53 protein-coding genes and 1 pseudogene (1 of these 54 running past the window's edge) are annotated in these 56,030 nt (G+C 65.1%); 34 read left to right on the top strand and 20 right to left on the bottom strand.

What is annotated here, in order from left to right; translation table 11 throughout:
* The first annotated feature begins 258 nt into the window (after positions 1–258).
* The 3 genes from QHC78_RS16365 (at position 259) to QHC78_RS16375 (ending at position 3,090) form a co-directional block, all read left to right on the top strand.
* The gene (locus QHC78_RS16365) at positions 259–1,029 is read left to right on the top strand and encodes an alpha/beta fold hydrolase (protein WP_319746405.1); all 771 of its coding nucleotides are present in this window, start codon (positions 259–261) and stop codon (positions 1,027–1,029) included.
* A 75-nt stretch (positions 1,030–1,104) separates the two neighbouring features.
* Complete coding sequence (locus QHC78_RS16370) at positions 1,105–2,073, top strand: Bug family tripartite tricarboxylate transporter substrate binding protein (protein ID WP_319746407.1); 969 nt, start codon at positions 1,105–1,107, stop codon at positions 2,071–2,073.
* A gap of 111 nt (positions 2,074–2,184) precedes the next feature.
* Positions 2,185–3,090, top strand: a complete 906-nt coding sequence (locus QHC78_RS16375; RefSeq protein WP_319746409.1) for a LysR family transcriptional regulator — start codon at positions 2,185–2,187, stop codon at positions 3,088–3,090.
* A gap of 10 nt (positions 3,091–3,100) precedes the next feature.
* Here the strand turns inward: QHC78_RS16375 and QHC78_RS16380 are convergent, their stop codons facing one another.
* The 4 genes from QHC78_RS16380 to QHC78_RS16395 are packed head-to-tail and all read right to left on the bottom strand — an operon-like array spanning position 3,101 to position 7,191.
* A complete protein-coding gene (locus QHC78_RS16380; RefSeq protein ID WP_319746411.1) occupies positions 3,101–4,162 on the bottom strand; it encodes a CobW family GTP-binding protein in 1,062 nt (353 codons plus the stop codon).
* Positions 4,159–5,415, bottom strand: coding sequence for an LVIVD repeat-containing protein (locus tag QHC78_RS16385; RefSeq protein WP_319746413.1), 1,257 nt, complete (start codon positions 5,413–5,415; stop codon positions 4,159–4,161). The genes QHC78_RS16380 and QHC78_RS16385 overlap by 4 nt, the downstream gene beginning before the upstream one ends.
* 7 nt (positions 5,416–5,422) lie before the next feature.
* Positions 5,423–6,220: an IclR family transcriptional regulator gene (locus QHC78_RS16390; protein ID WP_319746415.1), complete on the bottom strand. Its 798-nt coding sequence runs from the start codon at positions 6,218–6,220 to the stop codon at positions 5,423–5,425.
* A complete protein-coding gene (locus QHC78_RS16395) occupies positions 6,217–7,191 on the bottom strand; it encodes a Bug family tripartite tricarboxylate transporter substrate binding protein (RefSeq protein ID WP_319746417.1) in 975 nt (324 codons plus the stop codon). The genes QHC78_RS16390 and QHC78_RS16395 overlap by 4 nt, the downstream gene beginning before the upstream one ends.
* Positions 7,192–7,513: 322 nt before the next feature.
* Here QHC78_RS16395 and QHC78_RS16400 point away from each other — a divergent pair, with 322 nt between their 5' ends.
* The 14 genes from QHC78_RS16400 to QHC78_RS16465 all read left to right on the top strand — a co-directional run bounded on the left by QHC78_RS16400 (position 7,514) and on the right by QHC78_RS16465 (position 21,173).
* On the top strand, positions 7,514–8,410 hold the full coding sequence (locus QHC78_RS16400) for a polysaccharide deacetylase family protein (RefSeq protein WP_319746419.1): 897 nt from the start codon (positions 7,514–7,516) through the stop codon (positions 8,408–8,410).
* Complete coding sequence (locus QHC78_RS16405) at positions 8,407–9,408, top strand: asparaginase (RefSeq protein ID WP_319746420.1); 1,002 nt, start codon at positions 8,407–8,409, stop codon at positions 9,406–9,408. Before QHC78_RS16400 ends, QHC78_RS16405 begins: the two co-directional genes overlap by 4 nt.
* A 95-nt stretch (positions 9,409–9,503) precedes the next feature.
* Entirely contained in the window at positions 9,504–9,968 is a 465-nt protein-coding gene (locus QHC78_RS16410; protein WP_319746422.1) for a MarR family winged helix-turn-helix transcriptional regulator, read from the top strand.
* 14 nt (positions 9,969–9,982) lie between these two features.
* Positions 9,983–11,185, top strand: coding sequence for a multidrug effflux MFS transporter (locus QHC78_RS16415; RefSeq protein WP_319746424.1), 1,203 nt, complete (start codon positions 9,983–9,985; stop codon positions 11,183–11,185).
* Between the two features lie 8 nt (positions 11,186–11,193).
* On the top strand, positions 11,194–12,111 hold the full coding sequence (locus tag QHC78_RS16420) for a LysR family transcriptional regulator (protein WP_319746426.1): 918 nt from the start codon (positions 11,194–11,196) through the stop codon (positions 12,109–12,111).
* Positions 12,112–12,244: 133 nt separating this feature from the next.
* The gene (locus tag QHC78_RS16425) at positions 12,245–12,838 is read left to right on the top strand and encodes an NADPH-dependent FMN reductase (RefSeq protein ID WP_319746428.1); all 594 of its coding nucleotides are present in this window, start codon (positions 12,245–12,247) and stop codon (positions 12,836–12,838) included.
* A 17-nt stretch (positions 12,839–12,855) separates the two neighbouring features.
* Complete coding sequence (locus tag QHC78_RS16430; protein WP_319746430.1) at positions 12,856–13,638, top strand: alpha/beta fold hydrolase; 783 nt, start codon at positions 12,856–12,858, stop codon at positions 13,636–13,638.
* Positions 13,635–14,798 carry an LLM class flavin-dependent oxidoreductase gene (locus QHC78_RS16435; RefSeq protein ID WP_319746432.1) on the top strand — a complete coding sequence of 388 codons (1,164 nt, stop codon included), beginning with the start codon at positions 13,635–13,637 and terminating at the stop codon, positions 14,796–14,798. The genes QHC78_RS16430 and QHC78_RS16435 overlap by 4 nt, the downstream gene beginning before the upstream one ends.
* Positions 14,799–14,845: 47 nt before the next feature.
* Positions 14,846–15,811 carry a Bug family tripartite tricarboxylate transporter substrate binding protein gene (locus QHC78_RS16440; RefSeq protein ID WP_319746434.1) on the top strand — a complete coding sequence of 322 codons (966 nt, stop codon included), beginning with the start codon at positions 14,846–14,848 and terminating at the stop codon, positions 15,809–15,811.
* Between the two features lie 113 nt (positions 15,812–15,924).
* Positions 15,925–16,803 (top strand): fumarylacetoacetate hydrolase family protein, encoded by an 879-nt coding sequence (locus tag QHC78_RS16445; protein WP_319746436.1) that lies wholly within the window; start codon positions 15,925–15,927, stop codon positions 16,801–16,803.
* Positions 16,804–16,808: 5 nt separating this feature from the next.
* A complete protein-coding gene (locus QHC78_RS16450) occupies positions 16,809–17,783 on the top strand; it encodes a cupin domain-containing protein (RefSeq protein WP_319746437.1) in 975 nt (324 codons plus the stop codon).
* Positions 17,784–17,832: 49 nt separating this feature from the next.
* A complete protein-coding gene (locus QHC78_RS16455) occupies positions 17,833–18,831 on the top strand; it encodes a LysR family transcriptional regulator (protein WP_319746439.1) in 999 nt (332 codons plus the stop codon).
* A 111-nt stretch (positions 18,832–18,942) separates the two neighbouring features.
* Positions 18,943–19,911, top strand: coding sequence for a Bug family tripartite tricarboxylate transporter substrate binding protein (locus QHC78_RS16460; protein ID WP_319746441.1), 969 nt, complete (start codon positions 18,943–18,945; stop codon positions 19,909–19,911).
* Positions 19,912–19,976: 65 nt separating this feature from the next.
* Entirely contained in the window at positions 19,977–21,173 is a 1,197-nt protein-coding gene (locus QHC78_RS16465) for an FAD-dependent oxidoreductase (protein ID WP_319746442.1), read from the top strand.
* 10 nt (positions 21,174–21,183) lie between these two features.
* On the opposite strand, the gene QHC78_RS16470 is transcribed toward QHC78_RS16465, so the two are convergent.
* Complete coding sequence (locus QHC78_RS16470; protein WP_319746444.1) at positions 21,184–21,981, bottom strand: IclR family transcriptional regulator domain-containing protein; 798 nt, start codon at positions 21,979–21,981, stop codon at positions 21,184–21,186.
* 157 nt (positions 21,982–22,138) lie between these two features.
* Between QHC78_RS16470 and QHC78_RS16475 the strand changes: the two genes are divergently transcribed.
* The 6 genes and pseudogenes from QHC78_RS16475 to QHC78_RS16500 form a co-directional block, all read left to right on the top strand.
* A complete protein-coding gene (locus tag QHC78_RS16475; protein ID WP_319746446.1) occupies positions 22,139–23,410 on the top strand; it encodes an SRPBCC family protein in 1,272 nt (423 codons plus the stop codon).
* On the top strand, positions 23,410–23,898 hold the full coding sequence (locus QHC78_RS16480; RefSeq protein ID WP_319746448.1) for an aromatic-ring-hydroxylating dioxygenase subunit beta: 489 nt from the start codon (positions 23,410–23,412) through the stop codon (positions 23,896–23,898). The genes QHC78_RS16475 and QHC78_RS16480 overlap by 1 nt, the downstream gene beginning before the upstream one ends.
* Positions 23,899–23,992: 94 nt before the next feature.
* A complete protein-coding gene (locus QHC78_RS16485; RefSeq protein ID WP_319746450.1) occupies positions 23,993–24,970 on the top strand; it encodes a Bug family tripartite tricarboxylate transporter substrate binding protein in 978 nt (325 codons plus the stop codon).
* 76 nt (positions 24,971–25,046) lie between these two features.
* Positions 25,047–25,955, top strand: a complete 909-nt coding sequence (locus QHC78_RS16490) for a DMT family transporter (protein ID WP_319746452.1) — start codon at positions 25,047–25,049, stop codon at positions 25,953–25,955.
* An 882-nt stretch (positions 25,956–26,837) separates the two neighbouring features.
* Complete coding sequence (locus tag QHC78_RS16495; protein ID WP_319746454.1) at positions 26,838–27,032, top strand: hypothetical protein; 195 nt, start codon at positions 26,838–26,840, stop codon at positions 27,030–27,032.
* A 35-nt stretch (positions 27,033–27,067) separates the two neighbouring features.
* Positions 27,068–27,190, top strand: a pseudogene (locus QHC78_RS16500) (VOC family protein); the annotation flags it as partial.
* A gap of 14 nt (positions 27,191–27,204) precedes the next feature.
* Here QHC78_RS16500 and QHC78_RS16505 read toward each other — a convergent pair.
* Together QHC78_RS16505 and QHC78_RS16510 are read right to left on the bottom strand one after the other, a co-directional pair.
* Positions 27,205–27,522 (bottom strand): hypothetical protein, encoded by a 318-nt coding sequence (locus QHC78_RS16505; RefSeq protein ID WP_319746456.1) that lies wholly within the window; start codon positions 27,520–27,522, stop codon positions 27,205–27,207.
* A gap of 35 nt (positions 27,523–27,557) precedes the next feature.
* Positions 27,558–28,013, bottom strand: a complete 456-nt coding sequence (locus tag QHC78_RS16510) for a DUF2501 domain-containing protein (RefSeq protein ID WP_319746457.1) — start codon at positions 28,011–28,013, stop codon at positions 27,558–27,560.
* A 253-nt stretch (positions 28,014–28,266) separates the two neighbouring features.
* On the opposite strand from QHC78_RS16510, the gene QHC78_RS16515 reads away from it, so the two are divergent.
* Together QHC78_RS16515 and QHC78_RS16520 are read left to right on the top strand one after the other, a co-directional pair.
* Complete coding sequence (locus QHC78_RS16515; protein ID WP_319746459.1) at positions 28,267–29,757, top strand: MDR family MFS transporter; 1,491 nt, start codon at positions 28,267–28,269, stop codon at positions 29,755–29,757.
* A 277-nt stretch (positions 29,758–30,034) separates the two neighbouring features.
* Positions 30,035–30,421: a DUF4168 domain-containing protein gene (locus QHC78_RS16520; RefSeq protein WP_319746461.1), complete on the top strand. Its 387-nt coding sequence runs from the start codon at positions 30,035–30,037 to the stop codon at positions 30,419–30,421.
* Positions 30,422–30,473: 52 nt separating this feature from the next.
* Here QHC78_RS16520 and QHC78_RS16525 read toward each other — a convergent pair whose 3' ends face one another.
* From QHC78_RS16525 to QHC78_RS16535, 3 genes are all read right to left on the bottom strand, one after another.
* On the bottom strand, positions 30,474–31,319 hold the full coding sequence (locus tag QHC78_RS16525; RefSeq protein WP_319746463.1) for a peptidoglycan DD-metalloendopeptidase family protein: 846 nt from the start codon (positions 31,317–31,319) through the stop codon (positions 30,474–30,476).
* A 61-nt stretch (positions 31,320–31,380) separates the two neighbouring features.
* Positions 31,381–32,088, bottom strand: coding sequence for a glutathione S-transferase (locus QHC78_RS16530; protein ID WP_319746465.1), 708 nt, complete (start codon positions 32,086–32,088; stop codon positions 31,381–31,383).
* A gap of 43 nt (positions 32,089–32,131) precedes the next feature.
* The gene (locus QHC78_RS16535) at positions 32,132–33,136 is read right to left on the bottom strand and encodes a zinc-dependent alcohol dehydrogenase family protein (RefSeq protein WP_319746467.1); all 1,005 of its coding nucleotides are present in this window, start codon (positions 33,134–33,136) and stop codon (positions 32,132–32,134) included.
* A 130-nt stretch (positions 33,137–33,266) separates the two neighbouring features.
* Here QHC78_RS16535 and nhaA point away from each other — a divergent pair, with 130 nt between their 5' ends.
* Positions 33,267–34,640 (top strand): Na+/H+ antiporter NhaA, encoded by a 1,374-nt coding sequence (gene nhaA / locus QHC78_RS16540; RefSeq protein WP_319746469.1) that lies wholly within the window; start codon positions 33,267–33,269, stop codon positions 34,638–34,640.
* Positions 34,641–34,680: 40 nt separating this feature from the next.
* Here the strand turns inward: nhaA and putA are convergent, their stop codons facing one another.
* Positions 34,681–38,487, bottom strand: coding sequence for a trifunctional transcriptional regulator/proline dehydrogenase/L-glutamate gamma-semialdehyde dehydrogenase (gene putA / locus QHC78_RS16545; protein ID WP_319746471.1), 3,807 nt, complete (start codon positions 38,485–38,487; stop codon positions 34,681–34,683).
* 54 nt (positions 38,488–38,541) lie between these two features.
* Positions 38,542–39,231: a metallophosphoesterase gene (locus QHC78_RS16550; protein ID WP_319746473.1), complete on the bottom strand. Its 690-nt coding sequence runs from the start codon at positions 39,229–39,231 to the stop codon at positions 38,542–38,544.
* 114 nt (positions 39,232–39,345) lie between these two features.
* On the opposite strand from QHC78_RS16550, the gene QHC78_RS16555 reads away from it, so the two are divergent.
* Positions 39,346–39,690 (top strand): hypothetical protein, encoded by a 345-nt coding sequence (locus tag QHC78_RS16555; RefSeq protein ID WP_319746475.1) that lies wholly within the window; start codon positions 39,346–39,348, stop codon positions 39,688–39,690.
* 662 nt (positions 39,691–40,352) lie between these two features.
* Here QHC78_RS16555 and QHC78_RS16560 read toward each other — a convergent pair.
* Positions 40,353–41,294 carry an oxygenase MpaB family protein gene (locus tag QHC78_RS16560; RefSeq protein WP_319746477.1) on the bottom strand — a complete coding sequence of 314 codons (942 nt, stop codon included), beginning with the start codon at positions 41,292–41,294 and terminating at the stop codon, positions 40,353–40,355.
* Between the two features lie 656 nt (positions 41,295–41,950).
* On the opposite strand from QHC78_RS16560, the gene QHC78_RS16565 reads away from it, so the two are divergent.
* Complete coding sequence (locus QHC78_RS16565; protein ID WP_319746479.1) at positions 41,951–43,360, top strand: MATE family efflux transporter; 1,410 nt, start codon at positions 41,951–41,953, stop codon at positions 43,358–43,360.
* Here QHC78_RS16565 and QHC78_RS16570 read toward each other — a convergent pair.
* Genes QHC78_RS16570 through QHC78_RS16580 form a run of 3 tightly spaced genes read right to left on the bottom strand, consistent with a single transcriptional unit; the run spans position 43,337 to position 45,398 of the window.
* Complete coding sequence (locus QHC78_RS16570; RefSeq protein WP_319746481.1) at positions 43,337–44,281, bottom strand: alpha/beta hydrolase; 945 nt, start codon at positions 44,279–44,281, stop codon at positions 43,337–43,339. The genes QHC78_RS16565 and QHC78_RS16570 overlap by 24 nt on opposite strands.
* Complete coding sequence (locus QHC78_RS16575) at positions 44,278–44,982, bottom strand: TetR/AcrR family transcriptional regulator (RefSeq protein WP_319746483.1); 705 nt, start codon at positions 44,980–44,982, stop codon at positions 44,278–44,280. The genes QHC78_RS16570 and QHC78_RS16575 overlap by 4 nt, the downstream gene beginning before the upstream one ends.
* A gap of 35 nt (positions 44,983–45,017) precedes the next feature.
* Positions 45,018–45,398 (bottom strand): RidA family protein, encoded by a 381-nt coding sequence (locus QHC78_RS16580; protein ID WP_319746485.1) that lies wholly within the window; start codon positions 45,396–45,398, stop codon positions 45,018–45,020.
* A 197-nt stretch (positions 45,399–45,595) separates the two neighbouring features.
* On the opposite strand from QHC78_RS16580, the gene QHC78_RS16585 reads away from it, so the two are divergent.
* From QHC78_RS16585 to QHC78_RS16605, 5 genes are all read left to right on the top strand, one after another.
* A complete protein-coding gene (locus QHC78_RS16585) occupies positions 45,596–46,510 on the top strand; it encodes a ferritin-like domain-containing protein (RefSeq protein WP_319746487.1) in 915 nt (304 codons plus the stop codon).
* A 169-nt stretch (positions 46,511–46,679) separates the two neighbouring features.
* Complete coding sequence (locus tag QHC78_RS16590) at positions 46,680–47,654, top strand: Bug family tripartite tricarboxylate transporter substrate binding protein (RefSeq protein WP_319746489.1); 975 nt, start codon at positions 46,680–46,682, stop codon at positions 47,652–47,654.
* Between the two features lie 216 nt (positions 47,655–47,870).
* The gene (locus QHC78_RS16595; RefSeq protein WP_319746491.1) at positions 47,871–48,962 is read left to right on the top strand and encodes a TRAP transporter substrate-binding protein; all 1,092 of its coding nucleotides are present in this window, start codon (positions 47,871–47,873) and stop codon (positions 48,960–48,962) included.
* 110 nt (positions 48,963–49,072) lie between these two features.
* Entirely contained in the window at positions 49,073–49,696 is a 624-nt protein-coding gene (locus QHC78_RS16600) for a TRAP transporter small permease subunit (RefSeq protein WP_319746493.1), read from the top strand.
* The gene (locus tag QHC78_RS16605; RefSeq protein ID WP_319746495.1) at positions 49,696–51,384 is read left to right on the top strand and encodes a TRAP transporter large permease; all 1,689 of its coding nucleotides are present in this window, start codon (positions 49,696–49,698) and stop codon (positions 51,382–51,384) included. The genes QHC78_RS16600 and QHC78_RS16605 overlap by 1 nt, the downstream gene beginning before the upstream one ends.
* 31 nt (positions 51,385–51,415) lie before the next feature.
* Here the strand turns inward: QHC78_RS16605 and QHC78_RS16610 are convergent, their stop codons facing one another.
* From QHC78_RS16610 to QHC78_RS16625, 4 genes are all read right to left on the bottom strand, one after another.
* Positions 51,416–52,168 carry an IclR family transcriptional regulator gene (locus tag QHC78_RS16610; protein ID WP_319746497.1) on the bottom strand — a complete coding sequence of 251 codons (753 nt, stop codon included), beginning with the start codon at positions 52,166–52,168 and terminating at the stop codon, positions 51,416–51,418.
* An 87-nt stretch (positions 52,169–52,255) separates the two neighbouring features.
* A complete protein-coding gene (locus QHC78_RS16615) occupies positions 52,256–53,476 on the bottom strand; it encodes an alpha/beta hydrolase family protein (protein WP_319746499.1) in 1,221 nt (406 codons plus the stop codon).
* 98 nt (positions 53,477–53,574) lie between these two features.
* A complete protein-coding gene (locus tag QHC78_RS16620; protein WP_319746500.1) occupies positions 53,575–54,090 on the bottom strand; it encodes a VOC family protein in 516 nt (171 codons plus the stop codon).
* A gap of 223 nt (positions 54,091–54,313) precedes the next feature.
* Positions 54,314–55,573: a flavin-dependent oxidoreductase gene (locus tag QHC78_RS16625; protein ID WP_319746502.1), complete on the bottom strand. Its 1,260-nt coding sequence runs from the start codon at positions 55,571–55,573 to the stop codon at positions 54,314–54,316.
* Between the two features lie 117 nt (positions 55,574–55,690).
* On the opposite strand from QHC78_RS16625, the gene QHC78_RS16630 reads away from it, so the two are divergent.
* A protein-coding gene (locus tag QHC78_RS16630) for a LysR family transcriptional regulator (RefSeq protein ID WP_319746504.1) crosses the window boundary here: on the top strand, positions 55,691–56,030 show its start. It continues 563 nt past the right edge of the window; only the first 340 of its 903 coding nucleotides appear in the window; it begins with the start codon at positions 55,691–55,693; its stop codon lies off the right edge, out of view.

The following is a 56,030-nucleotide window of genomic DNA, read 5'->3' on the forward strand; positions in this document are numbered from 1 at the left end:
TTTACCCCCAAACAGCGGCTCGCCATGGCCGCATAGCGTTCCTACTTCTGGCAAACGCTAAAAATGGGGGGATTACCACCCGCGCTTACTGCTGGCCCGGACGCCACGCGGCTCGGCTCCCACCACTCCGATTCACCAACACCCGGATACGTCATTCGAGAAAAAAACGCTAGAAAATGCGCCTAAGCTTTTTGGTTGGCCCAAGCGGCGAGACGCATCTATCCCGATATTGACGCGGCCCTCTTCGCTCGGGCGCCGATGGAACGGGAGTGTCGAGTGCTGCATTACGAGTGTTTGGGAAGCGGTCCGGCCGTGGTCTTGGTGGCCGGGTTGGGCGGGATAGGCAGTTTTTGGCGGCCGGTCATGGAACGGCTGCAGGCGTCGTTCACGGTCATTGCGTTCGACCATCCGGGTACCGGCCGTAGCGTGGCGAGCGGCCGTCCATCGATCGAACAGCTGGTCACGGCGGTGGTGACGTTGACCGGCACGCTGGGGTTCGAGCGGTACTCCGTCGTCGGCCATTCCACCGGCGGGCTCGTTGCCCAGGCATTGGCGCTCGATCATGCGGCGGCTATCGACAAGATCGTGCTGAGCTGCACCTGGGCCGAGCCGGACCGCCGCTTCCGGGAGCTTTTCCGCCTGCGCCAGGAGGTGCTGGCGAAAGGTGGCATGTCCGCCTACAAGACGCTCGGCAACTTGCTGGCCTATCCCGCTGCCGAGTACGAGGCTTACGCGCCACCTTCGGCGGGCGATGCGGCCCGGGATGACGACGCGGCGAACGCCGTGGTGGCCGAGCGCATCGACATGCTGCTGACGTACTCCCGCGCCAGCGAGCTGGGGCGGATTGCGGTGCCGGCATTGGTCGTGGGGTCCGACGACGACCAGATCGTGCCTTTTCATCATTCGGAGCGGCTGGCGGCGCAAGTTCCAGGTGCGCGTCTGGTCCGGCTTTCGGGAGGCCATTTCCCTCCCCAGACGCGGGCGGACGCCTATACGGCCCAGCTGCGCGCTTTCCTGGAGTCGTCGTGACAAACAAGAATGCCCATGGGCTCCGCGGGGGGCCACGGTGCGCGAATCTCAACTACTTTTCCAGGTGATCTTTCTATGACGCTGCGTTTTCGCTTTCTACCTTTTGTCCTGGGCCTGTTGTCTGTAGCGGGGGTGCCCGCCGCGTCGGCGGAGGATGCCTACCCCACTAGACCCGTCACCATGGTGGTGCCCTTTGCCGCGGGCGGGCCCTCGGATGCGGTGGCGCGTTCGCTGGCGGAGGCCATGCGCGGGCCGCTGGGCCAGACCGTCGTGGTCGAGAATGCGGGCGGCGCCGGCGGGACCATAGGCGCGGCGCGCGTGGCAAATGCCGCCAACGACGGTTATACGGTGCTGCTGGCGCATATAGGCATTACGACCGGGCCGGCCTTGTATGCCAAGCTCCCTTATGACCCGGTAAAAGACTTCGCGCCGGTGGGCCTGGTCGCCACCATGCCGATGCTGCTGCACGGCCGCCAGGACTTGCCTGTAAAGGATTTCCGCGAGTTCGTCGACTATGCGCGCAAGCATCCGGGCGGGATCTCGATGGCCAATGCCGGAGTGGGCTCGGCATCGCATCTGTGCTCGGTATTGGTCATGAATGCCATCGGCGCGGACTTCCAGTCCATTCCCTACAAGGGAACGGGCCCGGCCATGAACGATGTGCTGGGCAAGCGCGTCGATGCGGCCTGCGTGTCCGGCTATACCCCGGGCCTGCCGGTGAAGACGTTTGCGGTGACGACAGAAAAGCGGCTGCCGGAGATCCCCGATGTGCCGACGATGCAGCAAGCCGGGCTGAAGGATTTCGAGATGGGCATCTGGCATGGCCTCTGGACGCCGCGCGGCGCGCCGCCGGCAGTGGTGGAGAAGCTCGCCGCCGCTTTGCAGGCTGCGCAAGCCGACCCGGCATTCCGGGAACGCATGGCGGGCCTGGGCACGTTCGTGATGGACGGCCAAGGCAATCCCGAGGCCCTGGAGAAGCAGGTCCAGGCCGACACCCAGCGTTGGAGCGAGATCCTGCGCAAGGTAGGCGTTACGCCGCAATAGCCGGCGCAGGCGGTCCGGTTCCCGGCTGGCGGCGTGTTGCTAGAATGCCTTGCGCCGCCGGCGAACATTCCTCCCCTTGTGGGAGCGCCTGCATGAGCGGCCGGGATGCTCATGGACCACACCTACGATATCCAGCTTTTCGTCACGGTCGCCGAGCGCGGAAGCTTTGCCGCCGCGGCGGCCGTTCACAAGCTGACGCCTTCGGCGGTGGGCAAGCGCATTGCCCAGCTGGAGGCCAGGTTGAAGGTGCAGTTGATCCAGCGTTCGACGCGGAAGCTGCTGCTGACGCCTGCCGGCAAGCACTACCTGGAACGCGCGCGCATGCTCGTGGCAGAGCTCGCTTCCCTGGAGCACGGCGTGCGCCACCTCTCCAACGATCCGGAGGGAGAGGTCAGCCTGAGCTGCAATGTCGGTTTTTCCGAAGGCCACATCCTCCCTTTGCTGCCGGAGTTCCTGCGCCGCTATCCCCGCGTGCGCATCAACATGATGGTGGGCGACCGGGTGGAAACCGCCGAGTCGGACGGCGCGGATCTCGTGGTTCGCGCCGCCGGGGCGCCTTTGCCCAACTATGTCAGCCAGCGGCTGGGGGATAATCCGTGGGTGCTCTGCGCCACCCCGGGCTACCTGGAAGATTACGGCACGCCGCAGCATCCCGAAGACCTGGCCCGCCATAACTGCCTGAATGTCGGGCCTTCGGGCGCGGCTCGCGAAAAGTGGTTGTTCGAGGTCAACGGAAAAATAGAACCGGTGGCGGTATCCGGCAACTTCGGTGGCTTTGCGCGCGCCGTCTATGCCATGACGCGCGAGGGGGTGGGCATCGGCCGCCTGCCGAACTTCCTGGTGCGGGAGGATCTGGTCAAGGGAGAGCTCATGGAAGTGCTACCCGACTATAGGGTGGCCGATCCGCGCGCCATTTATCTGTTCTACCGCCGCTTGAATCCCATGCCTTTCGGCTTGCAGGCACTGGTGGAGTACCTGGCGTTCCACCTTACCCACAGGCTCGAGGGGCGCGGGTGATGCCCGGCTTTCATCGGGCGTTGCGTGCCAGCGCCTGTGCCGCCTTGAATACCGCCTCCAGTGCGGCTGGCTCGATGGCCCGCGTGATGAAGACGAGGCGGGACTGACGGTTTTCGTCGGGCCAACGATCCAGCGGTACGGCGGGATGGAAGATGTGCTGGACGCATTGGACGACGACTGGGTTCCCCTCGACGTTGAGGATGCCTTTCATGCGCAGCAGGTCGGGGCCGCGCAGCGCGCTGAGCATTTCCATGGCGCTGGTGACGGCGGGCCATGTAAAGGGTTCGTCGAACCGCAGCGACATCGTGCGGATGTCCTGCAGGTGGGGGCGCAGCGGCTTGCCGTCGGCGTCGTCCGGATCGCCCGGCGCATCCAGCGCCGCGCCCAGGAAACTCAAGGTCTGAGGGGAAAGACGGGCACTGGCCAGTCCCAGTCCCGTCAGTTGCCCGGGTTCCACTTGCCCATGCTGGACGTGCAGCACGCCGGCGCTTGCGTTGATTGCCCGCAGCGTCTGTTCCAGCGAAGCCGTGTCGCCGGCCGTGGCCAGGTCGGTCTTGGTGAGCAAGATGCGGTCGGCCAGTGCGACTTGCTTGACCGCCTGGGCGAACTCTTCCAGCTGCTGCCTGCCATTGACCGCGTCGACCAGTGTGACGATGCCGTCCAGCCGGAAGTGGGCGGACAGCATCGTATCGCTAAGCAGCGTCTGCACGACTGGCGCCGGATCGGCCAGGCCGGTGGTTTCGACGATGACGCGGTCGAAGTCTGGAATGGCGCCGGCCCGGCGCTGTCCGAACAGTTCGCGCAGGGTTTCCTGGAGGTCGGTCCGCACGGTGCAGCAAATGCAGCCGTTGGCGAGCACCGATACGTTTTCGGAAGAGAACGAGACCAGATCGTGGTCGATGCCGATCTCGCCGATTTCGTTGATGACCACCGCAGCGTTCTGCATCGACGGATGCGTGAGCAGCCGCGCGAGCATCGTGGTCTTGCCGCTGCCGAGGAAACCCGTCACCAGGGTGAGGGGAAAGCGGCCCGCCATCGGATCGGGCGAGCCAGCGTTCAGGGGCGAATTCATCCGATGTTCATTTCGAGAATATAGAGGCCGCCGCAGAAGCGATCTACCGTGTAGACGAGACGGCGGTCGTCGACGTAGACGTCGTTGAGCTGGATCGCTCCGACGGGCGAAAGCGGCGGCGCCGCCGGTACATAGTAGGCCAGTTCCTGCACTTGCCAGGGATTGCTGGTGTCGTAGACGCGCACGCCGGCGTTGAAGAAGGTGCCGACGATGATGTGGTCGGAGCGGAACGAGCAGGGCGCCGGCAGGTTCTCGTGCAGGTTGTGGGCGCCGAAGCGGCCGCCGCGCCGCGCGAAGGCCTCGACGGGCGGTGCGGGGAAGGTGCCGATCGGGACCGGGTTCGCTTCGTTGCGGGCGTCCACGACCCAGACGAGCTTGGGCCAGTCGGCGCCATTGTCCTGGACGCATTCGTCGCTCACGATCCAGAGGTCGCGGCTGAACAGCGGCAGTACCGTATGGGTGAAGCCGTTGAAAGGCGGCGAATGGTTCCAGCTCGACACGACACGGGGGGCGCTCATGTCGGAGATGTCGAGCACGATCGAGCCCCCGTCGATATAGCCGATATAGGCGCGGTCGGGCCGTTCGGGAAAGACGTTGGTGTTGTGCACGCGAAAGCCGGTGTCGAACTGCTTTGGCAGGCGGGCCGGTGCTTCGGCGGCGTCTCCGACACGGGTGCCCGGCAGCCACCAGCGGCCGGCTTCCACCGGGCGCGAGGGCTCGCGCACGTCGATGATGCGGTAGAACTGGTCGTCCAGCGGATTGCGCGGCTCGAAGTCGGGCGCGCCAGAGGCCAGGTGGACGAACTGCCCGTCGACGAACCATAGCGCATGCACGCCCCGCGAATGCGGCCCCGAGCAGTCGAAATGCGAGACCAGGCGGGGCGACTCCGGCTTGCTGATGTCGAACAGGTCGAAGCCGGCGGGTGTCATGCCCGGCGACTGGGTCTGGTAGGCCACGGCCATGAGGTCGCCGCTGATTTCCAGCGAGTTCGAACGTACCTTCATGTGCGGAAGTTCGGTCTGGACGATCACGCGGGGTGCGCGCGGGTCGGTGACGTCGACGCCGGTGAAGTTCTTCGGCGCGGCCTCGTGCGCCAGCCATAGGATGCGCCGGCCGTCGGCGCACTGTTGCATGGCGATGCCTTCGCCCAGGCCGCCATAGCCTTGCAGCTCATGGTGGGCAAGCAGCGTCATGTTGCGCGCCATGGCCTTGTCGGCACGCGCGGCGAGGTTGGGTGTGGGGTAGCGGTTCATGTGTCGGTCATTGGCGCAGCAGGCGTGTGACTTCCCGGGCTGCGGTTTTCAGTTTTGGCAGAATGCTGTGGATGCGTTCATCGGTCATGCGCGCTTGCGTGGTGGCGACGGCAAGGGCCGCTATGGGGCTGCGCACGGCGTTATAGATGGGCAGGCCGATGGCGCGCACGCCGGGCGCCGCATGATTGCCCGTGACGGCGTATCCGGAAAGACGGGCCAGGCCGACCAGTTCCAGCAGTTCGTCCGCGTCGAGATCGCCATAGGCGCCCAGGCGAGGGGCGACGGCCTGGATGACCGTTTCGATCTCGGCTTCCGGCAGCGCCGCCAGCAGCGCGAGTCCTCCGGCGCTGACGCCGAGCGGCTGGCGGCTGCCCAGCGGCACCGACGGTGTCTGGATCGGGTAGGGGCCCTGGGTGCGGGATATGCAGACGGCGTCATAGCCGCTGCGCAGGAACAGGAAGGTCGTGTCGCCTGTCTGCTCCGCCAGCCAGTCGCACACCGGCTGGCACACCTCCTTCAGGTTGAACTGGTGCGTTGCCGAAATACCCAGTTCGAACAGTAGCGGTCCGAGGGTATAGCGGCGCGAGCGGTCGTCCTGTTGCAACAGTCCTTCGATCGTCAGCGCTTTGAGCAGCCGGTGCGCGGTCGGCCGCTGCAGGGCCAGTTCGCGGGCGACGTCCACCAGGCGTACGCCTTCGGGCGCGTGAGCCGCCACGATCTGCAAGGCCCGGACCGCGCGGCTGATGGTCTGGGCGCCATGCACATCGATGGTCGTCGGCGCGGATATGGATCTGGCGTTTTTCAATCTAGCGTGACGTTGGCGAGCTTGACTGCCTGCGCCATGGCGGTGGCCTGCGATTTCAACAGCCTGTCGAACTCCGCGGGTGTGCTGGCCAGGGCGTCGGCGCCGGCGTTGGCCAGGGTCTGCTTCATCTCCGGCGATTCGAGCGCTTTCCTGACCTCCTCGTTCAAGCGGGAAACGACGGCGGTCGGCATGCCCTTGGGGCCGATCAGGCCGCTATACAACACGATTTCCAAGGGTATGCCCTGTTCCTTGAAAGTGGGTACGTCGGGCATCGCGGCGACGCGCTTGGCCGTTGTCACCGCCAGCGCGTGGATTTTGCCGGCTTTCGCCTGGCTGACCGCCGGCGGCATGCTCAAGAAGCTATAGGTGACTTCGCCGGCCACCACGGCTTGCACCGAGGGCGCGCCTCCTTTGTAGGGCACGTGCAGCGAATCGATGCCCATGGCCTGTTTGAAGGACTCGCCGGCGAGATGCATGATGGTGCCGTTGCCCGAGGAGGCATAGCTTACCTGGTTGGGGTTTTTCTTGGCCAGTTCGACCAGCGACTTGACGTCGCCGGCCTTGGAGCCCAGGCTCGAGACCATCATCAACGGTGTCGAGGCGACGAGGCTGACCAGGCTGAAATCGTTCAGCGCATCGAACGGCAAGCGCTTGTAGGCCTCGGCATTGATGGCATGCGTGGTCATGTCCTGGAACAGCAAGGTGTAGCCGTCCGGCGCGGCCTTGGCGACGTAGGCCGAGGCGATGGTCGTGCCGGCGCCGGGCCGGTTTTCGACGATGACGCTCTGGCCCATCTGAACCGACAGCCGCGCCGCCAGCGCCCGGGCGAGCACGTCGGAAATGCCGCCCGGCGGAAAGCCGGTGACGACGGTGATGGGCCTGGAAGGATACGGTTGGGTTTGCGCGGAAGCAGGGGCGAGGGTGGTCGCGCAGAACAGCGAGCAGGCGAGCGAGATAGTGGCTATTTTCATGATTGTGAACCAGGGCGGTGGATGGATCGCCCGTCAGGGCGGAATGGTCCGGACCCACTCTATAAGTCGGCAATTTTCACCGTCAATACATTCGTCGATTGTTTCGCTATTTGGAACTCTTGGTATGCATGGCGGTGCGTCGCGCACCAACGCCGGGCCCCGGTGTGCGGATTCCGGATCACGGTTGGGCGGGTCGGCAGTGCGCCCGATCCGGTCCTCCATGCGTGTCCACTATATGGAACTTCAGGCCGATGCTGTTGACCTGGGCGGGCGGGCTGCAGATGATGCGGGGTCTGAGTGACTCCTCCTAGCAAAGCGCATCATGACCCAATCCATAGGCTCGAGCGTCCTGGCTCGCGCACCCTACCAGTCCATCGTGCGTCGTCCCCGCCTGGCCCTGCCGGGCGACGCGCGTGTCGTCCTCTGGAACATTGTCAACGTCGAAGTCTGGGAGCCGACCGCAGCCATGCCGCGGGCCGTGCTTTCCCCGCCCATGGGCGCGCCCATGCTGCCGGACGTTCCCAACTGGGCCTGGCATGAATACGGTATGCGGGTGGGCTTCTGGCGCATCCTCGACGCCTTGCGCAAGCGTTCGATGCCGGCCAGCTTTGCGCTCAACGGCGCGGCCATCCGCCGTTACGAGGAGGTCTGCACCGCGGCGCGGGACGCCGGGTGGGAGTTCATGGGACATGGCCTCGTGCAGCGCCCGATGCACAAGGTCGAGGACCAGCCTGCCGCCATACGGCAAACCATCGACGAGATCCGCCGCTTTACCGGCAAGGCGCCCCGCGGCTGGGAGAGCCCGGGCCTGACCGAAACCGACGACACGGTCGACTATCTGGCCGAGTGCGGCATCGAGTACGTCGCGGACTGGGTCCTGGACGACCAGCCCGTCCGCTTGCGTTCCGCCAAGGGGCCGATGACGTCGATTCCCTATACCGTGGAACTCAACGATGTGGTGATTTCTGCCGTCCAGCAGCATCCGTCGGACGAAATGCTGCGCCGGGGCAAGGCGCACTTCGATCGTTTGTACCAGGACGGCGCGGATACGCCGCGCATCATGGCGATTTCCGTTCATCCCTACCTGAGCGGCGTACCGCATCGCATCGGCTACCTGGAACAGCTCTACGACCACGTGCTGTCCCACGAAGGCGTCCTGGTGTGGACGGGCGAACAGATCCTCGATTGGTTCAACGCGCAGCAGCCGGAGGAAAAATGACCTTGCCGCGTGTGCTGGTGGTAACCCTGGGCGGCACCATTACCATGACTGCGGACGACGGCGCGGGCATTCGTCCCACGCTCGATGGTGCGCAATTGGTGAAGGCCGTGCCGCAGCTGGAGCAAGTGGCCAGGATCGAGGTGGCGACGCCGTTCATGTTGCCGGGTGCGTCGCTGACCCTGGGGCATTTGTGGCAGGTCGCCCAGCTGTTGCGGCAGAGGCTGGGCGCCGGCGAGTTCGCTGGCGCCGTACTGGTGCAGGGCACGGACACCATCGAAGACACGGCTTTTGTCATGGACGTGCTGCTCGACTTGGAACGGCCGGTCGTCGTGACCGGCGCCATGCGCGGCCCGCAGGCACCGGGCGCGGATGGCCCCGCCAATCTGCTCGCCGCCGTGACCGTTGCGGCGAGCGCGGATGCCGCGCATTGTGGCGTATTGGTGGTCTTGAACGACGAAATCCATGCCGCCCGCCTGGCGAAGAAGTCGCACACTGCGCTGCCCAGTGCCTTCATGTCGCCCGGCGCCGGCGCCCTGGGACTCGTGGCCGAAGGGCAGGCGCGGATAGGTTGCCGGCCCGTCCGCCATCGTGTCCAGTCGATCCTGGCCCGGATGGCGGACCCGGCCGAGCCCGAATGGGTGCCCGTAGCGCAGCTATCCGTGGGGCTGGATGAAGACGCGCGTATCGCCGCGACCTTGGAGCATCTGGGTTATGGCGGAGCGGTTGTCGAAGCCATGGGCGCCGGGCACGTGCCGGAGAAGGCGGTAGAGGCGTTGGCCATGCTTGCCGGCCGCATGCCGGTGGTGCTGGCGACCCGAGTGCCAGCGGGCCCGGGATTCACGCGCACCTACGGGTTCGCCGGGTCCGAGATCGACCTGCTTGCCCGCGGACTGTTGCCGGCAGGAAGTCTGCCGGCAAGCAAGGCCCGCCTGCTGTTGTCGCTGTTGCTGGCGACAGGCGCCTCGGAGGAAGACATCCAGGCCGCATTCGGGGCCTAGTCTTTTGCGTAGGGGCTTGGCCGGCCCGCGCCGGGTCGGCCGCTTCATTCCTGATTAGGTTGCATACGAACTATTTTTTCGGCAGAATAGTTTGCATGCAACCTAATTCATTATCTCCTGTCCAGGACGAGCACGTCCGCGCCCGCCTGGGCCGCCTGGTCGGCGCCGTCTATCGAAAATGGCGCCGCTCGGTCGACCAGGAATTCAAGGAAATGGGGCTGTCGGACGCGACACGCGCGCCCTTGCTTGCCCTGTATGAATCGAAGGCCCCGGCAGTGCGCCAGAAGGACTTGGCCGAAACGCTTTCGCTGGAGAAGTCGTCGTTGGTGCGGATCCTGTCGCAACTGCGGCAAATGGGGTTGATCGAGTGGGAGGCCGCGGAAGACGATCGCCGCGCGAAGGCGATCCGGCTGACGCCGCAGGGGCGCTTGCTGGCGGAGCGGATCCTGGCCCGCAGCATGGAGATCGAACAACGCATACTCGCCGACCTGACCGCCGACGAGCTGCGGATGACCCGCCTGGCCCTGGAAAAAATCGCCCGTCGGTTCGACACGCTGTAGGCCGGGATACCTCCATGACAACCTCCGAACAAGCTTCTTCGCCCTCCATCCGCGCGCCGTTGTGGCTGCTGGTGCTGGTGACCCTGAGCGGCACCATGGCCATGCACATTTTCATGCCGGCGCTGCCGTTGGCGGGGGAGGACCTCGGGGCCAGTCCTTCCGGCATGCAGCAGACCATTACGCTTTATGTGCTGGGCCTGGCGTTCGGGCAGCTGATCTACGGGCCGGTGTCGGACACCATCGGGCGCAGGCCCACGCTGCTGGTGGGGCTGGTCCTGTACTTGGTCTCGAGCGTGTTCGCGTTGTTTGCCACGTCGCTCGAATGGCTATTGATCGCGCGCCTGGCGCAGGCACTGGGCGGGGCTGCGGGCATTGCGCTGGGCAGGTCCATCGTGCGGGATATCTCCACGCCGGAACGCGCCACCAAGGATCTGGCGCTATTGAATCTGCTGACGCTGGTGGGGCCGGGGCTGGCACCGATCGTGGGGTCGTTCCTGGCGGATCATTTCGGTTGGCGCGCCATCTATATTTTCCTGGTGGCCATTGCCAGCGTGATGGTGCTGTGCGCCTGGCGTCTCCTGCCGGAAACCAACCTGAATCGCTCTTCCCTGGCATTCGGCAAGATCGCGACGGATTACGGCCGGCTGGTGAACAACAGGCGATTCCTGGGGTTCATGGTCGGCGGCGCGTGTTCCAGCATGGCGCTTTATCCGTACCTGGCCACCGCGCCTTATATCGTCCATGGGCAACTCGGCCTGGCCATATCGCAAATCGGCTGGTTCGCGGCGGTGACCATAGTCGGCGCCAGCCTGGGATCCACGCTTACGCGGCGCCTGGTCGGGCGCTTGCCAACCGAACGGTTTCTTTATCTGGGGGCGGGGCTCAGCCTGTCCATGGCCGTGCTGTTCCTGGTGGTGCAGTCCATGGGCTGGCTGAATGTGCCGATACTGATCGGCCTGACCTTTACGCTTACGGTGGGATGCGGCATGGCCAGTCCGGCGGCGCTGTCCCGCTCCCTGTCCGCGGCGCCCGGGCTGACGGGGTCGGCGGCGGGGCTGTACGGGTTCGGGCAAATGGCAGTGGGCGCGCTCGGAACCCGGCTGGTAGGCTATGGTTCCGATCCGGCCATAGCCTGCGCGGTCACGCAGATAGGCTTGACGGTGGCGGCGCTGGCCGCCTTCCGGATCGCGAACCGCTACAAGAAGAAAGAAGAATAGAGGAGCCAATGAAACCCGGCATCGAAAACATCGACCTGAATCTACTGCTCGTTTTCAAGCACGTTTTCGATTGCCGCAGCGTCAGCAAGGCCGCCGACAGGCTGGGCCGCAGCCAATCCATGGTCAGCTACGACCTGGCCAAGCTGCGGCGCCATTTCGGCGATCCCTTGTTCACCAAGACCACGACCGGCGTCCAGCCGACCAAGCTGGCCTGCGAGTTGGCCGGACCCATTGCCGATGCGTTCGGCATTCTCGAGCACCGCGTGATCGGGCGCGAGCGCTTCGATCCGGCGACCAGTTCGCGGACCTTCACGCTACAGATGAGCGACATCGCGGAGCTGAACTTCCTGCCCAAGCTGATCAAGGCGTTTTCGGTGGAGGCGCCCGGGGTGCGGATCAAGACCGTGGAGATCGACCGGGCCGAAGCCGAGAGCGCCTTGATGGCGGGCGCGGTGGATTTGCTGGTGGGCTATTTTCCCAACTTGAAGGCGGCCGGCGTCTACCAGCAGCGGCTGTTCGAACATCGCTACACCTGCATCGTCCGGCGCGGCCATCCGCGTATCGGCGCAGCGCTCGATCTGGCATCCCTGGGTAGCGAGTGGCATGTGGTGGTCAAGCCCGAAGGCCGCAGCGTAGACGTGGTGGACGATGCCTTGAAGCAGAGGGGGCTGGCGCGGCCAGCCCTCATCGTGACGCCGCACTACATGGCGGTGCCTTTCATCGTGGGAAGCAGCGACCTGATTTCCATCGTTCCGGTCAGCATGGCCGAGGCGTTCGAGCAGGGGACGGGAGACATCCGGCGGGTCGAGCTGCCCTTCCCGTCGCCACGCTATGCCATCCGCCAGCATTGGCACGAACGGTCGCATGACGACCCGGGCTGCCGCTGGCTGCGCGAGACCATCGCACGCCTGTTTACCGGGGACTGAGCACCCCGGTTATCGATCAGCTCGATAACGCTTATCGAAGGGGGCTCATTGCCCGGCTATGGAGGCGTCCGTAGCATGCCCCCATATCGATCCGGCAAAGCAGCGGCGCGGGCCGCGGCCGGGTGGCGGAGGCATGATGGATTCAAGACCGTTGATCGTGGGGATAGGCGGGACGCTGCGCTCGCCATCCTCTTCCGAGTGTGCGTTGCGGCTGGCCTTGGCGGCTGCCGAGCAATGTGGGACCGAGGTGCTGCAGTTCAGCGGTGCGGCCCTCGAACTGCCACTCTATTGCCCCTCGGACCTGAAAAGGACGCCGTCGGCCGCCCGGTTGATCGAGGCGCTGCGCCATGCCGACGGCGTCATCATTTCCAGTCCCTCGTATCACGGTGGAATCTCCGGGCTCATCAAGAACGCGCTCGATTACGTCGAGGACCTCAGGGCCCACGAAAGACCTTACCTGGACGAGGTCCCGGTCGGCGTGATCAGCTGCGGCGGCGGCTGGCAGGGCGCCTCGTCGGCCCTGGCCAACCTGCGCTCCATCGTCCATGCGCTCAGGGGCTGGCCCACTCCCTTTGGCGCCGTCATCAATACCAGCCAGAAATTGTTCGATGCGGGCGGCGGATGCCTGGACGAGGCCGTGGCGCAGCAGCTGCGCACGGTCGGGCAGCAGGTGGCACGGCGCGCCTTGGCGTCGGCGGCCAGCGCGCCCGTGGGCCTTCTCGCATAACCTCAGCGGACAAGACTATGGAACTAGGCACGAATATCGATGTGCATGGCGTGACGATGCATGTGCGCCGCACCGGAACCGGCAGGAAAGTGGTGTTCCTGCATGGCGCGGGCGGCATACGGAGCTGGGGGCCGGCGTTCCGGAGCCTGGCCGAGCGGTACGAGCTGGTCGTGCCCGACCATCCGGGGTTCGGGCTTTCCGGCGATGCCGCACGGGTCCGGACCGTGGGCGACGTGGCGATGTGCTACCTGGACCTGTTCGACCAGCTTGTCGGCACTTCGGGGGGCATCCATTTGGTGGGGCATTCCATCGGCGGGTGGATCGCGGCCGAGCTGGCCGTCAGGAACTGCTCCCATATCCGCAGCCTGTCGTTGATCGCGCCCGCAGGGGTCGCGGCGAGCGGTGTCGAGACCGGCGATGTCTTCATCTGGAATGACGAGGAGTTGCTGGCCAATTCTTATCACGACCCGGCATGCATCGAGTCCGCCCGCGCGAGCGCCGCCACTGCCGATGCCGACATCGCCATCAGGAACAAGGTCGCGTTTGCCCGGTTGGCATGGTCGCCGCGCTTGCACAATCCAGGCCTCAAGCACTGGCTGCACCGGATCTCGGTACCTACCCAGCTGATCTGGGGAACCGAGGACAAGATCCTCCCCCCTGCGCTGGCCGACGAGTGGCAACGGGGCCTGGGCTTCGAGCGTATCGACCTGATTCCCGATTGCGGGCATATGCCGCTCGTGGAGCGGCCGGGAGAAACGGTGGAACTCCTTTCCAGCTTTATCGACGGTGTCCAAGCATGAAGATCCTCAACTTCTCCCTGATGCCCTACCGGCCGCTCGATATTCCCGCGTCCAAGCAATATCGCTCCGTCTGGGTCGCCCTGCCCAACAGTTTCTTTGATCCGGAGAAGGGCGCATACGAATACGAAAGCTACATCGATCTGCTGGCGCAGTCGGAAGACCTAGGGTTCGACGGCATTTGCGTCAACGAGCACCATCAGACCGCCTATGGGCTGATGCCGGCGCCGAACCTGATTGCCAGCGCGCTCATCCAGCGCACGAAAAAAGTCAAGATTGCCATCCTCGGTCGGGCGCTTCCCCTGGTCAGCAATCCGCTCACCATTGCGGAAGAGTTCTCGATGCTCGACTGCATGTCGCGCGGCCGCATCATTGCCGGCTTCGTGCGGGGGATAGGTGCCGAATACCACTCCTCGCTGGTCAATCCGACGCAGTCGCACGAGCGCTTCCACGAGGCCCACGACCTCATCATCCGGGCCTGGACGGAAACGGGGCCGTTCAGCTGGTCCGGGGAGCACTACGAGCTGAAGTACGTCAATCCGTGGCCCAGGCCCTACCAGCAGCCGCACCCGCCCATCTGGGTGCCATCGCAGGGGTCGCTGGAGACTATCGAATGGGCGGCGGATCCGCGCCGGAAGTATCCGCTCCTGGTGACGTTTTCGTCGCGGGACACCGTGATCAAGAATCTGCTGGCATACCGGAAACAGGCCAAGGATTTCGGCTATGACCCGGCGCCCGGCCAGCTTGGCTGGGCGGCGCCTGTGTACGTGGCCGAAACCGACGAGCAGGCCATCGCGCAAGCGCGGGCCGGGATGGAAGCATTGTTCAATGACTACCTGAACCTGACCGCCGAAATGCTGCTGCCCCCGGGTTACAGTTCAGCCGCATCGATGCGCAAGATCATGGAAGCCAAGCGGGCCATAGGCCGGACCGGTTTCGGTCAGGGCACAGGCCGGCAGTCGATAGAAAAGTTGATTGACCAGGGCACCGCCATCGTCGGTTCGCCGCGGACCGTGATCGAGAAGATCCGCGGCGTGCATGGCGAGACCGGGCTCGGCAACTTCGTCGCCATGCTGCAGTTCGGCACGCTTCCGAACGAGCTGGCCCGGAAGAACCAGGAGCTGTTCGCGCAAGAAGTCATGCCGGCGTTGCGAGCCATGTAGCAGTCCATGCTGTGCATCACGACAATAATGAATGAGGAGACGGTTCCGTGCGCAATTTCATATCGTTCGTACTGTTGGGAGCATGTCTTGCATCGCCCGCCGCGCGCGCGGCGGAAACGTGGCCGGTAAAACCCGTGAGGCTGATCGCCGCGGCAGCGCCGGGCGGCACCACCGACCAGCTGGCGCGCATCATCGGGCAGCACCTGAGCGAGAAGTTCGGCAAGCCCTTCGTCGTCGAGAACAAGGGGGGCGCGGGAGGCGGCCTTGCCGCGCAGTTCGTGCAGCAGGCCGAGCCCGACGGCTATACCTTGCTGGTCACCAACGACCAGTTGTCGATGAAGGCCAGCTTCGAGACCAAGGTCGAGTACGACGCCATCGGCGGCTTCAAGCCGGTATCGACTATCGTGCGCGGGCCGGTGGTCATGGGGGTGGGCAAGGACGTGCCGGTCAATGACTTGCAGGGATTGGTCAAGCTCGCCAAGGCCAAGGACTCCCGCCTGGCCTTCGGGTCCTGCGGCAGCGGGACGATCCTGCACCTGGCCGGCGAACTCCTGAACCTGACGGCGGGCACCCAGATCACCCACGTGCCCTATCGCGGCTGCGCGCCCGCCATGGTCGATGTGCTGGCGGGCCAGATCCCTATGTTCGTCACGGTGCTGGGCAATGCCGCCCCCTACGCGAAGGAAGGGAAGGTCAAGATGCTGGCGGTGACCTCGCGCAACCGCCTGACGCAGTTTCCCGAGGTGCCGACGGCGCGCGAGGCGGGGCTGGGCGAACTGGTGGCCGAGCCCTGGTTCGGCGTGCTGGCGCCCGCCAAGACGCCGGATGCGATCGTCAACCGCCTGGCCGAGGAGCTCAAGGCCTTTGTCGAGGACCCTGCCGTCGCGGCGCGGCTGGAGGAGATGTACCTGGCCCCCGAGGCCAACGGCCCGGAGCGCTTCGCCACGATCATCAAGGCGGATATCGACAAGTGGAGCCGCGTCGTCAGGGAGGCGAAAGTAACGGTCCAGTAGATCCGACCCAGCTTTCTCTTTTCGAGATGGCTCGTATCTCGCACCTTGTGGCGGGAAGGTGGCACTGATTTAATCCCTCGCATCAGAAAATTCATTGCGAGGGGACCTGGATCATGAAAGTGCTGCGGTTCAACAACGGACGCCTGGGTATTTCCGATGGCGTCAAAGTCGTCGATGTGACCGACCGGTTCGGCGGCGAGGAATGGCCGCCGGTGGGTATCAACCGCCTGATCCGCGATTTTTCGCAGCACCGCGCGGCGTTTGCAGCACTGCTGGCTTCCAGCGACGGCGTGCCGGTCGATGCCGTCCGGCTGGAGACCCCGGTGCCGTGGCCCAACAAGCTGATGGCCTATCCGGTCAACTATCACGACCATGCCAAGGAAATGGCGTCCAAGGGCCTTGCCAGCGTGCAAGGCTACTTCCTGAAGGCCAACTCGTCGCTGACGGGGCCGCAGGATGCGATCGAGCTGCCAGCCTTGTCTGGCCGCGAAATCCATCACGAATGCGAGATCGCGCTGATCATCGGCAAGGAGGGGCGCCAGGTCGCCCCGGAGGATGCGCTGGACTACGTATTCGGCTATGCCTGCCTGATGGATATGACGATCCGCGGGCGGGAAGAGCGCGTGTTCCGCAAGTCCTACGACACCTTTACGCCGGTCGGGCCGTGGATCGTCACGGCCGACGAAGTGCCTGACCCGTCGAACATCGACATGAAGCTGTGGGTCAACGGCGAGTTGCGCCAGCAGGCCAATACGCGTGACTTGATCGTCGATATTCGCAATATGGTGTCGATCGCGTCCTCGGCCTCGACGCTGTATCCCGGGGACATCATCGCGACCGGTACGCCGGCCGGGGTGGACAAGGTCCTGCCCGGCGATCGGGTCAAGATCGACGTGGCGCATGTGGGCAGCATGTCGCTGCAGGTCGTCCAGGGCGACAAGGGCGCCAATGTCGTGTTTGAAAAGCCCTACGAGTTCGTCCGGGCGGAGTAGGAGCCATGGCTGACCATACCGATGCCCTGGGCCGGATTAGCGCCACCACCAGCCTGGAAGAAATCTATCCGGTCCTGGCCTCGCTGCACGCGACGCCGGGCTGGCACAAAAAGCGTCCGTCGCTGTGGCGCGAGCCTCGCACCGAGTTCACGCCCCGGCACTGGAGCTACGAGGTGTGCCGCGCCGCCATCGACCAGGCGGGCCAATGGATCTCGACGGAGCTGGCCGAGCGGCGCAACACGCTGCTGTTCAATCCCGTGGGCGACAACGATTACGATACGGTGCGCACCCTGGTGGCGGCCTACCAGATGATCAAGCCGGGCGAGTACGCGCGGGCGCACCGGCACAGTCCGAACGCGATGCGGCTGGTGCTGGATGCGGGTCCGGGCTGCTACACGGTGGTCGATGGCGTCGAGCTGCCCATGCAATCGGGCGACTTCCTGCTGACGCCCGGATGGTGCTGGCACAGCCATTACAACGAGGAGGGCGCCGGCGCGAACGCCTATTGGATCGACTTCCTCGACGTGCCCCTGGTGCATTTGCTGGAACCCATGTTCTTCGAAGAGCATCCTCAGGGCTACCAGCCCGTCGACTCCCGTGCTGCCGAGCATGACTGGTATTTCCCTGCCGCGCGGACGGGGCCGCAGCTGGCCGCCCAGCCGGAGCACGGCGGCTTGCGCCGGCTGGTGCTCGATACGCAGGCGCATATTCCCACCGTGGAGATCTCCTACCTCGGGCTGGCGCCGGGCAGGAACGTCGAATTTCCTGCCGATACCGCCAGCCGCATTCTGGCGGTGACGCAGGGGCAGGGCGTGGCGCGCGTGGGCGACCTGGACATCGCCTGGAAGCGGGGCGATGTCATCGCGGTGCCGAGCTGGACCGGGTTTTCGCTGTCGGCCGATGGACAAGGGCAGATGCTGGAGGTGTCCGACAAGCCCGTTCTCGAGAAACTGGGACTATTCCGCGCCCAGCGGCGCTAGCGCCGTTTCGTGCCGCAGGCAGCGCGCTTACTCCTTCAGGGGCGTCGACTTGTTTTTTGAAGATTTGTCAGCCTTTATCGCCGTCGCGGAGCGGGGCAGCTTTTCCCGCGCCGCCGTGGAGCTGTGCATTGCGCAGTCGGCGCTGAGCAAGCGGGTCCGGCGCCTCGAGCAGCGCACCGGCGCCGCGCTGCTCGAACGGCGTGCCCGCGGCGTGGTGTTGACGCCTGTCGGCCAGGTCTTCCTGCAGCGAGCGCTGGCGCTGGTCGACGAGGCGAACTACCTGGAGCGGCACTTGAGTTCGGCCATCCAGACGCCGGCGGGCGAGGTCAGTATCGCGCTGCCGAGACGGTCGGCGGGATTGATCGCGCCGCGGATCGTCGAACGATGCCGCCTGGAAATACCGCGCGTGCGCCTGCAATTGCTGGAAGGCACGGCGGCCAACGTGCATGGCTGGATGGTACGCGGCGAGGCCGACGTCGGCCTGACCTACAACCCGGACCTGGGTACAGGCTTTCGCGTGCTGCCGTTCATGTCGGAGCGCCTGGTGCTTTTTTCGTCGCCGGGCCTGGCTCACCAGCATTTCGGCCTGGACGGACCGCCAAGGGCATGTGCGGTACAGGACCTCGCACGGCTTCCGCTGATTCTCCCGCGCAAGCCGGATGTGGTGAGGGTACTGGTCGAACGGCTGGCCGCCGGGCATGGTTTCCGCCCGAACATCGTGTTCGAGGCCGACGGTTTGTCGACGATACGCGGCATGGTCGAGTACGGGCAGGGAATGGCGCTGCTCAGCCTGAGTACGTCATGGAACTATTCGGTGGAGCAGGGACGGCTGGTGTCGGTTCCGTTCTCTTCTCCATCGGTGAGCTGGAAGCTACATCTGGCCCACAGCCTCAAGGCGGATGGCAGCGCCGCCGTGAGCCGGGTGTTCGACATCGTACGGCGTGAAGCGATCTCGCTTCTGGACGCCGGCGCGTGGCCGTGCGCCGAGCGGCTTCTGCCCGATCCCGGGATTGGCCAAGAGGAGGACGGCGCAATGACCGACCGCTGACCGGCCGGCCCGGCGCTTCATCCATTTTCAACACACTGCCTTGTCGCGCCCATGCAGGCGCGAGGGGCCCCTTTGTCCGCTTTGTGACGCAGAACACTCGAGGAGACTCCAATGAAACCTATCACGTTGACCGCATGCATCATCGCCGGCGCCATGTCCGCTACCGCAGGCGCCGCAAGTGACTTTCCCAGCAAGCCGATCAAGCTGATCGTTCCGTTCTCGCCCGGCGGCCCGACCGATACCGTCTGCCGCATCATTGCCAACAAGCTGTCGTCCGTACTGTCGCAGGCCGTCGTCGTCGACAATCGCGACGGCGCCGGCGGCGCGATCGGCGCCCGGGCCGCGGCCAGCTCGCCGCCCGACGGCTATACGCTGTTCTGCGCCAGCACCAGTACGCTCGCCATCCTGCCTGCCTTGAAGTCCAACCTGGGCTACGACCCGGTCAAGTCGTTCACGCCCATCGCGTTGACGGGGTCGTCGCCCTTGGTCATGGTGGTCAGCAATAAACGGCAGTTCAAGACGGCGGCAGAGCTGATCGCATTCGGCAAGGCCAATTCCGGAACGTTGAACTACGGGTCCGCCGGCGTAGGCACGCCGCCCCATCTGGCGGCCGAGCTTTTCAAGTCCATTACGGGCCTGAACATCACGCACATTCCCTACAAGGGCGCCGGCCCCGCCTTCAACGACCTGATGGCCGGGCAGATCGACGTGCTTTTCGCGGCTACGTCCATCATGTCCACCGCGGACAAGAACCGCGTCACCCCGCTGCTGGTGACCGCGCCCGCACGGTCGAAAAGCGTGTCGGATATCCCGAGCGCCGCCGAGGCCGGGCTGCCCAATCTGTCATTCAGTTCCTGGAACGGCGTCGTGGCCCCCAGCGGTACGCCACAGCCCGTCATCGACGTGCTGAACCGGGCCGTGAACCAGACCATTACCGATCCTGCGGTCCGGCGCGACCTCGAAAAGCAGGGGTATGAGGTCGAGGCGCTGGACGCCGCGCAGTTCCAGGCTTTTGTCCGGACGGAGTTCGAGAAAATGACCGCCATCGTCAAGCGCCTGGACGCAAGTGTGCGCGATTGAGCCGAACCTCTCCCGCCCCGTCCGTGTTTCGCTATCCATCCATGCCGGAAACTGGAGTCTGATTCATGTTGTTAAGGTCTGAAGCTAACTGCCTTGTCGCCGGCGCCGGTCCGGTCGGGCTGACCCTGGCGTACCTGCTGGGGAAAAGCGGTGTACGCGTCACCGTCGTGGAAAAGGAGGCCTCGCTGCAGAAAGACTATCGGGCCTCGACCTTCCATGCGGCCACGCTGGACCTGCTCGAGCCCTATGGCATCTCCGAGCCCCTGGTCGCGATGGGCATCCAATGCCCGGTCGTGCAATACCGGACGTGGGCCGATGGCGTGATCGCCACGCTGGACCACGCGCTGATCGCCGGGGAAACGCGCCATCCCTACCGCCTGCAATGCGAACAGTTCAAGCTGTCGGAATGGCTGCTGCAGGCCTTGCAGGCCATGCCGAACGTCGAGGTCCGGCATGGCGAGGAACTGGTCGGCTTTACGATGACCGACGAGGCTGTGACCGCCACGATCGGCGCTGCGCCGGGGACGCGGAAGGAAACCTTTTCCTACCTCGTGGGGGCGGACGGCGGGCGCGGCGTCACGCGGCGCATCCTCGATATCGCGTTCGAGGGGTTCACCTACCCCGAGCGCATCCTGGTCCTGGGTACGCGCACCGATTTGCCCCGGCTCATCCCGGGGCTGGCCATGGTCAACTATGTCGCCGATCCGGAGCATTATGCGCATATCCTGCGCATCCCGGATATGTGGCGCCTGAGCCTGCCGTTGACGGAGCAGGTCGACGACGTCCAGGCCTTGGACAGCGACTATATCCGTTCCCGCGTGGAGCCTTTGATTGCCGGCTTCGACGTGCGGGATATCGCGGTGAAGAAAGTCTATGCGGTCCATCAGCGGGTCGCCGCCGCCTATGGCAAGGGCCGGGCATTGCTGGTGGGCGATGCCGCGCACTTGAACAATCCCAAGGGCGGCATGGGGCTGAACGGCGGCCTGCACGATGCCGTGAGTCTGTTCAGGCATTTATCGGCGCATTGGGGCGACCCCGCCACGGTGCTGAAGCAATATGAAGCGCAGCGCCGGCCGGAGGCGATCCAGGCTATCCACAAGCATACGCAGGCCAACTACAACGCCTTGAAAGGAGTGGGCGTCCAGCGGGCGGAGCTGGTCGAACGCTGGGTAGCGCTCGAGCGCGACAAGGCGGCACAGCGGCAATTCCTGCTCGATGCCTCCATGCTGTCGTCCTTGCGGCGTTGCGGCATGCTGGAGTAAGAGCCGGCTTTCACCCGAGCCGGGAGCGGGCCCACTGCTGGTTGCGCAGCATCGTGGGCAGCAGCTTCTGCACCATTTCCGTGGTCGTCATGCGTTCGGCCCGGGTCGAGATACTCATGGCTGCCACCGTTACCCCCGCCTGGTCGTACAGGGGGACCCCGATGGACCGCACACCCAGTTCGATTTCTTCGTCGCAGGTGTAGTAGCCCTTGTCGCGGCCTTCGTGCAGCAGCTGTTCGAGTCCGCCTAGCGTGACGACGGTGTGCGGGGTAAGGGACAGCATCGGCGCCTGGGAGACGAGCGCGGTCCACTTTGACCGAGGCATTTCTCCCATCAGGGCCCGGCCCGCCGATGAGCAGTAGAGCGGCAGGCGCGACCCCGCGACCAGCCCCACGCGCATGGTGCGCCGCGCGGTCGAGCGCGCGGCAATGAGGACATTGGCGCCGTCCAGGACACAGAGGGTTGCCGATTCGCGAGTCCGTTCGCTCAGTGCATCGAGCGCCGGCTGCAGCATCCTGGGCAGGCGCGTCGAGGCCGCATAGGCGTAGGCGATGCGCAAGGCGCCGTGTCCCAGCCAGAAAAACTTGCCGTCGGTTTGCGCATAGCCCAGTTCGCATAGCGTAAGAAGACAGCGGCGGGCGGCCGCCGGGCTCATGGCGGTGCGCCGGGCCGCTTCGCTGATGGTCATGCGCGTATGAGCGGAATCGAAGGCCTCGATCAGACGCAAGCCCTTGGCCAGGCCGCCGATGCGGTCCCGATCGGCGGGCGCTGCTCTGGGCACGGCCATGCGGGTAGAAGCTCGGGACATGAGGGACGGTCGGTGCACTGGAAGGAGCGGGCCTTACCAGCATACCGTTTTCGTCCGGCCATGGCGTCTTTTTTGCGATATGCGCAAGAACGGCTTCTTGCTGCACCGCGAGCGTCGGCACACTCGCCGTGTCGCAACCCTGCAGAAGAGAGAAGCCATGAACGCCGCAGAGCCCATGAGCCATATGGCGCAAGCGCCGTCTTCGACCCGCCGGTGGCCCGCAGCCGGATACACCAGCGCGCCTTACTGGGTCTTCACCGATCCCGAAATCTACGCCCGCGAGCAGGCGCGCATATTCCGGGGCCCCGCCTGGCACTACCTGGGCCTGGAGGCCGAGGTACCGGACCCCGGCTGTTACAAGACCACCTACATCGGCGAGTCGTCGGTGCTGCTGACCCGTGCCAACGACGGGTCGCTGCACGCCATGCTGAATCGCTGCGCCCATCGCGGCAACATGATCTGCCGCGAACCTTTCGGTACGGCCAACAAACTCTATTGCGTCTACCACGCCTGGAGCTACACGCTGGAAGGGGACTTGTCGCGTGTGGCGTTCCAGCGCGGCCTGCACGGTGAAGGCGGGTTGCCGCGCGACTTCGACCCCGCGCACCATGGCTTGCGCAAACTGCGGGTGGATACCCTGTGCGGGTTGGTCTTTGCCACGTTTTCCGACGAGGTCGAGCCGCTCGAGCAATGGCTGGGCGAGATCGCCCACGGTATACGGCGCGTGTTGCGCCGGCCGCTCAAGGTGCTGGGTTACGACACCCAGCGCATCCATGCGAACTGGAAGGCCTACCACGAGAATCCCCGTGATTCCTATCACGCAAATATCCTGCATACCTTCTACGGGACGTTCGGGCTTTCCCGCCAGTCCCAGGAGTCGGCCATGGTGCTCGACGGCTCGGGGCGCCATGTGTATTTCTATACCAAGGCCGGCACAGAGAAGAACGGCGACGACTACAAGGAGACGGCTTCCGCGCTGCGTTCTCACAACGACAGCCTGCGCCTCGAAGACCCGGGCATCCTGAAATGGCATGACGAATTCGGCGACGGGATCAGCGTGCAGATCCTGACCGCCTATCCCACGTTCGTGCTGCACCAGATCGCCAACAACCTCGCCACGCGGCAGCTGCTGCCCAAGGGGCCGGGGCAGGCGGATCTGGTGTGGACGTACTTCGGCTTTGCCGACGACGACGAGGAAATGACCCGCGTGCGGCTGGCCCAGACCAATCTCGCGGGCTCGGCCGGCATGATTTCCGTCGAGGATGCCGCCGTTTGCGAGATGATGCGCCGGGCCATGGGGGACGGGCAGGAAGGCGAATCCTTCATCGAGATGGGGGGGCGCGACCTGGAAAGCGGCGGCACCACCAAGCTTTCCGAGCGCGCCATCCGCAACTTCTGGCACAACTACCGCGTCGACATGGAGCTGTGATGATCGTTTCCCTGCCTTCCGAATCGTTTTTCCGGCCTGTCGAGAACCTGGTCTACGAATGGGCGCGCGCCATCGACGAGAACCGCGTCGAAGACATCGCCGAACTGATGACGCCTCATGGGCGCTACACGGTGACTTCGCGTTTCAACAGCGACCGTGGTTTGCCGCTGGCCGTCATCGATTGCACCAGCGCCGCGCAGCTGCGCGACCGCATCAAGTCCATGCGCATCGCCAACGTCTACGAGCCGCAGCACTATCGCCACATCATTTCGGGCGTGCAGATCATAGGCGAGGAAGACGGGGCGTTGGCCGTGCGCTCCAACTACCTGGTCGTCCGCACCATGGAGCTGGATGGAGACATGGCGATTTATTCCTCCGGACAATGCCAGGACCTGGTCGACGTCTCGGGCGACCGGCCCCGCTTCAAGCGCCGCCGGATCCTTTATGACTCGCGCATTATCGAAACGCTGATGGTGATCCCGCTGTAGCGGACTCGCTTCCGAAGCGCGCCGCGGCCCGCGGTGCGCTTCGCTTCATTGCTCATAACAACCAGATCGCTTCGGCGCTCAAAAGGAGACAAGCATGATTGCAATAACGAGGGCACTCGCGTTTTCCCTGCTGCTGCTTCCCATCGGAGCGCCGCAGGCGCAGCCGCAGACCTATCCTTCCAAACCGATCAAGATAGTCGCGCCTTATCCGGCGGGCGGCTACTTCGATACCATGGCGCGGGCCCTGGGCAACCGCATGGGGCAGCTGCTGGGGCAGGTCTTCGTCGTGGAGAACCGGGCCGGAGCCAATGGGCTGATCGGTGCGCAAGCGGTGGCTACCGCGGCACCGGATGGGTACACGCTGCTGTTGGGCGGCATCGGCCCCAACGGCACGAACGTCGCGCTATACGACAAACTGCCGTACAACCCCGAGCGCGACTTCGCACCCATCGTCCACATTACCAACTCCCCCTGTATCCTGGTGGTCAACCCGGATCTTCCCGTCAAGAACGTCGGCGAACTGCTGGCGATGATACGGCGCGAGCCGGGCAAGCTGTCCTATGCCTCGGCCAGCGTGGGCAGCAGCCAGCATCTCTTCGCGGAGCTCTTCCTGGCCGAGACCGGTACCCGGATGACGCATATCCCCTACAAAGGCAGCAATCCTTCCGTCGTCGCCGTGCTGTCGGGCGAGGTGCCTGTCTCGTTCGGCATTGCCGCGGACGTGATCGAGCATGTCAAGTCGGGGCGCCTGCGGGCGCTGGCGACCACCGGCGCCCGGCGTATTGCGCAACTGCCCGATGTGCCGACCATGGCCGAGGCCGGTGTGCCCAACCTGGTTGCCAACGCCTGGTTCGGCTTGTACGCGCCCGCGGGCACACCCGAGAGCGTGATAGACCTGCTGCATGAGAAGGCCCGCATCGCCCTGCAAGACCAGGATGTGCGGGACCGCGTCAGCGCCAACGGGGCCGCGGAAGTGGTTGCCGGGAGTCCCCAAGAGCTGCGGGCGTTGCAGGCCGGCGAGATCGCCCGCTGGACCCGGCTGGTCAAGCAGGCGAAGCTGACCGCGGAGTAATCCCGACTCCGGGGGCGGGGAGGGTCATTAGCCACTATGATAGGAGCCCCAGTCATGACCCTGTCGGTGCTCTCCCTTGCCTGTCGCCGCGTTCTCTGCCCGCCAACCCGCGATCATCCGAGGAATCGGGAGCGTTCTGCTTGGCTGCTTTTGCCTGACAGTCAGCGACAGTTTCGCCAAATGGCTGGGTGAATACTTCTCGCCGTTGCAACTGGTATTCATGCGAGGGTTGATCGCAGTGCCCATCGTGGCAGTGATCGCGCTGTGGGCCAGCGGCCGTCCCGCCTTGGTCACCCGGCATCCATTCCTGCACTTGGCCCGTGGCGCCATCAACGTCGGGTCGGCTTTCTGCTTCTACCTGAGCCTGGTCCATATTCCGCTGGCCGAAGCGACGGCCATCGCATTTTCCGCGCCGCTTTTCGTCACGCTGCTGTCGGCGTTCGTCCTCAAAGAGCGTGTAAGCGTCGGAGCCTGGTGCGCAGTCCTGGCCGGCTTTGTCGGCGTATTGGTGGTGGTGCGGCCCGGATTCAGCGGATTCCACCCGGCGGCGATCCTGCCGGCGCTGGCTGCGGTCGGCTACGCGGTCATGATGCTGAGCGCGCGTCGCATCAGCGCCCGCGAGAGCCTTTTGACCACGGCGCTGTACATCGTGCTGGCGCAGGTCCTTGCCAGCGCGGTACCGCAGTTCTGGGTATGGCAGCCGATAGGCAAGGAGCAGTTCGCCGGAATGGTCGGTCTGGCCGTGTTCAGTACGCTCGGCCTGACGTTCATCACGCACGGCTTCCGGTTGGCACCGCCCGCGGTCGTCGCCCCCTTCGATTATTCCGGGCTGCTATGGGCCGCGCTGTTCGGCTGGATATTCTGGGGCGAAACCCTCGACGCGTGGACTTATGCCGGTGCCGCCCTGATCGTGGCCAGCGGCATCCTGGTCGTCTCGCAAGCCCCCGCTCCCGCGAAGGAACGATTGCCGCGCGAGCCGGTATGACAGCACATCTCCGTGGCGTCGCTTTCGCGTGTGATACCCACCGGCGCGGTCTAGCGTCCCGGTAGCGGGTATCCGCTTATCTCCATTCAACCGCATGGCCCTGCACCGCAGAGCCGACCTTGTCACGCGTATTCCGGTCGAGCAAGCCGCTGGGCGGCTTGCTTGACAGCCGGTAAGTCGGGGCGGATGCCTGGGCTACCCGGATGGCGGAATTCGCGGGCTGCGGCCGGGTCGTTCACAGGGACGTGTAGCGTCCGCCTAACATATGAAGTTCAGCTCATAATTGCGAATAAGCGCAGGATCATGTAACGTCATTAGCAATTAGAATCAATTGGCGCACTGGTATGGACCCTTTCCATGAGCAGGGGCGGGGAAGACCACGGCTACGAGCGTTTTTCCGCGTCATGATCGCTTTCTTGCTGGTGTGTTTCCTGAATGCCGCCATCCTGCGTCTGGCTTGCCATTCCGCAGGGGTGCCGGAGTCGCGGCTATTGTCCGGCCTCGCGGTCGGCTGCCTATAGAAAACCTATGCCGGTGGGGCGCGCGGGGAGGAATACCCCCGGGCGGGGCGGCCCGGGAGCGCAGCAGAACGGCGGTTGCCGTCCCGGTTCGGGATGGTCTCAGGCGGAGTCTTGTTTTTTGCGCTTGCGCTCTACCGTGTAGACCACCAATAGCGCGCAGGTGACCCAGACCAAGAGGACTTCCAGCAGCATGGGAGCGATCCAAACGTCATTGTCACGGGAATGTCAAATGATAGTTGGTACTCGCATCCCGGCCAATTGATAAAGATAAATGGCCCGATAGGATTTGCGCGGCCGCAACGGTGGCTGTTGCGGGAATGGCGCTTGCGCCGGGAAGCGCTCTTTGTCAGGAGAGCGTGAAATGAGCGATACCAAACCCGCCGAATCCGGCCGCCTGGGCCAACCCGACACCGGGGCGCACGCCAAGAAGCAGGGCGACAAGCTGCGGAGCCGCAGCGCCGATCCCGGGCAAAGCAGCTATGGCGGCTTCAAGGGAGAAGACTCCCGGCGGCAAGTCCAGGACCTGGGAGACGACAAACCCAAAGACCAGCGCTAGGGCGGCGCCGGCGGCGTACCGGCCGGCACCGCACCGCCGCCGCTGGCCGCAGCAACGGCCCGCCCGGCCTGCGCCCCAAATACCATGCGCATTACTACGCCGCTTTCGTGCTCGATCCGGACGGATACAACATCGAAGCGGTGTGCCACCTGGCCTGACCCAGGTTGGGCGCCTACGTCTTGCCGGCAGACGAAAACTGGATCACGTAGCTTTCGTCGAACGAGATCGCGTCGCCTGCCGCCATGCCGTCGAAGGTAGCCGCGCCATTGCTGAAGCCGGTGATGTCCGCCGTGAACTCGAGCGATACCCGTTCGCGTATGGTGGCGGTGACCAGCACGGAGGGATCGGCCGCGCTGCGCAAGCTCACCGTACTGCCGATACGGTGGCGCGCGTCGGCAAGGGAGTCTTCGACGGGCAGCGGCTGCGGTTCTGCAGCGCCCGGCGGCACGTTGCGCCGTTGCATCAGTTTGCTGGCATCGTGGTGTCGCATGATGACCTCCGGAATGTCGACGAGCTTTGCCCGGCCTAGAGCAGCGACTGCCCGTACTTCAGCACCTGGTCGCAGACTTTTTCGGTCAGCTGCTGCTTGAGCCCGCCACCGCCGAGCTCTACCTTCTTGCCGCTGTTGCCGCCCAGGATGCCGCTCAGCCCTTCCTGGTAGCCGGGATCGGACTGCGCTTGTTGCTCGCCGCCGAGTTGGCCCAGGATCTTGTCCTTGACGGATGAGGCACCGCCGCCGAGGTAGTTGTTCTTGGCGCAGTACGTCAGCACGCCCGCGATGTTGCCCGACCCTACCGATCCCAGAGAGGGAAGGGACGAGCCTCCCAGTCCGCCCAGTATCGAATCGCCCGCTGAGCCGGCCGATTGCTGGCTGCCGCCCAAGGCACCCTTGACGGAGTCCAGGAGCTGCCCGTGGGCCGTGGGAATTCCAAGCAGCAGGCTCAGCGTGAGCACGGCGGCATGGGGTTTTGCGATCGACATAGATATCTCCTAGGTTGCAACGGTGGGTTCGAGTCGGGCATGGGCCGCTTGCGGTACATGCCGCCCAAGCGTATACCAGGACGACGGCATGGGCCAGTGCCGAGGGGCGGGCCGGCGCCGGCGGCGGCACTGCGGCCAACCGGCGCGGCGGTTCCTGACAAACGGCTGACTGGCTTCGTTTCCGGGATGGCGGCCGGTGCTCTACACTCCTCCGGTTGCGCCGCCGGCTTCTCTTTCGCTACGGAATTCCATCGTGTCTGCTTCTGCATCGCAGTCCTCGCGCCGTCCCCTCGTTATCGCTTCGGTGATGGCTTCCATGTTCATGATTGCAATCGAGGCGACCATCGTTGCGACGGCCATGCCCCAGATCGCGGCGGATCTCGGAGGACTGAAGCTCTACAGCTGGGTGTTCGCGTCATTCCTGTTGACCCAGACCGCCATGACGGTCGTGTTCGGCAAGCTGTCCGATATCTACGGCCGCAAACCCATCATGCTGGCCGGTATCGCGATGTTCCTGCTGGGTTCGGTGCTGGCGGGATTCGCCTGGTCCATGCCGTCGATGATCGTTTTCCGGCTGATACAGGGCATAGGGGCGGGCGCGATCCAGCCGGTAGGCATGACCATCGTCGCCGATCTGTATCCGGTGCGGGAGCGCGGCAAGATCCAGGGCTACCTGGCCAGCGTGTGGGCGGTTTCCGCGGTCATGGGGCCCATGCTGGGCGCGCTGATCATCCATCAGTTCTCGTGGGCCTGGATCTTCTGGATGAACGTGCCCGTCGGGATCATCGCAGCGGCGGGCTTTGTGTTCTTCCTGCAAGAGCGCCGGGAGCGCCGCCGGACGTCCGTGGACGTACCGGGCGCGCTGCTGTTTACGGCCACGGTCGCGGCCTTGATGATCGCGCTGACCGATGCAGGGGACGGGCAGGGCGCCCGGGCAGGGGCCGCCGCAGTGGCTTTTGCGGTCTGCCTGGTCCTGTTCATCCTGCGTGAGCGCAGGGCGGCCGATCCCGTGGTTTCGTTCGCGCTCTGGGCACGGCGGCCGATCGCCGCGGCCAACGCCGCTCTGCTGTTGGGCAGCATGGTGATCATGGGGCTTACGACTTTCCTGCCGATGTACGTGCAGGGCGTTCAACATCGCTCGCCAGTCGTGGCAGGCCTGGCATTGACCATGATCATGCTCGGCTGGCCGGCGGGATCGACGCTGGCGGCCAAGGTATTTCCGCGCTACGGCCTGCGCAACATCATGATCGCGGGAAGCCTGCTCGTTCCGCTGGGGGCCTGTGCCTTCCTGCTGCTGGCGCCCGGCAACTCCCCGGTCCTGGCCGGCGCCGGCTCGCTGGTAGTCGGATTCGGCATGGGCTTCATGGGCGTGTGCTCGCTGGTACTGATCCAGGAAATCGTCGACGTGTCGGAGCGGGGGAGCGCCACGGCTTCGAACATCTTTGCGCGGAACCTGGGAAGCACCCTGGGCGCTACGGCGCTGGGCGCAGTATTCAATTTCGGTCTAGCGCGTGCGACCATCGACGCGCCCATCACGTCCGAGCAATTGAAGCAGGCGCTCGAGTCGGCGGCCGGCGCGAGCCCCGCCATTGAACTGGCCATGCAGCAGTCTCTGCACATGACGTTCTGGGCCGTGCTGGTTATTTCTCTGCTGGTCATGATTGCAACGGTCTGGATTCCGCCGACGTCCATCGGGCGAGCACGCCAGCCGGCCGCGACGGACCCGTCCGCCGGCATGCATTGACGCCGCCTGCCGCGCATTCATACGCCACCAGATGTAAGCGGGCCTCGGCCGGCACGGCGGCCCATCCTAGGCGCATGGCGGAATAGGCGCGCGTACCGCACAGCGGGGATTCCCGCCGCCTGCAGGCTCATCCTTGCACCGACGGAGCGGGCCTCGCCCGGTCCGGATGTTACGGCGTGTGAGGCCGGCCACGCGAGTGCGCATACACACGGCTACCTGCTTCCCCCGGTTCGTTTGGCACCATGGGACCACGACGAACCGAGTGGAGATTGTTGTCATGAAACGCACTTACCTTTCCGCCCTCGCGGCCTGCATGTTTGCGATGAGTTCGGCAGCGCTTGCGCAGGCGCCCGCCCAGGCGCCCGCTCCGGCGCAGGGCGCCGCCCCCGCGCCGATGGCTCCGGCCACCAATGTCTCGGACGAGCAATTGCGCAAGTTCGTCAGCGCAGCTCAGAAGGTCGCCATGATTTCGCAGGAGTACACGCCGCGCCTGCAGTCCGCGCCTGACTCCGCCTCGCAGCAGCAGGTGCACCAGGAGGCCGACGAAAAAATGGTCGACGCTGTCCACCAGGAGGGTTTGACCGTGGATGAATTCAACGGTATCGGCCAGGCGCTGGAGCAGAATCCCGATCTGGCCCAGCGTGCACGCGGCATGGCCAAATAACGGCATGCACACGGTAGCGCGCGCGGCCCGCTGCAGGGCCGCAGCGCGCTGATCAGGGCTTGAAGGCGCCGATGAAGATGGCCGGGTCCACGCGTGCGTCGTTCAAGCTGACATTCCAGTGCAGGTGCGGGCCGGTGGCGCGGCCGGTCGCGCCCACCCGCCCCACGGCTTCTCCGCGGGCCACTTCCTGGCCGGGCTGCACGGTTATTTCCGATAAGTGGCAGAACATGCTGACCAAGCCTTGCCCATGGTCGAGGAAAACGGTCTTGCCGTTGAAAAAATAGTTGCCGACAAGGATGACCCTGCCGGCAGCAGGCGCCTTGACCGGCGTGCCGGCCGGCACGGCGAAGTCGAGTCCCGAATGCGGATTGCGCGCTTCGCCATTGAAGAAGCGGCGCAGGCCGAACGGGCTGGACAGCCGTCCGCCTTCCACCGGCCTGTCGAACATGACATTGCTGGGACCGTGAGGACGGAAGGCCCGGTAGGCGGCCAGCTGTTCTGCAGTTTCTTTTTCGATGCGGGCGAGATCGGCGGGGTCGGGATTGACCTGCCGCTTATTCTTCAGCTTGATGTGCTGAGCCGCATAGACCTTGTCGCGGATCTCGAAGGCCACCGTACGCGATCCGGCCTCTTCCTGGATCACGATGCGCTGAGCGCCGGGCTTGGTATCGAGCGGAATGCCCACCACCGAAAGCCATTGTCCCGTATCGTCGCGCAGCACCATCGTGCGGCGGTCGCGGTAAGTCACGACCGGGGCGACCGGGGCTTCTCCCAGCGGCACAACGGCGACTCCCCCGGGGACGGGCTTGTTCAGCAGGCGGCTGATGAAGCTTTCGGCCTGGGCCGGCAAGGCTGCGCAGGCGGCCATCAAGAGCAGGGTACGGACAAGGGACGGCATGGGCAGGCTGGTGCACGAGAATGCCCAAGGGTACCGGTATTGAGGCAGCGCGACAATCGGCTTAGTTGCCGTCCAGTTCCTGGTAATGCCGGAATATCCCGTCGCCCCAGGGCAGACGCCGGCCGCTCGACAAATACGCTTGCAATTCCGGCAGCTTGCTTACCCGCTCGTGCAAGGACATCACTTGAGGAAAGGCGCGCGCCAAAGTGCTCATCCGCTTCGGGAAGGCATAGAGCAAGCCGTCGACCACGTGATAGAGCGACAGGTCGGCGTAGGTCCACCGGCCGCTATCCGTGATCCAGCCGCGGTCCGCCAGCACGCGTTCGAAATAGCCCAGGAACTTCGGCATGCGTTGGCCGCGGAAGTGCTCGGCGCGCCGCAAGGCCTCGGTCTTCTGCTCTTCATAGTAGAGCTCCGAGGCGATGGGATGGTGGACGTCGTGGGCTTCGGCCACCATGTCGGCAATGGTGAGCTGGATCTGGTTGACCCAAAGGCGGCCGGCCAGGTCGGCGGGGGCCAGGCCGTGGCGCTCGCCCAGGAACAGCAGGATGTTGGCCGTCTGCGCAATGGTCAGGTCGCCGGCAACCAGGTAGGGGGGTGCGAAGGGCGGATGGGGCCGCGGCGCCGTCATGTCGGCGACCAGGCCGGAAGCCTCGGTGCCGGGCTCGCGCGCGCAGTCCCGATAGGCAATACCGCCTGCTTCCAGCGCCAGCCGTACGAATTCCCCCCGTCCGGGAATGCCGTCCCAATACCATAGTTGATAGCTCATGTCCGTTTCCTGTGTAGTCGAACGCCGGCCTGCCGGCCGCGGGCTAGAACTCGAGGCACAGCTTCCCGAAATGCGTCTGGCCGGCCTCGTGGCGAAACGCGTCGGCAAGCTGCTCCAGCGCAAAGCGCCGGTCGACGACCGGCCGCAGCCCTATCGTCTCGATGGCGCGCACCATGTCCTGCTGCTGCCGGCGGTTGCCGACGATCAGTCCTTGCAGTCTTGCCTGCTTGGCCATGAGCGCGGCGGTCGGGACTTCGCCGCTGCCCCCGGTCAGTACGCCGATGAGCGAGATATGTCCCGCGATTCGTACGGCCTTGATGGACTCGGCCAGCGTACCGGGCCCGCCCACTTCGATGACATGGTCCACGCCGCCCCCGGTGATCCGCCGGACGGTCTCCCCCCATTGCGGGTCCGCTTTGTAGTTGATGGTGTGGTCGGCGCCGAGGGAACGGGCGCGCGCCAGTTTTTCGTCGGACGAGGAGGTGATGATGACCCGTGCGCCCATGGCCTTGGCGAATTGCAACGCGAATATCGAGACGCCGCCGGTGCCCAGGGCCAGCACCGTATCGCCAGCCTTGAGCCGGCCGTCGCCGACCAGCGCGCGCCAGGCGGTCAGCCCCGCGGTGGTAAGCGTGGCGGCTTCCGCATGATCGAGGTTTTTGGGGGCATGGGTGAACCAGTGCGCGGGCCGGATAACCACTTCGCGCGCGTAGCCGTCCACGCCGTCGCCCGGTACCGTGGAGAAATCGCCCACCTGGGCTTCGCCGTCCAGCCAATGCGGGAAGAACGTCGAGACGACATGGTCTCCGGTCGAGAATTCCGTGACCTCCGGGCCTACCGCTTCAACCACGCCCGCGCCGTCGGCCATCAGGATGCGGCCTAAATACCGGGGATCGGTACGCTGGGCAACCAGGTAATCATGGTAGTTGAGCGAACTGGCATGCACCCGGACACGTATCTCGCCCGGGCCCGGCGTGCCGGGGTCGGGCAGGTCCATTAATTTGAGATGATCGAGCCCGCCGGGGGCTCCGAGCGCGACGGCTTTCATGAAACAGCTCCTTTACGCGGATGTGGCGACGTCATTCATATAAAATAGCGCCGGGTGCTCCTGCTGTATACGCCAGGAGCAGGTTTGTGACATCGGTCGGGCCGCCGGTGTCGGCTGATTGCGATATGCCATGACCCGACACACTTCCCCGCGTCCCGTACCTCGTGCACAGGCGCTCGCCGCCAAGGCGCTGCTCACCCTCGAACGTTTCCTTCATATCGAAGCCGTCAGCGGCATCGTATTGCTTGTGGCGGCGGCTGCCGCCCTGATCTGGGCCAATTCCCCCTTCGCCGCCAGCTACCATGCGCTCTGGCATGCTCCGCTCACCTTCGGCATCGGCGACTACGTCGTCTCGCAGTCGTTGCACTTCTGGATCAACGATGCCTTGATGACCGTTTTCTTTCTGGTCGTGGGCATGGAAATCCGGCGGGAAATCCACGAGGGCGCATTGGCGAGCCTGAGGCTGGCCGCCTTGCCGCTGGCCGCCGCGCTGGGCGGGGTCGTCGTGCCGGCACTGATCTACCTGGCGGCAAACGGCCAGCCGCCGCAGAGCGACGGATGGGCCGTGCCCACCGCAACCGATATTGCGTTCGCGGTGGGTGTGCTCGCCTTGCTCGGCAAATCCATACCGGGCAACGTACGGATCTTCCTGCTCGCGCTGGCCATCATCGACGATATCGTCGCCGTGCTGATCATTGCCGCCTTCTATTCGGGCGGGCTCGATTACAGCGGCTTGATCGTGGCGGCCATCGGCATCCTGCTGGTCCTGGCGCTGCGGGCAATAGGCGCAGGATCGGCATACGCCTACGTCTTGCCGGGAGCCGTGCTGTGGTTCGGCTTGCTCAAGACCGGCGCGCACCCGACCCTGGCTGGCGTCGTGCTGGGCCTGATGACGCCCGTCATGCCGACCCGCAGCAATGAGCATCCCGTGGATATCGTCCAGCGCGTGACGGACTTTTTGACGCGCTCCGGCACGGCCGACATCGATCGCGCTGCCGGGCAGATACGGGACCTGCGCTGGGCGCAGCGCGAACTGCTGGCGCCCGTGACGCGAGTCCAGATGGCCCTGCATCCGTGGGTCGCCTATGGCGTGATGCCGCTTTTTGCCCTGGCCAATGCCGGTGTCAGCCTGGATGGCGTCGATTTCGGGCAGCCAGGCTCGGTACCCGTGATGCTGGGAATATTGGTGGCCTTGGTGGTGGGCAAGCCGGTGGGCGTGGTGGCGATGAGCTGGCTCGCGGTACGGCTGGGTTGGTGCGCGCTGCCCCCGGGTCTGTCATGGGGGGGCGTGGCGCTGGTGGGTTGCCTGGCGGGCATCGGTTTCACCATGTCTATCTTCATTGCGACACTGGCCTTCGCTGATCCCAATATGCTGGGGGCCGCCAAGCTGGGAGTATTGCTCGCTTCCTCCACGGCTGCGGTCATCGGTTTGGGGTTCGGGAAATTCTACGCAGCGCGGATGAAGCGCCTCAAGGCGACCGCGGGTCCCGCTGCGCCGGCTTGAGCCGGTCCGCCCGCCGCGGCGCCATGCCTACGCTTGGTGCTTACGACATGGCCAGCAGGGTGGCATTGCCGCCCGTCGCCGTGGTGTTGATGCTGATGGATCTTTCTACGAGCAACCGGTGGAGCGGGATATTGGCATCGCCGGGAGCCAGGTCGACCACTGGCACGATGGCTCCTTTGCGCGCAGCGAGTTGGCGCGTGATGCCGAGCAGCCGGCTGCCCGTGGCGTGGACTATGGCGACGTCGGGCGTGGCCGTGGCGAGGTCGACGAGGAAGATATGGGCCGCAACCTCGGTGGGCAGCGACGTCCGGAGCGAGGCAGTCGTTTCGCTCGAGGGCCAGAGGACGTGGCCACCCACCGCGAGGCTCGCCGCCAGCTGCGCCAGCATGTCGGACGTCTCGTCCGCGATGCAAAGGATTTTTTCGCGAGGGTGCAGCGCGTAGACGTCGAGCTGACCGGTCGGCCCGTCGAGGGTGATGGCTCCGGGGCGGGGGGCTGTCGTAGCCAAAGAGGCGCAGCGCCGTGCGAGCGCGTTCATGTTCCGGTCCTCCGCCCATGCCTGCAGCGCGTCCAAGGCACCCGCGTGGGGCCGCCGGGGCTGCAGCCAGTCAGGCGCGGCGGGATACCCGCCGACCGCTTGCGGCAGCGCGTTCGCGGGAACCGCCGACAGCAGGTGCAACAAGTACAGCGGTCCGCCGGCCTTGGGGCCGGTGCCCGATAGCCGTTCGCCGCCGAATGGCTGCACGCCGACGACCGCCCCGATCATGTTCCGGTTCACATATACGTTGCCGACACGGGACCGCGACAGTACCCGGGACATGGTTTCATCGATGCGGGTATGCAGGCCAAGGGTCAGGCCATAGCCGAGCGCATCGATCTGGTCCAGCAGGCGGTCGAGGTCCGATGCGGCAAAGCGCACGACGTGCAGCACAGGGCCGAAGACTTCGCGGCGCAATTCTCCCGGGTGGGCAAGCTCTATCAGCGCGGTGGTGACGAAATGGCCATGGCGGCATTCGTCCCGGTCCATGTGCCCGCTGCGGAACACCGATTGGCCGACGGACTGCATTTCCGCGATGTAGCGTTCCAGCTCGTCGCGCGCATGGGCATCGATGACGGGCCCCGCGTCGGTTTCCAGGCGATCTGGCAGGCCGATGCGGTATTCGTCCATGCCGCCTTTCAACATAGTCAGAATCCGCTCGGCAATGTCTTCCTGCAGGCAGAGCAGACGCAGCGCCGAGCAGCGCTGTCCGGCACTGTCGAAAGCCGATTCCAGCACGTCGGCCACGACCTGCTCGGGCAGTGCGGAGGAATCGACGATCATGGCGTTCAAGCCGCCGGTTTCCGCGATCAGCGGCACCGCTCTCCCTCCGGCTCCCAACCGCTCCGACAATGTTTGCCGTATCGCGCGCGCGACGGTGAGCGAGCCCGTGAACAACACGCCCTGGACGCGTGCGTCGGCGACCAGCGGCGCCCCGACACGTTCGCCATCGCCGGGAAGCAGTTGCAGTGCGCCGCGCGGGATGCCCGCTGCGTGCAGGATCCGTACCGCCTGGGCAGCGATCAGCGGTGTTTGTTCCGCCGGCTTCGCCAGCACGGTATTGCCGGCGGCCAGCGCGGCGGCGATCTGCCCGGTGAAGATGGAAAGCGGAAAATTCCACGGGCTGATGCAGGCGACGATGCCCAGCGGGCGGCATGAGCCATGAGCCAGGCCGGCGCGTGCCTGGGCGGCGTAGTAGCGCAGGAAATCGACGGTTTCGCGGACTTCGCCCAGCGCATTGGGAAGCGTCCTGCCGGCCTCTCTCACGAGCAGCGCCATCAGGGCGGGGCCTTCCGCCTCGATGCCGGCCGCCGCGCGTTCCAGTATGGCGGCCCGTTCCGCGGGCGCGGTCTCGCGCCATAGGGCAAATGCGTGGCCGGCACGGTCCAGCGCGGTATCGATATCCGCGCTGGAGGCCTGCTGTACATGGCCTACGAGGTCGCCGGCGTGCGCGGGGTTACGGATTTCGGTGCGTGGTCCTTCGTCCACGGCATCGTCCAGCATCGGCCGCGCCGTCGCAACGGTGCGCGCAGCGCCCTCCAGGTGATGCGCCAGCTGCAGCAGGCTGGACTCGTCGCTCCAGTCCATGCCGCGCGAATTGGCGCGCCGGCCCCGGTACAGGTCGCGGGGAAGCGGAATGCGCGGGTTGGGCGTGCCGGCGACACCGCTCACGGCCGCCGTGTCCCGAGTAATGGCCACGGGATCTTCCAGCACCGCGTCGAGCGGCAGGCTCCGATCCGCGATGCGATGGACGAACGAGGTGTTGGCGCCGTTCTCCAGCAGCCGGCGGACCAGGTAAGCCAGCAGGGTGTCGTGCGGACCGACCGGTGCATAGATGCGGCAAGGCCGGCCGAGTTTTCCATGCTCCTCGGCACCGACCACCTGGTCATAAAGCGGTTCGCCCATGCCATGCAGGCACTGGAATTCATATTGCCCGGGCCGGAAGGTGCGCGGGTCGGCCATGGTGTAGATCGCGGCCAGCGTATGGGCATTATGGGTGGCGAACTGCGGGAATACCGCGTCGGGCGCGGCCAGCAGTCTGCGGGCGCAAGCAAGATACGCGATATCGGTATGCGCCTTGCGGGTGTAGACCGGATAGTCGTCCAGGCCCTGGACTTGCGCCAGCTTGATTTCGGCGTCCCAATAGGCTCCCTTGACCAGGCGGACCATCATCCGCCGTCCGCTGGAGCGCGCGAGGGCGACGAGGTGGCCGACCAGCGCCAGGCTGCGCTTCTGGTAGGACTGCACCACGAACCCCAGCCCATGCCAGCCTGCCAACGAAGGTTCGGCGCACAATCGCTCGAGCAAGTCCAGCGACAGGTCCAGGCGCGCGGCTTCTTCGGCGTCGATATTGATACCGAGCTGGTAGTCCCGGGCGACGCGCGTCAATGCCAACAAGCGCGGGTAGAGCTCCTCCTGAACCCGGTCCCGCTGGCTACGGGTATAGCGCGGATGCAGGGCGGAGAGCTTGATGGAGATGCCCGGCCGGTCCTGCAGCGTCGCCCCGCGCGACCGCTTGGCCACGTAGTGCAGCGCGTATTCGTAGGCCTGGAAGTAACGGCGGGCATCGGCTTCGGTCATGGCCGCTTCGCCCAGCATGTCATAGGAGTGCGTATAGCCTTTTTGCGCGTGCTTTTCCGCACGCGCCGTGGCCTCTTCGATGGTGCGGCCGGCGACGAACTGTTCTCCCAGCAGGCGCATGGCGGCGTCCACTGCGCGCCGCACCAGCGGCTCACCGCCTTTTTCTACGAGGCCGGCGAAGGCGGCCTGCAAGCCGGTGCGCTGGTGCGAGGCATAGAGGCGGCCGGTCAGCAGCAACCCCCATACCGCGGCGTTGACGAACGGAGAGGGACTATGGCCCAAGTGGGCGGCCCAGTGTCCTTTGCGGATCTTGTCGCGGATCAGCGCGTCCTGTGTGGCGATATCCGGTATGCGCAAGATCGATTCCGCCAGGCACATCAGCGCAATACCCTCCTCGGACGATAGCGAGAACTCCTGCAACAGCAGTTGCGCCTGGCTGGATGCGTCGTCATTCCGGCGGCGCAGGGCCGCCGCCAGCCGGCGGGCGAGGTCCATGGCTTCGGGCGGGCTGCAATCGCGATCGAATGCTTCGAACAGCGCGGCGACCATGTCCTGTTCGGCCCGCCGGTAGTCGGCCGTGATGGCAGCCCGCTCGCCGGTTTGCGGTTCGAGCCGGTTGGCGAACTGCACGAAGGAGGCATAGGTGCTGCCGTCGCCCCCAGGCGTTTCAGGGCGGGGAGAGGGCGGCGGGTCGGTGCCGCCGGTGGAGCGAGGCGTTGTCGAAGTCATGCTGTTCTCCTGGCCCGTTCCCCACCGCGACGCCCAGGCAAGCCAGGCCCGGTCTCAGGAACGAGGCGATGCGACATCCAGCGTGGCCAGGTTCAGCAGCGTGAACCGGCCTTCTTCCATCCAACCTCCAGTATCGATATGGTAGACGTTCCCCAGTACGACGGGCGCTTCCACCGGCGTGTGTCCGACCACCAGCGCTCGCAGGCCAGCCACGCCGCTGGCGTCCTGCCGCTGCAGGCGGTCGCGTGTCCACATGGCGCGATCGCGTGCGGTGCGCCGCAGGCGCAGCGCAAGGCCCAAACGGTTCCAGTCGCGTACCGGACTGTCGGCGTGTACGATGCCGACCGGGCCCGCATGGGTCTCTACTTCGATCGCCAGCGGCAAGCGGCTGAAAGCCTGTGCGAATTCCGGGCGCCGTGCCGGATCCAGCGTAACGAACCAGGCTCCGCCGTTGACCACATAGCTGGCAATGTCCACCGGGTTGCCCTTGGCATAGCGGATGGCGATGTCTTCATGATTGCCTCGCACCGCGTAGAACCACGGCCGGGTCAGCCAATCGAGTGCCTGTTCGCATTCGGGGCCGCGATCCACCAGATCACCGACGCTGAACAGGCGATCGGCAGCAGGATCAAAACCAATCCGGTCGAGCTCGGCGGCCAGGCGCGTAAAGTGACCGTGGATGTCGCCGACGGCGAAATCGCGGCCGCGATCATTGCGTGCATAGCGGGCAAGAAGGGCGGACATGGAGACGCATGTACAGGAACGACGATGCCATGATATTCCTTCCCGCGGCGGCGGCCCATCGGCGGGGGCGGGCGCGCAACTTGCTCCACCATGGTTCCACGACGGGAGGATGTCATGGTCACCAGACAACACACTTTTACCCTGTACGCCGCCAACGGCAGGGTCTATGCACAGAACGTGGCGGGGAAGGTCGTTGACCTGGGAGAACTGCGCCGGGACGGGGAGAGCTACGCCTATCTGCTCGATGCCGACGAGATCCGGGCGGAGGGATTCGACACGCCCGAAGCGGCGTTGCGCGATATAGGAAAGAACATCACTTTTCTATACCTCGACGGCCAGTTCACCGCGCTGCCCGATGTCCGGTCCGAAGTGGTCCTGGACGCGGCGGCCAGCGTCAAAGTCGAACCCAGGAACGATGCCAAGTCCGATACCGAGCGTGTTCCTCCTACCGGCCTTTGATCGAGCCGCGTGGCGGCAGGCCTGCCGATGGGCATGGGGCTTGCTGGCTTGTCGTTCCCAGAACAAGCTGACGAAAGGAGACAGTCATGACACGTCCTTTCCCATCCAGCACTTTCCTCCTTGCCGGTATCCTGAGCCTTGGCGTCTCCGCAGCATATGCGCAAGGCACGGGGGCTTCGGGCAGCACGGGATCGTCGAGCGGCGGCATGTATCAATCGGGCAGCGGGCCGGGATCCGCCACGACACCGGGGCAAGGCGCCGATGCCGTTCCCGGGACGCGGCCGGGCACCTCGCCGGGAAAAGGGCAGGGTAGTCCCAGCACGACCCAGCCGGGCGCCGTGCCTCCGGATACGGCACCGGTGCCTGGCGGGCCGATCAATCGCGGCACCGGCACGACGCCTGGAGCCGGGCCGGGGACTATGCCGGGAGCTACACCGGGGACCGTGCCCGGGACCGTGCCCGGAGCCACGCCGGGAACCACCACCCCCGGAACCGCGCCCGGGTCTACTCCGGGGACCGTACCAGGAACCGTGCCGGGTGCCGGACCAAGCACTACTCCGGGTACCATGCCCGGCACTCCGGCACCGGGAAGCCCGGGGACGTCTCCCGGTACGCCGGGGACCGGCGGTGCCCGCTAGCTCGGCACCCCGCTTGCGATGGCGTCAAAGCCCCGGGCCCGCCGCCGGCGGGAGCAGGCCGACCCGACGCTTGGCCCGGTGGGCCGAGCCGTTGCGCACGGCCCACCGCAACACGGGCGCGATACGTCCGATCGCGATGTCGGTCGCGCGCCGCTGCCAAGCCGGCCGGTAGACACCCAGCATGTCCGCGGCCCAGTCCGGCAGCAGCCCCACTCCCGCCAGCAGCATGGCTTTGCTGACGGGCCGGGCCCAAGGGCTCAAGGCCGGGGGATTCGATAGCAGGATCTCGGCGATTTCCCGTGTACGGGCATCGCATACGAGTGTAGGGCGCATGCGGTCGAGGTAAGCGGCGATTTCGGCGCGCGAGCGCGGTACGTCGCGGGCGCCAAGCCGGCAGGCAATCAGCGAGATCTCGTCGTAGTAGCGGTCTTGTTCGGCTGGCGGCAATGCAGGGTTGCGATAGCGCAGGTGCGCCGCCAGAAAGCTGCTGACTTCCGCCACATGGACCCAGGTCAGCAGATCGGGGTCGTCGGCCGCATACGGCCTGCCATCGGGGGCGATGCCTCTTACCTGGCTATGGATGTTCCGTACCCGTTCGATGAGCCGCTCGGCATCGGCGGTACTGCCGAAGGTAGTCCCCGATATGAACTGCCCGGTGCGGCGTAGCCGGCCCAGCATGTCCTTGCGGAAATTGGAGTGGTCCCATACGCCGGCCAGGGCGAGGGGATGCAGCATCTGCATCAGCAGTGCCGCGATGCCGCCGATGAGCATGGACGTGAAGTCGCCGTGGACTTTCCAGCTGGCCGAGCCGGGGCCGAACAAACCGGGATCGCCCGGCGGGTTTTCGAAGTCGACCCCGCCCAGGGCAAGGCCGGTCAGGCCCAGAACCTGTGCTTCGATGTATTTGCGAATCATGTCGATGCGGCGTCGTGGAGGCGCCGTGCGCTGCGGCGGCGATGCTGCCATGGATCCCGCGGTCATTGGACTCGAAAACCGGGGCGAGAGCAAACGTATTCCCCGGCCAGCGGGGCAGCTTTGGCAGCGGCTCGGGCATGGTTTCTGCTGGGCAGGGACATCTCGAAAACGAAGCTCAAAGGAGAACACCATGCCGCGATCGATACTTGGAAAAGTGCTCCTATGCGCCGGCATGCTGGCCACGGCGCCGCTGTCGGCGCAGACAGGCACAGGGGCCAGCACCAGCCAGAGTGGAGGCAGCAATGTCCCCAGCGGGTCCAGCTCCGAAGGCCCCACGCGCGGCACGCAGAATAGTGGTCCTTCCGGCTCCTCCGGCAATGCGCAGGGAACCGGTTCCACACAGGGCAAGCCGGGCGCCTCGGGCCAGCCCGGGGATGCCGGTCGCCCAGGTAATGCGGCACAGGGAAGCGCGCAGACCCCGCCTCCCGACCAGGGCGCGCCCAAGGAAGGAGCACCCGGGGCGGGCGGCCGGCACCCATCGACCGGCGGGGAGTCGTCGGGAACGGGGGACCGATCCGGAGGCAGCCGGTCGGGGCCAGGCAGCCTGCGCTAGCGCGGTGGATCTGCGCCGCCGGTCACATTGCCGGCGTTGAGTAAGTGACAGGTGTCATTTATCATGCGCCCTCCATGGGACGAAGGAGGGCGTCATGCCGGGCGTTTCGCGTCACCAGCCCGACGCGCGGGCGATCGATCCGCGGACCCGCCGCCTCATCGAAGCTCCCATCGTCCCGACACTGCTGCGGCTGGCCATACCCAATACGTTGGTTCTCGCGGCCCAGGCCGGGGCCGGCATCATCGAAACCTACTTCATAGGCAAGCTCGGTACCGATGCCCTGGCGGGCGTGGCGCTCGTTTTCCCGACGCTGATGCTGATGCAGATGTTATCGGGTGGCGCAGTCGGGGGCGGGATATCGTCGTCCATCGCACGCGCGCTGGGCGGAGGCCGCCGCGACGACGCCAATGCGCTGGTCTACCACGCCATCCTGGTCGGCTTGCTGTTCAGCCTGTTCTTTACCGCGGGCGGGCTGGCCGCCGGCCGCTGGCTGTACGCCGGCATGGGCGGAGCGGGGCCGTCGCTCGATGCTGCGCAAGAGTATTCCTATTGGATCTTCGGTGGGGCGTCGCTCGTCTGGCTGTTCAATTCACTTGCGTCGGCGGTACGCGGCACCGGCAACATGAACCTGCCCGCCGTCGTCACATGCGTGGGTACCATGATGCTGGTACCCCTGTCGCCGCTGTTGATCTTCGGATGGGGGCCGCTCCCTGGGCTAGGCGTGGCTGGCGGTGCCATTGCGCTGTTGACCTACTATGCCGCGGGCAGTGCGGCTCTGTTGTTTTTCCTTTGCTCCGGGCGAGGCTTGGTGCGGCTTTCGCTGGCCGGCTGGACGTTGCGCTGGCCACTTTTCCGCGACATTCTGCGGGTGGGCCTCGTTGCCGCGATTTCCACGGCTGCCATCAACATCGCGATCAGCATCGCTACGGCGCTGACCGGTCATTTCGGTCCCGCGGCGATTGCCGGCTACGGTACGGGATCGCGGCTGGAGTACTTGCTTGTGCCCTTGGTGTTCGGATTGGGCGGCCCCATGGTGGCGATGGTGGGGGCGGCAATGGGAGCCGGCCGGCACGACCGCGCCCTGCGCATCGCCTGGGTCGGTGCGGGATGCGCCTTCATCATGACCGAGACCATCGGCCTCGCCGCCGCCCTGTTCCCGCTGACGTGGTTGTCGATATTCGGGACCCAGCCGGACATGCTGGCGACGGGTTCGCTCTACCTGCATATTGTGGGCCCGTTCTACGGCTTTTTTGGCGCCGGCCTGGCGCTGTACTTCGCTTCCCAGGGAGCGGGGCGGTTGTTCTGGCCCGTTACGGGAAGCGTGGTGCGGCTGGGCCTCAGCGCGGCCGGCGGCATGCTGGCCATTGCGGCGGGCATGGGCCTGGCAGGCGTGTTTGCCGCACAGGCGCTGGCCCTGCTGGTCTACGGCGCCATCAATGCGGGCGCGGTCGCCAAGGGTGCCTGGTTCACCGCCGCTAGGTCAGTCCGCCCCGCCAGAGCCTGACGAGCGGGCTGCCCGTTCGTAGCGCTGGAAGAACTCGCACAGCTGGCGGCCCAGGAATTCTTCCTCGGTGTTGAAGTGGGCCATGATAGACATGTGGTTGTGGCGGGGCACCATGATGAATTGATTGGCCCGGTGTCCGCATGCCCGGAGCCGGAAGAAGAATTCCGCACCGTACTGGTCGAGGAGCGGATTCTCGTATTCGGCGATGGCAACGAAAAGCGGAATGGCGTCGGCGGTGACCATATTGATGGGCGATAGCCGCTCGTAGGCACTGTCGTCGTCGCCGAAATAGGCCCGCACGCCCGCTGCGTTGGGATTGGCGGGCAGGGTATCGGCGCGCAGCCTGCCCGATACGATGGCGGCTGCCCGGACGCCGCGGCCGCGATAGGGCAGGGAAGGGTCCAGCGCATGGTGGGCCACGTGCGTGCCGCCGGCGCTATGCCCGATGACGAATATCCGCCCCCGGTCGCCCCCATGGGAGGCGATGTGTTCGCCCATCCAGTCGATGGCTCGTCCCAGGTCCTCGGCTCCTCCCGGGTAGGGTGCAGCCGGCGCGAGCCGATATTCGAGATTGACGGCGAGGTACCCCTGCTTGGCGAACCACGTGGCGACGTTCGAATAGACGAGCGGAGTCATGTCCTTGTCGCCGCGGACGTAGGCGCCGCCGTGCATGAACAGGACGACGGGAAGGGGGCCCCGGGTGTCGGCGCGGCGGTACAGGTCCAGCACGTGCCGCGGATCCGGGCCGTACGAGACATTCCGAACCGAGGCGATGCCACCTGCGGTGGCGGCCGCGCGGAGCGCGGGCTCCAGGGCTTCGATCACGCAATCGCGATAGGCGTGTATGTCGGTGCCCCAGACGGGGCCGATGCGTTCCAGCAGTTCATGGACCGCGGAAAGGGACGAAGAATGTGTGTTCATAGCGCTGCCAGGCGGGTGTGCCGTGTGGTCTTCGCGCGGCCGGTGGCGCTGGGGGCCAGCACCGCGTGCATGACGAATTCCACCACGGCGAGCCAGTGATTGTTCATCGACGCTGCGGCACCCGCCTTGCCTTTCGGCCAGAGTGTCCGGATGTTCGACGAGACGTTGAAGAAATGGACGCAGGCACCCATGATGTTGACCGCAGCATGGCCCGGGTCCTGGGGGCGGAAGCTGCCGTCTGCCACCCCGCGCTCGATGATGTCGGCCAGTGTCCGGTACACCTTGCCGCCATTCCGGTTGTAGAACGCGCCGTCGTTCTGGATGTTCTCCAACGCGAACAGCGGGCCCAGGTGAGGTTTGGCAACCATTTGCTGCAGCAGCCGCTCGACGAATGCACGCAGTGCTTCGGCGGGGGGCAGCTGGCGCAGCGAGCCGAAGTCCATGCCTTCCTCGCGCTCTTTGAATACGCGGTCGAGCACTGCCTGGTACAGCGCTTCTTTGGTATCGAAGTAGTAGTGAATCATCGCCTTGGTGACCCCGCTGCCGGCGGCGATTTCTTCGGTTCGTGTGCTGCGCAGGCCGTCGCGCGCGAAGATTTTCTCGGCGGAGTCGAGAATCGCTGTGCGGGTCGCGACGCTGTCGCGGGGCGCGCGGCGTGCCGGCGCCGCGGCCTTCGGGCGTGACGGAGTACGTGATGCCATGGATGTTTCAGTGGGGAAAGGACGGCCAACGACGCTCATATTATCGCGATCGCTTCGATCTCGATCAGGCAGCCCGGTGTGACCAATGAAGACACCTGGACCGTGGAGCTGGCGGGAAGCGGGTCGGAGAAGACTTCCCGGCGGATATCGGAGTACTCCGCATAGCCGTCCAGGGTGGTGACGAATGCCGTGATCTTTACGACGTCCGACAGCGAGGCTCCCGATTCGCGCAGCAGCGTGTCGATGTTGCCGAAGATCTCGCGCGCCTGGCGCCCCAGGTCGCCAGGGTGATGGGCGCGTTCCGGGTCGGCTCTGGCCAGTTGGCCGGAGATGAAGATCAAGTGGGACCCGCCCTCCACGCGCAGGCCTTGGGAATAGGGGCGGCCAGCCGGCCCGAGTGGAATCTTGGCAATCATGGTGTTCTCAATAACTAACTGGTCGGTTAATTCATTCTAAGAGCCCCTGGGATCTTGTGTCAACGAATGGAGCAAACGGTACCGCAGAGGCGCGAAGCGCCGCAAAAATATTCTTGACACGCTGTTTGCGACATTTCTAGACTGTTAACTAATCAGTTGGTTAGTTAGTTGATCCGTCCTTTTTCCTAGGAGTCCAGATGTCCGCACAGCCATCCATGTCTGTTCCCGCTACCGGTTTCGCCGGGATACCCGAGCGGCGTTTCCCCTTGAATCTGGGCGAAGAACTTCCTCGCGTCGAGCGCATCTGGACCGTGGCCAAGGGTGCCACCTGGGATCCGGTCACCGACATTCCGTGGAACCAGCTCGACCTGGCAAAGTACACCGAAGAAGAACGGTACGCGGCGCGGGTGTTCTGGAGCCGCCGCGCGTGGAGCGAGTACACGGGCCTGGCGGAATCGCCTACCGTGCTGCTCCGGTTCGCGTTCGAGGGGGACCGCCCCGGGATGATCAAGCTGGCGCTCGCGACCAAGTTCATGGACGAGGCCAAGCACGTCGAAGCGTCCTATCTGATGGCCGAGAAGCTGGGCGGCTATCTTCCCGAACCTCCCGAGGGGGCGCCTCGCAAGCGGCTGGTGGCGGGATTGCGCGAGCGCGGCCTGAATCCGGACTACACCCCCGAGGCGGTACTGGGGTGCTGGCACTGTGTGAGCGAGTATTTCGCGGTGGAAATCTTCCGCGTGCGCTACCACCATACGACCGATCCGGTAGCGCGGGCGGTGCTGGGCAGGATCCTGGCCGACGAGGTGCGCCACATCGGCATGGGCTGGGAATACCTGGCGTACCGGCTGCCCCAGGTGTCGGAGGAGGTCCGCCAGAACGTCAAGGCTGCCATGATGGATGTCATCGAGAACGTGGAGCTGGGTGGTTTTCATTCTTCGTCCAATGTGAACGAGGAACAGGATCTGTTCGCGCGCCTCGATCTCACGGTTGCCAAGGCGGGACTGGGAGCGGCTCCTCCGGAAGTGGAGCACGAGGCCTTCGTTTCCACGCTGGCCGAGATCCGGAAAAAGGCCGGCGAACTGGGTATCGATCTGCCCGAATACAAGCTCTGACAGGTGCGTCCGGCATGACCGGACGCTGCCGATACAGGCGGCTGCCGGCGGCATGGCCGGCAAGGGGGGCAAGAGGAGCAAATGGCGCGGCCGCCCTCATGGGGCCGTCATCGGCGGAAGGGCGCCTGCCCGACCGCGTCGCTGTTTACCAGCTCTTGGGGATACCGAGATGAATCGCACTCTATGCATGAAGGCGTTGATCGGCGCGGCGGGGGCCTGTCTGGCCTGGCCCGCCGCGCAGGCCGGGGATTTTCCGGACCGTCCGGTCCATTTCATCGTGCCGTTCGCGCCGGGCGGCACCGCCGATGTGTTGACGCGGGCGCTGAGCCAGAAACTCGGCCAGCGCCTGGGGCAGCCGGTCATCGTCGAGAACCGCCCCGGGGCGAGCACGGCGATCGGCGTCAAACACGCCGCCGCGGCAGCGCCTGACGGCTATACCATCCTGTATGGCGGGGTAAGCTCGCAAGTGATGAACCCGCTCATCAACCGGGTGGATTTCGATCCTGTCCGCGACTTCACTCCCATATCGTTGGTCAACTCGCTGCCGCTCGTGCTGGTGGTCCATCCTTCGCTGCCCGCATCGGATTTCGCGCAGTTCGTCGCCCTGGCCCAATCCCGGCCCAAGCCTATTACGTATGCGTCGGCGGGTGCCGGTACGTCCAATCACCTCGCGGGCGAGTTGCTCAAGAGCGCGGCCCGCATCCCGCTGCTCCACGTGCCCTACAAAAGCAGCGCGCCCGCGTTGAACGACTTGCTGGGAGGGCACGTGGACGCGATGTTCGACCTGGTCCTGACGTCGGCGCCGCAAGCGAAGCTCGGCAAAGTGCGGCCGCTGGCCATCACCAGCGCCCAACGCAGTCCGCTGCTGCCCGATGTGCCTACTTTGCGCGAACTGGGAATGCCGGAAGGGGAGGTGGACGTCTGGACCGGCGTATTCGGCCCCGCGGGCATGCCCCGGGCGGTGGTCGAGCGCCTGAACCGCGAGATCGTGTCCATCCTGCAGCTGCCCGAAGTCCAGCAGCAGTTTGCCTCGCTGGGCGCGATGGCGGCCCCCAGCACGCCTGCGGAGCTTGGGGCGCTGCTGGAAGCGGAACTGGCCAAATGGAAAAGAGTGGTCCGGGAAGCCAGGATAGGGGCGGACTGACGGCTGCCGAGAGCGGCCGTAGCGCGTGCCGCCGGCCTCAATTCTCCTGCCGGTGAATCAGGGTTTCCCTGAGGAACGCAAGATGAGTGCCTGCCGTTATTATGTATTCGCCCTTCCTTTGGGTGGCACTTGTTTTGCACCGTTTGCAGTCTCGTGACGCCCCTTGCCAGGACCGGTGCCGCTCATGGATGTCAATTATTCCCAGGAGACACGCACATGCACCGCCGTTCCTTCCTGACCAAGGCAACCGTGGGCGCCGCCGCTGCGGGCGGCGCGACGCTGGCTGCACCAGTGTTTGCCCAAGATTCGCCGACGGTCAACTGGCGACTCGCTTCCAGCTTTCCACGTAGTGCCGACGCCATCTATAGCGGCGGCGAAGCCGTGGCCAAGTACGTGTCCGAGGCAACGGGCGGCAAGTTCTCGATCCGCGTCTTCCCGGCGGGCGAGATCGTGCCGGCCTTGCAAGTCCTCGATAGCGTGCAGAACGGCACCATCGAGTGCGGCCATAGCGCTTCCTACTATTACTACGGCAAGGATCCCACGCTGAGCTTCGATGCCGCCGTGCCGTTCGGCCTCAATACCCGCCAGATGAACGCCTGGATGCGCCATGGCGACGGCCTGAAGCTGTTGCGGGACGTTTTCAAGAAGTACAACGTCGTCAACTTTCCCTGCGGCTACACCGGCACCCAGATGGGCGGCTGGTTCCGCAACGAAATCAAGTCGGTGGACGACCTCAAGGGACTGAAGTTCCGCGTCAGCGCATTCGCCGGCGCGGTGTTGTCGCGCCTGGGCGTGGTGCCGCAGCAGATCGCCGGCGGCGACATCTATCCCGCGCTGGAGAAGGGCACGATCGATGCAGCCGAATGGATCGGCCCCTATGACGACGAAAAGCTCGGCTTCCACAAGGTGGCCAAGAACTACTACTACCCCGGCTGGTGGGAAGGGACCCTCCAGGTGTCGCTGTACGTGAACCAGGACGCCTACAACAAGCTGCCCAAGCACTACCAGGCGGCGCTGGACCAGGCCTGCGCCGCGGCCACCAACGACATGATCGCCAAGTACGACGCCGAGAATCCGGCGGCGCTGCGCCGGCTCGTGTCCCAGGGAGCCCAGCTGCGCGCCTTCCCCAAGCCGGTCATGGACGCTTGCTATGCCGAGGCCAACAAGCTGTACGCGGAAATGAGCGCCAAGAGCCCGGATTTCAAGCGGGTGTACGACAGCATGGTGGCATTCCGCGGCGATGTATTGCCATGGTTCCGCGTGGCCGAAGGCAATTTCGACGGCTACATGTCCACCATCCGCCGATAAGCGGCCGGACGGCGCGGCAGGAGCCCCACAGGTGCCCGCCGCACATCGCAAGCACGAATCTTCGCCTGGCCCCCAGCCAGGCGTTTTTCGTTCAGCATGGACTTACAACCATGAATGCTCTTCTTGCTTTTTCCCGCCTCATCGACAGGGTCAACCTGTTCGTAGGCAAGGCCGTCACCTGGCTCACGCTGGTGGTGGTGGTCGTCAGCGCGGGCAATGCCATCGTCCGCAAGGTCTTGCATACCAGTTCCAATGCCTGGCTTGAATTGCAGTGGTACCTGTTCGGCGCCATCTTCCTGCTGGCGTCGGGCTATACGCTGCTGAAAAACGAGCATGTACGCGTCGACATCGTGGCCCAGAAGCTCTCCAAGCGTACCCAGATCTGGATAGAGATATTCGGCGTCCTGCTGTTCCTGCTGCCGGCGTGCATACTGATCATGTGGCTGTCGTGGCCGGTGTTCGTCGATTCCTACGTCACCAACGAGCAGTCGTCCAATCCCGGCGGGCTGGTGCGATGGCCGGTCAAGCTGCTGATCCCCGTGGGGTTCTTCCTGCTCGTGCTGGCCGGCATCTCCCACCTGATCAAATGTGTGGCTTTCCTCATGGGCAAGGGGCCCGATCCGCGCGACCGCGATGGCGCCAAGAGCGCCGAGGAAGAACTGGCCGAGGAGATAGCCCGTGAAGCCCGGGCGCGTGAGGCCGCTCTCGAGCCCAACAACGCCGGGGGACGATGATGACTGAATTTCTCATCGCCAATCTGGCGCCCATCATGTTCGCCAACCTGGTGATATTCCTGTTGCTGGGATTCCCCGTGGCATTCGCGCTTGCGGCCAACGGCATGCTCTACGCGCTGATCGGCATCGAACTGGGACTGTTGACGCCGGTGCTGTTCCAGGCCTTGCCGCAGCGGGTGTTCGGCATCATCACCAATGATTCGCTTCTGGCCGTGCCGTTCTTCACCTTGATGGGGCTGGTGCTGGAGCGCTCCGGCATGGCCGAGGACCTGCTCGAGACCATAGGCCAGCTGTTCGGCTCCATCCGGGGCGGTCTCGCCATTGCAGTGGTGGTTGTCGGCGCCATGCTGGCTGCAACCACCGGCGTGGTGTCGGCGTCGGTCATCTCCATGGGGCTGATTTCGCTGCCCATCATGCTGCGCTACGGTTACGACAGGAGGCTGGCAACCGGCGTGATTGCGGCTTCCGGTACCTTGTCGCAGATCATTCCGCCATCCCTGGTCCTGATTATCCTGGCCGACCAGTTGGGCCGCTCGATCGGCGACATGTACCGGGGGGCGATGCTGCCCGGTTTGCTGCTGGCCGGCGCCTATGTGATCTACGTCGTGGCGATGTCGCTGCTGAAGCCTTCGAGCGCGCCGGCCTTGCCCGAGGAAGCGCGCCGTTTCCGCGAGCCCAATGGCACGCGGGGCGGGCGCTCGTTGTTGGCCCTTATGCTGGTGTCGGCGGCGATCGCCGTTGCCGTGAGCACCTATCTCGAGCAGGATACGGCGCCCGTGGATGAGCGGGTCGTGCTGACCATGCTGGTCTGGGGCCTGTCGGCCTTCATCATTGCTCTAGCCAACAAATGGCTGCATCTGGGATGGCTGTCGGCGCTGGCCGAACGAGTCACCTTCGTGATGATTCCGCCGCTGTTCCTGATCTTCCTGGTCCTGGGGACAATATTCATCGGCGTGGCAACGCCCACGGAAGGGGGCGCCATGGGCGCCGTCGGCGCCATCGTCATGGCGCTCATACGGCGGCGCCTTACCCTCAACCTGCTCAAGCAAGCCATGGATACGACGACCAAGCTGTCATGCTTCGTCGTGTTCATCCTGATCGGCTCCACCGTGTTCGGCCTGACCTTCCGGGCCGTCAGCGGCGACCTGTGGGTAGAACACCTGCTGACGTCGGTGCCCGGCGGGCAGTGGGGCTTCCTGATCGTCGTCAGCGTCCTGACCTTCCTGCTCGCCTTTTTCCTCGACTTTTTCGAACTCGCGTTCATCATCGTGCCGCTGCTGGGGCCGGTGGCCGAGAAAATGGGCATAGATCTGATCTGGTTCGGCGTGCTGCTGGCGGTCAACATGCAGACCTCGTTCATGCACCCGCCATTCGGTTTTGCGCTGTTCTACCTGCGGTCGGTCGCGCCGAAGGAGGATTACCTGGACAAGGTCACCGGCAAGCGCATTCCCAAGGTCACCACGGGGCAGATCTACTGGGGCTCGATTCCGTTCATCGTGATCCAGTTGCTGATGGTGGCCGCGGTGATGCTGCTTCCCGGGATGGTCATGCACTATAAGGGGACGGCGTCGGCCGTGGATCCCGATAGTGTCAAGATCGACGTCGAGAGCTCCTACGGTACGGGCTACGGTGGAGGCGGCTATGGCGGGGAGGGCGGGACGCAGGACCCGAACGCCGATTTCCGCTAGGCCAGGCAGGCCCGCCCACCCACCCAGGTAATCAGGAGGCGGGCCCCGCGGCGGCGATCGCCTGTGTGATCGTGGCGGCACACGAACGTACCAGTTCCGTGTAGCCGGCCTCGTTCACCAGGTTTTCCCGCCTTTTTTCGTAGACCAGCGTCGTGGCGCCCACCACATGCCGCCCATCGTTGAAAATGGGCGCCGCGATCCCTATCACCCCGGCATCGATTTCTTCGCGGGAGACGTAATAACCGTCTTTGCGGATCTGCTTATAGTGCCTGGCAAAGGCCGGCCAATCCGGGGCGATGGAAAGCAGGTCGGGATGTTCCCGGTAGCGTTCGTATAAACGCTTGAGCCGGGCTGCAGGCAGGTTGGCAAGAATCACGGCTGGCGCTGCTCCCTTGAACAGCGGCATGGGGTGGCCGCGGACCAGGCTCATGGGCGCAAGTTCGCCTGCGGTTTCATGATGGCTGTGCACGATCTCGTCGCCATAGATATTGCACAGCACGACGGTCGTGGCGGTGCGCTGCGCCAGTTCGCGCATGCTGGCCCGGCTGGCTTGCAGGATGGGCTCGGAGCGCCGGATGCGATAGTCGAGCTCGATGATCTTCGCGCCCAGCGCATACCGGCCGGCGAGCTTGGCGAGCAAGCCCGTCTCGCACAGCTGCTTGACGTAGCGGAACGCCGTGGGACGCGAGACCTCCAGCAGGTCGGCGATTTCTTCGGCGGCGAGGGTGGTTCTGTCCTCGGAGAAGAGATCGAGGACCTTGAGCACTTTTGCGAACTGTGACATGTCGGATCGGGGAAGCATGGCGGCGGTGTCGCCGCCAGGCGAGGCACCGCTTCAAGCCAGATGGTAATCAATCCCGGTCCGGCGCGCTCATCCGTGCAGGGCCGCGGGCGGCGTTTCGGGGGCAAAGTCGGCCGCGATCTTCCGGCGCGTCCAGTCCATGATGGTGGAGATGCACTGGGCAAGCTCCTGCGGCTGGCCTAAATAGTAGTGGGTTGCCCCGCGGATCTGCACGAATTCCTTGTCTGGCGTGGCCAGCGCGGCGTGGATCATCGGGTTGTGCGTCGCCGGTACGGCATCGTCTGCTTCGTTTTCGATCTGCAGGACCGGCACTTTGCGTATCTTGGCCGCGTTGACCGGTCCCTTGATATTGGAGTGGTCGTACGACCACTGCGACAACCAGCTGCGCAGCGTGCTGAAACGGGCCAGTCCGGCCGGGCCGGAGTTGACGACACGCGGATCGCCCAGGTAGCACCAGTTGGGTTTGCGTCCGTTCGGATCGACGTTCGGGTCGATCCAGCGCACATCGCACATGGTACGGTGCACCACGAAGCCGCGTTCGCGCTCGCCTTCCGGCGAGCGCTTCAACTTGTCGAGCGTCTCCTGCACCCACTGGGTGATGCGGCGGTTGCGTGCCAGCTGGGCCTCGCGGAACCGCGTAACGAAGGCAGCATCGAAAGGAGGCCGGTTCGGGCATCCGGGCGCATAGATGTCCAGCTCGATATCGCGATCGTCGGGATCGAGTTCGTTGCGCACCGAGGGATCCAGCCATTCAGTGAGCGTTTCCGGGCGGCTCAGGTGCGCGGCGATGAATATGATGCCGTCCGCGGGGGGGAGTCCAGCCTGGGTAAGATCGTAGGGGTCGCCGGCCGGCGTATGGGTGATGGAGGGTGCTTCGGCCTGGGCTTCATAGAACAGCGACAGGGCGCCGCCGCCCGACCAGCCCACCAGCACGACTTTCTCGTAGCCGAGTTCCTCGCGGGCGTGGCGCACATACGCGCCCAGGTCGGCGGCCACTTTTTCCATGATCAGCGCCGAGTCGTTCTTGGCGTACCGGCTGCCGGCGCACAACACGTGCATGCCGTTCTCTGCCAGCGCGACCGGCATGGGGAGCAGCTGCAGCGTGGAAGCGGGGTGCATGAAAAGAAAAAGCACCTTGGACGGCACGTTCCTGGGCACCAGCCTTTGCCCTTCGAGCACGGTGTAGCCTTGGCTCCCGTTGAAACCGTAGGTTTCCACCATCTCGACCGGCTCTCGGAACTGCAGAATGACAGGTATGCGGTCGAACTGGTGCTTGGCGGGCGTGGACATGAAGCGCTCTCCGGTATGTTGCTAGGGTATGGATGGCCAGACGCGGGCGTGCCTGCGGTCGGCACGGCGCGGCGCCGGGCGGGACGATAGGATGGCGGCTACTGCGCCGCGGCGGCTTTTACGCGGATCCAGTCCTCGAGCTGGGCATGCGCATGGGCCTTGTACGTGTCGAGCTTGGCGGCGGGCGCCGTGCGCGTGGTCAATTCGAGGCGGATGCCGTTGGGATCGAAGAAATAGATCGATTTGACGAAGCCGTGATCGGTAATGCCGACCACGTCTACCTTCGCCTGTTCGAGCTTGGCCTTGGCTTCGCGGAGCTCGGCTTCGGATCCGACTTGCAGCGCCAGGTGGTTGACCCAGTCGGGTGTGTTCGGGGAGGGTTCCGCCCCCTGGTTGTCGCCCAGGTCGAAGAACGCGATATACGAGCCGTCCTGCATTTCGAAGAAGATATGCACGTAGGGGCAGTATTCACCCGTGCTGGGGACGCGTTCGGCGCGTATGACGTGCGCGAGGGGCAGGCCCAGGATGTCTTCGTAGAAATGGCGGGTTTCTTCCGCATCCCGGCATCGGTAGGCGAAGTGGTGCAAGCCCTGTATGGGAACTAGCGTTGCCATGGTGTCTCCTTGCGCACCGGCAGGCGCCGGGCCGTTTCGAGTGGTGTGCCCACTATTCTACGTAAAAATTAAAAAGTATCAATATCGGATACTTTTATTTTTGTTATCGGGAGCAACCTTCCATTGAGTTTAGCAATTGTGTCTGGAATTGCGACAATAAAAAGAGCCGCACGCGGCGGCTCGATACTCGGGCGGCAAGGCGGCCGCCTTCAAATAACAGATATCAAAGGAAGGAGGGACGGGCCTTGAGCGCGGCAGGACTGTAGCCGGCCACCTTTTTGTAGTTGTCCGAGATGGCCTGCAGTTCGGCTTGCGAGACGATGGCATCCAGCTGTTCGAAGCGCTTGCCGCCGGTGCGCTCGTGGACTTCGCGCAGAATGGCGTCGGGCGGATTGACCCGATTGGTCAGGACCACCTGGGTGGTGGCCGCCACGCGCACCTTGTCGTAGTCTTGCAGGGCTTCGTGAGTCAGGCCGCGCCGTTTCAGCTGGCCCGCCAGGTAGCGCGCGTCGATGATGGCCTGGCCGGCGCCGTTCGAGCCGCGCGGGACCATGGGGTGGGCCGCGTCGCCGAGCAGCGTGAGCCGGCCCTGGGTCCAGGTCGGCAGCGGATCCTGGTCCACCATGGGATATTCCAGGATCGAATCGGACGCGCGGATCAGCGCCGGTACGTCGAGCCAATCGAAATGCCAGTCTTCGAAGGCGGGAAGGAAATCTTCCAGCCGTCCCGGCCGGCTCCAGTCGCGGATGGCGGGGTTGGGATCGGTGATCTCGGCCACCCAGTTGATGAGCTGGCTGCCCTGCCCGTCGACGTTGTTGCGTATGGGGTAGATAACCATCTTGCCCACGTCGAGCCAGCCGGCGCGCACCATGCTCGCTTCGCTCAGGAAGGGCTTCCAGACCACCGTTCCGCGCCACATGTTCACGCCGGAATAGCGGGGTGCGCCTTCATCGGGATAAAGCTGCTTGCGCAGAGCGGAATGGACGCCATCGCAAGCCACGACCAGCGACGCCTGGACGTCCGGCAGCCGTTCCCCCTCCGGGGAGCTGAAGTGCGCGGTGATCGAGTCGCCGTCTTGCGAGGCGCCGGTGCAGCGGTGGCCGCATACCACGGCGTCGTCGCCCAGGCGCTGCCGGACGGCGTCCAGCAGCACCGTCTGCAGGTCGCCGCGATGGATGGAGTACTGCGGCCAGTCGAAGCCGGCGGCGAGACCGGCGGGCTCACGGAAGATGAATTGCCCGTGCTCGGTGAAGAAAATGGATTCGCGGGTCCGGACGCCGACCTTGTCCAGTTCCGGCAGCAGGCCCAATTCGGAGAGTTCACGCGCGGCATGAGGCAGGATGTTGATGCCCACGCCGAGCGGCTTGAGCTCGGGCACCGCCTCGTAAATGCGGCACGAAATACCGGCCTGGTGAAGGCTCAGTGCCAGCGTCAATCCGCCTATGCCGGCACCGACGATGACGACGTCCTCTTTGCTGCTCATGCTTGTCCCTTTGGAAAAACGAATCTTGGACGGCCGCAACGGGCCGGTGGCAGTATTAGGCGCCAGAACGTATCATTTTTGAAGTTTAGATATGATATGAATACATATTAGGGTCTTATGAATATCTCCCTTCGCCAGCTCCAGGTGTTCCTGCACGTCGCCCGCATCGGCAATTTCACCCGCGCGGCGGAAAAGGCCCATATGACCCAGGCCGGCCTGAGCATCATGATCCGGGAGATGGAAAAGCAGCTGGACTGCCGGCTGTTCGACCGGACCACGCGCATGGTCGTATTGACCGAGGCCGGGCGGGACCTGCTGCCGGTGGCGCAGCGGGTGGTGGGCGACCTCGAAGAAGCGGTCGCCAAGCTCGGGGTGGCCGGCCGCCGTGCCCGGCAGACGCTGCGTATCGCCGCCACGCCACTGATATCGTCCAACATCCTGCCCAGGGTGTTCCAGC

This window comes from Pigmentiphaga sp. (genome assembly GCF_033795525.1).
Lineage (GTDB): Bacteria > Pseudomonadota > Gammaproteobacteria > Burkholderiales > Burkholderiaceae_B > Pigmentiphaga.

Excerpts from the sequence above, each read along its gene's own strand:
- QHC78_RS16365 (WP_319746405.1), top strand. The coding sequence starts at position 259 with ATGGAACGGGAGTGTCGAGTGCTGCATTACGAGTGTTTGGGAAGCGGT.
- QHC78_RS16370 (WP_319746407.1), top strand. The coding sequence starts at position 1,105 with ATGACGCTGCGTTTTCGCTTTCTACCTTTTGTCCTGGGCCTGTTGTCT.
- QHC78_RS16375 (WP_319746409.1), top strand. The coding sequence starts at position 2,185 with ATGGACCACACCTACGATATCCAGCTTTTCGTCACGGTCGCCGAGCGC.
- QHC78_RS16380 (WP_319746411.1), bottom strand. The coding sequence starts at position 4,162 with ATGAATTCGCCCCTGAACGCTGGCTCGCCCGATCCGATGGCGGGCCGC.
- QHC78_RS16385 (WP_319746413.1), bottom strand. The coding sequence starts at position 5,415 with ATGAACCGCTACCCCACACCCAACCTCGCCGCGCGTGCCGACAAGGCC.
- QHC78_RS16395 (WP_319746417.1), bottom strand. The coding sequence starts at position 7,191 with ATGAAAATAGCCACTATCTCGCTCGCCTGCTCGCTGTTCTGCGCGACC.
- QHC78_RS16400 (WP_319746419.1), top strand. The coding sequence starts at position 7,514 with ATGACCCAATCCATAGGCTCGAGCGTCCTGGCTCGCGCACCCTACCAG.
- QHC78_RS16405 (WP_319746420.1), top strand. The coding sequence starts at position 8,407 with ATGACCTTGCCGCGTGTGCTGGTGGTAACCCTGGGCGGCACCATTACC.
- QHC78_RS16410 (WP_319746422.1), top strand. The coding sequence starts at position 9,504 with ATGCAACCTAATTCATTATCTCCTGTCCAGGACGAGCACGTCCGCGCC.
- QHC78_RS16415 (WP_319746424.1), top strand. The coding sequence starts at position 9,983 with ATGACAACCTCCGAACAAGCTTCTTCGCCCTCCATCCGCGCGCCGTTG.
- QHC78_RS16420 (WP_319746426.1), top strand. The coding sequence starts at position 11,194 with ATGAAACCCGGCATCGAAAACATCGACCTGAATCTACTGCTCGTTTTC.
- QHC78_RS16425 (WP_319746428.1), top strand. The coding sequence starts at position 12,245 with ATGATGGATTCAAGACCGTTGATCGTGGGGATAGGCGGGACGCTGCGC.
- QHC78_RS16430 (WP_319746430.1), top strand. The coding sequence starts at position 12,856 with ATGGAACTAGGCACGAATATCGATGTGCATGGCGTGACGATGCATGTG.
- QHC78_RS16435 (WP_319746432.1), top strand. The coding sequence starts at position 13,635 with ATGAAGATCCTCAACTTCTCCCTGATGCCCTACCGGCCGCTCGATATT.
- QHC78_RS16445 (WP_319746436.1), top strand. The coding sequence starts at position 15,925 with ATGAAAGTGCTGCGGTTCAACAACGGACGCCTGGGTATTTCCGATGGC.
- QHC78_RS16450 (WP_319746437.1), top strand. The coding sequence starts at position 16,809 with ATGGCTGACCATACCGATGCCCTGGGCCGGATTAGCGCCACCACCAGC.
- QHC78_RS16460 (WP_319746441.1), top strand. The coding sequence starts at position 18,943 with ATGAAACCTATCACGTTGACCGCATGCATCATCGCCGGCGCCATGTCC.
- QHC78_RS16465 (WP_319746442.1), top strand. The coding sequence starts at position 19,977 with ATGTTGTTAAGGTCTGAAGCTAACTGCCTTGTCGCCGGCGCCGGTCCG.
- QHC78_RS16470 (WP_319746444.1), bottom strand. The coding sequence starts at position 21,981 with ATGTCCCGAGCTTCTACCCGCATGGCCGTGCCCAGAGCAGCGCCCGCC.
- QHC78_RS16475 (WP_319746446.1), top strand. The coding sequence starts at position 22,139 with ATGAACGCCGCAGAGCCCATGAGCCATATGGCGCAAGCGCCGTCTTCG.
- QHC78_RS16480 (WP_319746448.1), top strand. The coding sequence starts at position 23,410 with ATGATCGTTTCCCTGCCTTCCGAATCGTTTTTCCGGCCTGTCGAGAAC.
- QHC78_RS16485 (WP_319746450.1), top strand. The coding sequence starts at position 23,993 with ATGATTGCAATAACGAGGGCACTCGCGTTTTCCCTGCTGCTGCTTCCC.
- QHC78_RS16495 (WP_319746454.1), top strand. The coding sequence starts at position 26,838 with ATGAGCGATACCAAACCCGCCGAATCCGGCCGCCTGGGCCAACCCGAC.
- QHC78_RS16505 (WP_319746456.1), bottom strand. The coding sequence starts at position 27,522 with ATGCGACACCACGATGCCAGCAAACTGATGCAACGGCGCAACGTGCCG.
- QHC78_RS16510 (WP_319746457.1), bottom strand. The coding sequence starts at position 28,013 with ATGTCGATCGCAAAACCCCATGCCGCCGTGCTCACGCTGAGCCTGCTG.
- QHC78_RS16520 (WP_319746461.1), top strand. The coding sequence starts at position 30,035 with ATGAAACGCACTTACCTTTCCGCCCTCGCGGCCTGCATGTTTGCGATG.
- QHC78_RS16525 (WP_319746463.1), bottom strand. The coding sequence starts at position 31,319 with ATGCCGTCCCTTGTCCGTACCCTGCTCTTGATGGCCGCCTGCGCAGCC.
- QHC78_RS16530 (WP_319746465.1), bottom strand. The coding sequence starts at position 32,088 with ATGAGCTATCAACTATGGTATTGGGACGGCATTCCCGGACGGGGGGAA.
- QHC78_RS16535 (WP_319746467.1), bottom strand. The coding sequence starts at position 33,136 with ATGAAAGCCGTCGCGCTCGGAGCCCCCGGCGGGCTCGATCATCTCAAA.
- nhaA (WP_319746469.1), top strand. The coding sequence starts at position 33,267 with ATGACCCGACACACTTCCCCGCGTCCCGTACCTCGTGCACAGGCGCTC.
- putA (WP_319746471.1), bottom strand. The coding sequence starts at position 38,487 with ATGACTTCGACAACGCCTCGCTCCACCGGCGGCACCGACCCGCCGCCC.
- QHC78_RS16550 (WP_319746473.1), bottom strand. The coding sequence starts at position 39,231 with ATGTCCGCCCTTCTTGCCCGCTATGCACGCAATGATCGCGGCCGCGAT.
- QHC78_RS16555 (WP_319746475.1), top strand. The coding sequence starts at position 39,346 with ATGGTCACCAGACAACACACTTTTACCCTGTACGCCGCCAACGGCAGG.
- QHC78_RS16560 (WP_319746477.1), bottom strand. The coding sequence starts at position 41,294 with ATGGCAGCATCGCCGCCGCAGCGCACGGCGCCTCCACGACGCCGCATC.
- QHC78_RS16565 (WP_319746479.1), top strand. The coding sequence starts at position 41,951 with ATGCCGGGCGTTTCGCGTCACCAGCCCGACGCGCGGGCGATCGATCCG.
- QHC78_RS16570 (WP_319746481.1), bottom strand. The coding sequence starts at position 44,281 with ATGAACACACATTCTTCGTCCCTTTCCGCGGTCCATGAACTGCTGGAA.
- QHC78_RS16575 (WP_319746483.1), bottom strand. The coding sequence starts at position 44,982 with ATGGCATCACGTACTCCGTCACGCCCGAAGGCCGCGGCGCCGGCACGC.
- QHC78_RS16580 (WP_319746485.1), bottom strand. The coding sequence starts at position 45,398 with ATGATTGCCAAGATTCCACTCGGGCCGGCTGGCCGCCCCTATTCCCAA.
- QHC78_RS16585 (WP_319746487.1), top strand. The coding sequence starts at position 45,596 with ATGTCCGCACAGCCATCCATGTCTGTTCCCGCTACCGGTTTCGCCGGG.
- QHC78_RS16590 (WP_319746489.1), top strand. The coding sequence starts at position 46,680 with ATGAATCGCACTCTATGCATGAAGGCGTTGATCGGCGCGGCGGGGGCC.
- QHC78_RS16595 (WP_319746491.1), top strand. The coding sequence starts at position 47,871 with ATGCACCGCCGTTCCTTCCTGACCAAGGCAACCGTGGGCGCCGCCGCT.
- QHC78_RS16600 (WP_319746493.1), top strand. The coding sequence starts at position 49,073 with ATGAATGCTCTTCTTGCTTTTTCCCGCCTCATCGACAGGGTCAACCTG.
- QHC78_RS16605 (WP_319746495.1), top strand. The coding sequence starts at position 49,696 with ATGACTGAATTTCTCATCGCCAATCTGGCGCCCATCATGTTCGCCAAC.
- QHC78_RS16610 (WP_319746497.1), bottom strand. The coding sequence starts at position 52,168 with ATGTCACAGTTCGCAAAAGTGCTCAAGGTCCTCGATCTCTTCTCCGAG.
- QHC78_RS16615 (WP_319746499.1), bottom strand. The coding sequence starts at position 53,476 with ATGTCCACGCCCGCCAAGCACCAGTTCGACCGCATACCTGTCATTCTG.
- QHC78_RS16620 (WP_319746500.1), bottom strand. The coding sequence starts at position 54,090 with ATGGCAACGCTAGTTCCCATACAGGGCTTGCACCACTTCGCCTACCGA.
- QHC78_RS16625 (WP_319746502.1), bottom strand. The coding sequence starts at position 55,573 with ATGAGCAGCAAAGAGGACGTCGTCATCGTCGGTGCCGGCATAGGCGGA.